General features: G+C 63.0%; 57 protein-coding genes and 1 other RNA gene (2 of these 58 only partly in view). 42 read left to right on the forward strand and 16 right to left on the reverse strand.

Features of this window, described 5'->3' with window-relative positions:
• From soxB to ACZ41T_RS05285, 10 genes are all read left to right on the forward strand, one after another.
• A protein-coding gene (gene soxB / locus ACZ41T_RS05240; protein WP_464923422.1) for a thiosulfohydrolase SoxB crosses the window boundary here: on the forward strand, positions 1 to 890 show its 3' portion. Its footprint begins 853 nt before the window's first position; only the last 890 of its 1743 coding nucleotides appear in the window; its start codon lies beyond the left edge, outside the window; its stop codon occupies positions 888 to 890.
• A gap of 468 nt (positions 891 to 1358) precedes the next feature.
• Complete coding sequence (locus ACZ41T_RS05245; protein WP_464923423.1) at positions 1359 to 1784, forward strand: c-type cytochrome; 426 nt, start codon at positions 1359 to 1361, stop codon at positions 1782 to 1784.
• Positions 1785 to 1821: 37 nt separating this feature from the next.
• On the forward strand, positions 1822 to 3198 hold the full coding sequence (locus ACZ41T_RS05250) for a cbb3-type cytochrome c oxidase subunit I (protein WP_464923424.1): 1377 nt from the start codon (positions 1822 to 1824) through the stop codon (positions 3196 to 3198).
• Between the two features lie 44 nt (positions 3199 to 3242).
• Entirely contained in the window at positions 3243 to 3836 is a 594-nt protein-coding gene (locus ACZ41T_RS05255; RefSeq protein ID WP_464923425.1) for a cytochrome c oxidase subunit 3 family protein, read from the forward strand.
• Positions 3837 to 3840: 4 nt separating this feature from the next.
• Positions 3841 to 4089: a cytochrome C oxidase subunit IV family protein gene (locus ACZ41T_RS05260; protein WP_464923426.1), complete on the forward strand. Its 249-nt coding sequence runs from the start codon at positions 3841 to 3843 to the stop codon at positions 4087 to 4089.
• A gap of 19 nt (positions 4090 to 4108) precedes the next feature.
• Positions 4109 to 4924 (forward strand): AAA family ATPase, encoded by an 816-nt coding sequence (locus tag ACZ41T_RS05265; protein ID WP_464923427.1) that lies wholly within the window; start codon positions 4109 to 4111, stop codon positions 4922 to 4924.
• Positions 4921 to 5301, forward strand: a complete 381-nt coding sequence (locus ACZ41T_RS05270) for a hypothetical protein (RefSeq protein ID WP_464923428.1) — start codon at positions 4921 to 4923, stop codon at positions 5299 to 5301. Before ACZ41T_RS05265 ends, ACZ41T_RS05270 begins: the two co-directional genes overlap by 4 nt.
• A complete protein-coding gene (locus tag ACZ41T_RS05275; RefSeq protein ID WP_464923429.1) occupies positions 5295 to 6341 on the forward strand; it encodes a 4Fe-4S binding protein in 1047 nt (348 codons plus the stop codon). The genes ACZ41T_RS05270 and ACZ41T_RS05275 overlap by 7 nt, the downstream gene beginning before the upstream one ends.
• Position 6342: 1 nt before the next feature.
• On the forward strand, positions 6343 to 8181 hold the full coding sequence (locus tag ACZ41T_RS05280) for a nitric oxide reductase activation protein NorD (RefSeq protein ID WP_464923430.1): 1839 nt from the start codon (positions 6343 to 6345) through the stop codon (positions 8179 to 8181).
• A 23-nt stretch (positions 8182 to 8204) separates the two neighbouring features.
• The gene (locus tag ACZ41T_RS05285; protein WP_464923431.1) at positions 8205 to 8462 is read left to right on the forward strand and encodes a hypothetical protein; all 258 of its coding nucleotides are present in this window, start codon (positions 8205 to 8207) and stop codon (positions 8460 to 8462) included.
• Between the two features lie 39 nt (positions 8463 to 8501).
• Here ACZ41T_RS05285 and ACZ41T_RS05290 read toward each other — a convergent pair whose 3' ends face one another.
• Entirely contained in the window at positions 8502 to 9053 is a 552-nt protein-coding gene (locus ACZ41T_RS05290; RefSeq protein WP_464923432.1) for a DUF1415 domain-containing protein, read from the reverse strand.
• A 90-nt stretch (positions 9054 to 9143) separates the two neighbouring features.
• On the opposite strand from ACZ41T_RS05290, the gene alaS reads away from it, so the two are divergent.
• The 12 genes from alaS to ACZ41T_RS05350 all read left to right on the forward strand — a co-directional run bounded on the left by alaS (position 9144) and on the right by ACZ41T_RS05350 (position 25827).
• Positions 9144 to 11762, forward strand: a complete 2619-nt coding sequence (gene alaS / locus ACZ41T_RS05295; RefSeq protein WP_464923433.1) for an alanine--tRNA ligase — start codon at positions 9144 to 9146, stop codon at positions 11760 to 11762.
• 81 nt (positions 11763 to 11843) lie between these two features.
• Complete coding sequence (locus tag ACZ41T_RS05300) at positions 11844 to 13535, forward strand: hypothetical protein (protein ID WP_464923434.1); 1692 nt, start codon at positions 11844 to 11846, stop codon at positions 13533 to 13535.
• A 174-nt stretch (positions 13536 to 13709) separates the two neighbouring features.
• A complete protein-coding gene (locus ACZ41T_RS05305) occupies positions 13710 to 15140 on the forward strand; it encodes a sigma-54-dependent transcriptional regulator (RefSeq protein WP_464923435.1) in 1431 nt (476 codons plus the stop codon).
• Between the two features lie 6 nt (positions 15141 to 15146).
• Positions 15147 to 16451: an ExeA family protein gene (locus ACZ41T_RS05310; RefSeq protein ID WP_464923436.1), complete on the forward strand. Its 1305-nt coding sequence runs from the start codon at positions 15147 to 15149 to the stop codon at positions 16449 to 16451.
• A 38-nt stretch (positions 16452 to 16489) separates the two neighbouring features.
• Positions 16490 to 18226 (forward strand): pilus (MSHA type) biogenesis protein MshL, encoded by a 1737-nt coding sequence (gene mshL / locus ACZ41T_RS05315; protein ID WP_464923437.1) that lies wholly within the window; start codon positions 16490 to 16492, stop codon positions 18224 to 18226.
• Positions 18223 to 19353: a tetratricopeptide repeat protein gene (locus ACZ41T_RS05320; RefSeq protein ID WP_464923438.1), complete on the forward strand. Its 1131-nt coding sequence runs from the start codon at positions 18223 to 18225 to the stop codon at positions 19351 to 19353. The genes mshL and ACZ41T_RS05320 overlap by 4 nt, the downstream gene beginning before the upstream one ends.
• 10 nt (positions 19354 to 19363) lie before the next feature.
• Positions 19364 to 21061, forward strand: coding sequence for a GspE/PulE family protein (locus ACZ41T_RS05325; RefSeq protein ID WP_464923439.1), 1698 nt, complete (start codon positions 19364 to 19366; stop codon positions 21059 to 21061).
• 107 nt (positions 21062 to 21168) lie between these two features.
• Positions 21169 to 22374 carry a type II secretion system F family protein gene (locus ACZ41T_RS05330; RefSeq protein ID WP_464923440.1) on the forward strand — a complete coding sequence of 402 codons (1206 nt, stop codon included), beginning with the start codon at positions 21169 to 21171 and terminating at the stop codon, positions 22372 to 22374.
• 159 nt (positions 22375 to 22533) lie between these two features.
• On the forward strand, positions 22534 to 24012 hold the full coding sequence (locus tag ACZ41T_RS05335) for a monoheme cytochrome SoxX (RefSeq protein WP_464923441.1): 1479 nt from the start codon (positions 22534 to 22536) through the stop codon (positions 24010 to 24012).
• Complete coding sequence (locus tag ACZ41T_RS05340; RefSeq protein ID WP_464923442.1) at positions 24009 to 24608, forward strand: hypothetical protein; 600 nt, start codon at positions 24009 to 24011, stop codon at positions 24606 to 24608. Before ACZ41T_RS05335 ends, ACZ41T_RS05340 begins: the two co-directional genes overlap by 4 nt.
• A gap of 122 nt (positions 24609 to 24730) precedes the next feature.
• Positions 24731 to 25132 carry a hypothetical protein gene (locus tag ACZ41T_RS05345; protein WP_464923443.1) on the forward strand — a complete coding sequence of 134 codons (402 nt, stop codon included), beginning with the start codon at positions 24731 to 24733 and terminating at the stop codon, positions 25130 to 25132.
• Positions 25129 to 25827 (forward strand): type II secretion system protein, encoded by a 699-nt coding sequence (locus ACZ41T_RS05350; RefSeq protein WP_464923444.1) that lies wholly within the window; start codon positions 25129 to 25131, stop codon positions 25825 to 25827. Before ACZ41T_RS05345 ends, ACZ41T_RS05350 begins: the two co-directional genes overlap by 4 nt.
• On the opposite strand, the gene ACZ41T_RS05355 is transcribed toward ACZ41T_RS05350, so the two are convergent.
• Positions 25784 to 27538, reverse strand: a complete 1755-nt coding sequence (locus tag ACZ41T_RS05355; RefSeq protein WP_464923445.1) for a sensor histidine kinase — start codon at positions 27536 to 27538, stop codon at positions 25784 to 25786. The two genes, ACZ41T_RS05350 and ACZ41T_RS05355, sit on opposite strands and share 44 nt — an antisense overlap.
• A 222-nt stretch (positions 27539 to 27760) precedes the next feature.
• On the opposite strand from ACZ41T_RS05355, the gene ACZ41T_RS05360 reads away from it, so the two are divergent.
• Positions 27761 to 28471, forward strand: coding sequence for a prepilin-type N-terminal cleavage/methylation domain-containing protein (locus tag ACZ41T_RS05360; protein WP_464923446.1), 711 nt, complete (start codon positions 27761 to 27763; stop codon positions 28469 to 28471).
• Here ACZ41T_RS05360 and ACZ41T_RS05365 read toward each other — a convergent pair.
• Complete coding sequence (locus ACZ41T_RS05365; protein WP_464923447.1) at positions 28468 to 30438, reverse strand: monovalent cation:proton antiporter family protein; 1971 nt, start codon at positions 30436 to 30438, stop codon at positions 28468 to 28470. The two genes, ACZ41T_RS05360 and ACZ41T_RS05365, sit on opposite strands and share 4 nt — an antisense overlap.
• A 47-nt stretch (positions 30439 to 30485) precedes the next feature.
• On the opposite strand from ACZ41T_RS05365, the gene ACZ41T_RS05370 reads away from it, so the two are divergent.
• The 18 genes from ACZ41T_RS05370 to greB all read left to right on the forward strand — a co-directional run bounded on the left by ACZ41T_RS05370 (position 30486) and on the right by greB (position 42663).
• Positions 30486 to 31472: a KpsF/GutQ family sugar-phosphate isomerase gene (locus tag ACZ41T_RS05370; RefSeq protein WP_464923448.1), complete on the forward strand. Its 987-nt coding sequence runs from the start codon at positions 30486 to 30488 to the stop codon at positions 31470 to 31472.
• 142 nt (positions 31473 to 31614) lie between these two features.
• Positions 31615 to 32142 carry a KdsC family phosphatase gene (locus tag ACZ41T_RS05375; RefSeq protein ID WP_464923449.1) on the forward strand — a complete coding sequence of 176 codons (528 nt, stop codon included), beginning with the start codon at positions 31615 to 31617 and terminating at the stop codon, positions 32140 to 32142.
• A 37-nt stretch (positions 32143 to 32179) separates the two neighbouring features.
• Positions 32180 to 32761: an LPS export ABC transporter periplasmic protein LptC gene (gene lptC / locus ACZ41T_RS05380; RefSeq protein WP_464923450.1), complete on the forward strand. Its 582-nt coding sequence runs from the start codon at positions 32180 to 32182 to the stop codon at positions 32759 to 32761.
• A 5-nt stretch (positions 32762 to 32766) separates the two neighbouring features.
• A complete protein-coding gene (gene lptA / locus ACZ41T_RS05385; protein ID WP_464923451.1) occupies positions 32767 to 33300 on the forward strand; it encodes a lipopolysaccharide transport periplasmic protein LptA in 534 nt (177 codons plus the stop codon).
• Positions 33297 to 34019, forward strand: a complete 723-nt coding sequence (gene lptB / locus ACZ41T_RS05390) for an LPS export ABC transporter ATP-binding protein (RefSeq protein ID WP_464923452.1) — start codon at positions 33297 to 33299, stop codon at positions 34017 to 34019. Before lptA ends, lptB begins: the two co-directional genes overlap by 4 nt.
• 70 nt (positions 34020 to 34089) lie before the next feature.
• Positions 34090 to 35529: an RNA polymerase factor sigma-54 gene (locus ACZ41T_RS05395; protein WP_464923453.1), complete on the forward strand. Its 1440-nt coding sequence runs from the start codon at positions 34090 to 34092 to the stop codon at positions 35527 to 35529.
• Between the two features lie 353 nt (positions 35530 to 35882).
• Positions 35883 to 36218 carry a ribosome hibernation-promoting factor, HPF/YfiA family gene (gene hpf / locus ACZ41T_RS05400; RefSeq protein ID WP_464923454.1) on the forward strand — a complete coding sequence of 112 codons (336 nt, stop codon included), beginning with the start codon at positions 35883 to 35885 and terminating at the stop codon, positions 36216 to 36218.
• 96 nt (positions 36219 to 36314) lie between these two features.
• Positions 36315 to 36770, forward strand: a complete 456-nt coding sequence (locus tag ACZ41T_RS05405; RefSeq protein WP_464923455.1) for a PTS sugar transporter subunit IIA — start codon at positions 36315 to 36317, stop codon at positions 36768 to 36770.
• Positions 36771 to 36781: 11 nt separating this feature from the next.
• Complete coding sequence (gene hprK, locus ACZ41T_RS05410; protein ID WP_464923456.1) at positions 36782 to 37732, forward strand: HPr(Ser) kinase/phosphatase; 951 nt, start codon at positions 36782 to 36784, stop codon at positions 37730 to 37732.
• Positions 37732 to 38568 carry an RNase adapter RapZ gene (gene rapZ / locus ACZ41T_RS05415; protein ID WP_464923457.1) on the forward strand — a complete coding sequence of 279 codons (837 nt, stop codon included), beginning with the start codon at positions 37732 to 37734 and terminating at the stop codon, positions 38566 to 38568. The genes hprK and rapZ overlap by 1 nt, the downstream gene beginning before the upstream one ends.
• Positions 38569 to 38764: 196 nt before the next feature.
• Positions 38765 to 39127, forward strand: a complete 363-nt coding sequence (locus ACZ41T_RS05420; RefSeq protein ID WP_464923458.1) for a NusG domain II-containing protein — start codon at positions 38765 to 38767, stop codon at positions 39125 to 39127.
• Positions 39108 to 39659: a Gx transporter family protein gene (locus tag ACZ41T_RS05425; protein ID WP_464923459.1), complete on the forward strand. Its 552-nt coding sequence runs from the start codon at positions 39108 to 39110 to the stop codon at positions 39657 to 39659. Before ACZ41T_RS05420 ends, ACZ41T_RS05425 begins: the two co-directional genes overlap by 20 nt.
• Positions 39644 to 40261: a flavin prenyltransferase UbiX gene (locus ACZ41T_RS05430; RefSeq protein ID WP_464923460.1), complete on the forward strand. Its 618-nt coding sequence runs from the start codon at positions 39644 to 39646 to the stop codon at positions 40259 to 40261. Before ACZ41T_RS05425 ends, ACZ41T_RS05430 begins: the two co-directional genes overlap by 16 nt.
• Entirely contained in the window at positions 40258 to 40854 is a 597-nt protein-coding gene (locus ACZ41T_RS05435; protein ID WP_464923461.1) for an LON peptidase substrate-binding domain-containing protein, read from the forward strand. Before ACZ41T_RS05430 ends, ACZ41T_RS05435 begins: the two co-directional genes overlap by 4 nt.
• Positions 40854 to 41405, forward strand: a complete 552-nt coding sequence (locus ACZ41T_RS05440) for a pyridoxamine 5'-phosphate oxidase family protein (protein ID WP_464923462.1) — start codon at positions 40854 to 40856, stop codon at positions 41403 to 41405. The genes ACZ41T_RS05435 and ACZ41T_RS05440 overlap by 1 nt, the downstream gene beginning before the upstream one ends.
• Positions 41402 to 41602 carry a hypothetical protein gene (locus tag ACZ41T_RS05445; RefSeq protein ID WP_464923463.1) on the forward strand — a complete coding sequence of 67 codons (201 nt, stop codon included), beginning with the start codon at positions 41402 to 41404 and terminating at the stop codon, positions 41600 to 41602. Before ACZ41T_RS05440 ends, ACZ41T_RS05445 begins: the two co-directional genes overlap by 4 nt.
• Positions 41603 to 41905: 303 nt before the next feature.
• The gene (locus ACZ41T_RS05450) at positions 41906 to 42106 is read left to right on the forward strand and encodes a DUF2905 domain-containing protein (protein ID WP_464923464.1); all 201 of its coding nucleotides are present in this window, start codon (positions 41906 to 41908) and stop codon (positions 42104 to 42106) included.
• Complete coding sequence (gene greB / locus ACZ41T_RS05455; protein ID WP_464923465.1) at positions 42103 to 42663, forward strand: transcription elongation factor GreB; 561 nt, start codon at positions 42103 to 42105, stop codon at positions 42661 to 42663. Before ACZ41T_RS05450 ends, greB begins: the two co-directional genes overlap by 4 nt.
• Positions 42664 to 42687: 24 nt before the next feature.
• Here greB and ACZ41T_RS05460 read toward each other — a convergent pair whose 3' ends face one another.
• From ACZ41T_RS05460 to ACZ41T_RS05490, 7 genes are all read right to left on the reverse strand, one after another.
• Positions 42688 to 43530, reverse strand: a complete 843-nt coding sequence (locus ACZ41T_RS05460) for a tetratricopeptide repeat protein (protein ID WP_464923466.1) — start codon at positions 43528 to 43530, stop codon at positions 42688 to 42690.
• Positions 43531 to 43581: 51 nt separating this feature from the next.
• Positions 43582 to 44952 carry an adenylosuccinate lyase gene (purB, locus tag ACZ41T_RS05465; protein WP_464924024.1) on the reverse strand — a complete coding sequence of 457 codons (1371 nt, stop codon included), beginning with the start codon at positions 44950 to 44952 and terminating at the stop codon, positions 43582 to 43584.
• Between the two features lie 264 nt (positions 44953 to 45216).
• Positions 45217 to 45810, reverse strand: coding sequence for a recombination mediator RecR (gene recR, locus ACZ41T_RS05470; protein WP_464923467.1), 594 nt, complete (start codon positions 45808 to 45810; stop codon positions 45217 to 45219).
• A 3-nt stretch (positions 45811 to 45813) separates the two neighbouring features.
• A complete protein-coding gene (locus ACZ41T_RS05475; protein WP_464924025.1) occupies positions 45814 to 46137 on the reverse strand; it encodes a YbaB/EbfC family nucleoid-associated protein in 324 nt (107 codons plus the stop codon).
• Positions 46137 to 47939 carry a DNA polymerase III subunit gamma/tau gene (gene dnaX, locus ACZ41T_RS05480; protein WP_464923468.1) on the reverse strand — a complete coding sequence of 601 codons (1803 nt, stop codon included), beginning with the start codon at positions 47937 to 47939 and terminating at the stop codon, positions 46137 to 46139. Before dnaX ends, ACZ41T_RS05475 begins: the two co-directional genes overlap by 1 nt.
• 117 nt (positions 47940 to 48056) lie before the next feature.
• Positions 48057 to 48153: signal recognition particle sRNA small type (gene ffs, locus ACZ41T_RS05485), an RNA gene on the reverse strand.
• Positions 48154 to 48201: 48 nt separating this feature from the next.
• Positions 48202 to 49278, reverse strand: coding sequence for a 3-deoxy-7-phosphoheptulonate synthase (locus tag ACZ41T_RS05490; RefSeq protein ID WP_464923469.1), 1077 nt, complete (start codon positions 49276 to 49278; stop codon positions 48202 to 48204).
• Between the two features lie 279 nt (positions 49279 to 49557).
• Here ACZ41T_RS05490 and ACZ41T_RS05495 point away from each other — a divergent pair, with 279 nt between their 5' ends.
• The gene (locus ACZ41T_RS05495) at positions 49558 to 53277 is read left to right on the forward strand and encodes a DUF1631 family protein (protein ID WP_464923470.1); all 3720 of its coding nucleotides are present in this window, start codon (positions 49558 to 49560) and stop codon (positions 53275 to 53277) included.
• Between the two features lie 60 nt (positions 53278 to 53337).
• Here the strand turns inward: ACZ41T_RS05495 and ACZ41T_RS05500 are convergent, their stop codons facing one another.
• The 6 genes in view from ACZ41T_RS05500 to tldD are tightly spaced (at most 44 nt apart) and all read right to left on the reverse strand, a layout consistent with a single transcriptional unit that may run on beyond the window.
• Positions 53338 to 53670 (reverse strand): nucleotidyltransferase domain-containing protein, encoded by a 333-nt coding sequence (locus ACZ41T_RS05500; RefSeq protein ID WP_464923471.1) that lies wholly within the window; start codon positions 53668 to 53670, stop codon positions 53338 to 53340.
• Positions 53671 to 53681: 11 nt separating this feature from the next.
• Entirely contained in the window at positions 53682 to 54095 is a 414-nt protein-coding gene (locus ACZ41T_RS05505; protein WP_464923472.1) for a nucleotidyltransferase substrate binding protein, read from the reverse strand.
• Complete coding sequence (locus tag ACZ41T_RS05510) at positions 54092 to 55201, reverse strand: acyltransferase family protein (protein WP_464923473.1); 1110 nt, start codon at positions 55199 to 55201, stop codon at positions 54092 to 54094. The genes ACZ41T_RS05505 and ACZ41T_RS05510 overlap by 4 nt, the downstream gene beginning before the upstream one ends.
• 44 nt (positions 55202 to 55245) lie before the next feature.
• Positions 55246 to 55566 (reverse strand): DUF2442 domain-containing protein, encoded by a 321-nt coding sequence (locus ACZ41T_RS05515; protein ID WP_464923474.1) that lies wholly within the window; start codon positions 55564 to 55566, stop codon positions 55246 to 55248.
• A gap of 33 nt (positions 55567 to 55599) precedes the next feature.
• The gene (locus ACZ41T_RS05520; RefSeq protein WP_464923475.1) at positions 55600 to 55785 is read right to left on the reverse strand and encodes a DUF4160 domain-containing protein; all 186 of its coding nucleotides are present in this window, start codon (positions 55783 to 55785) and stop codon (positions 55600 to 55602) included.
• Positions 55786 to 55807: 22 nt separating this feature from the next.
• On the reverse strand, positions 55808 to 56346 hold the 3' end of the coding sequence (tldD, locus tag ACZ41T_RS05525; protein ID WP_464923476.1) for a metalloprotease TldD. The gene runs 934 nt beyond the window's last position; only the last 539 of its 1473 coding nucleotides appear in the window; its start codon lies off the right edge, out of view; its stop codon occupies positions 55808 to 55810.

Raw genomic sequence — 56346 nt, forward strand, 5'->3', positions numbered from 1 at the left:
ATCTCAAGATGGCCAGCCGCGTCACCGGCATCGACGCCATTTTCGGCGGCCACACTCACGACGGCGTGCCGCAGCCGGTGAAGATCAAGAACGCCAAGGGCATCACGCTGGTGACCAATGCGGGCTCCAATGGCAAGTTCCTCGGCGTAATGGATTTCGATGTTCGCGGCGGCAAAGTGCAAAGCTACAAATACCGCCTGCTGCCGGTGTTCTCCAACCTGCTGCCGGCCGATCCGGCCATGGACGCGCATATCAAGAAAGTACGCGCGCCCTACGAGGCCGAGCTCAGCGAGAAACTCGCCGTCACCGACGACTTCCTGTACCGGCGCGGCAACTTCAACGGCACCTGGGACCAGTTGCTGGTCGATGCGCTGATGGAGGTCAAGGGCGCGGACGCCGCTTTCTCGCCCGGCTTCCGCTGGGGCACCACACTGTTGCCGGGCGAAGCCATCACCATGGAGCGCCTGATGGACCAGACCGCGATCACCTACCCGCAGACCACGCTGAACGAGATGACCGGCGAAGCCATCAAGACCATCATGGAAGATGTCGCCGACAATCTGTTCAATACCGACCCGTACTACCAGCAGGGCGGCGACATGGTGCGCGTCGGCGGCATCGAGTACACCATCGCCCCGACCAGGAAAATCGGTCAGCGCATCAGCAACATGACCATCAAGGGCAAGCCGGTCGATGCCAACAAGACCTACAAGGTCGCTGGCTGGGCGCCGGTGGCTGAGGGCGCGCAGGGCGAGCCGGTGTGGGACGTCGTCGCCAGCTACCTGCGCGACAAGAAGGTGATCAAGGGCTTGAAGCTGAACGAACCCAAAATCATCGGGGTCGGCAAATCCAACCCGGGCATTGCGGACTATAAGGGCAGCGTGTCCTGATTCCGGCGCCGGAGGAAGTTAAAAAGGGGCGCGCGCCCCTTTTTTTATGGCTCTTTCACCGTTATTTGTTGATGTTGGCCAGCCCCGCAGGAGCGGTCTGCGGGATGCCGCAGGGTAGGGGCTTCATCAGAGGGGGCAAGACATGACTTCAACAGCCAACAGTGACATAGCCTTTTTTATATTTCAATAAAACGTCGGCCAGCGGCACATGGCGCCGTACCCGGCTGCGGAGTTGTTGCCGCCGCATCCAGCGGCAACGCGCCGAACGGCGCCAAGCGCGCCCCCGCCAAACCTCATCACGCCTACCGCACTGTCCCGTTAATGCAACAGGCAAATTTTCATCTTTACAAAACATGCACTGCCAATATATATTTGGGTCTCGATAGCTGAGATTGGTGCAGGCAGGTGGGAGTGCGCACTGACAAGCGATTCGTACCCAACCCAAGCATACGAAAGGGACTCAACCAAATGAGCTCGGCATTTACCAAATCAGCCGCCCGAAATATCTTCTACGGTGGCGCGGTGTTCTTCTTCCTTATGTTGCTCGCCCTTACGTTCGACACCATGGGCCAGCTTCCCAAACGCGACAACCACGAGAACCTGTCCGAATCGGTCCTTCGCGGCAAGCACATCTGGGAAACGCGCAACTGCATCGGTTGCCACACGCTGATGGGCGAGGGCGCGTATTTTGCGCCGGAGCTCGTCAACGTGTACACGCGACGCGGCCCGGATTTCATCAAGGCATGGATCCAGGGCCAACCGACCGGCGCCCCCGGACGACGCCAGATGCCCAATTTCAATCTGACCGAGGAGCAGCTTGACGACATGGTTAACTTCTTCAAGTACACCTCCGAGATCAATATATCCAACTGGCCACCAAACATCGAGGGGTGAACATGACTTACATAAAATGCGTCAAGAGGAAAACGTCATGAAATATCAATCACAACTGGTCGCGAAGCCCTACTTCATCGCGGCGATCGGTCTTTTCCTTACTCAGATCACATTCGGTCTGATCATGGGGCTGCAGTACGTCGTCGGGGATTTCCTGTTCCCTGAAATCCCGTTCAACGTCGCACGCATGGTGCACACCAACCTGCTGATCGTATGGCTGCTGTTCGGCTTCATGGGCGCCGCTTACTATTTGATCCCGGAAGAATCGGAACGTGAACTGCATAGTCCGAAACTGGCGCTGGCGATGTTCTGGATCTTCCTTGCCGCCGGGACGGCGACCATTCTTGGCTATCTCTTCGTGCCGTATGCGACGCTGGCCGAAATGACGGGCAATAACCTGCTGGCCACGATGGGGCGCGAGTTCCTTGAACAGCCGCTGCCGACCAAGGTCGGGATCGTGGTGGTGGCGCTGGCGATGCTGTACAACCTGTCGATGACCGTGCTGCGCGGACGCAAGACCGCGATCAACCTGGTGATGCTGGTCGGTCTGTGGGGGCTTGCGATTTTCTTCCTGTTCTCCTTCTACAACCCCGGCAACCTCGTCAAGGACAAGTATTTCTGGTGGTGGGTCGTGCACCTTTGGGTGGAAGGCGTGTGGGAACTGATCATGGGTGCAATGCTGGCCTTCGTGCTGATCAAGGTGACCGGCGTGGACCGCGAAGTGATCGAGAAATGGCTGTACGTGATCATCGCGATGGCCCTTATTACCGGTCTCATCGGCACCGGCCACCATTACTACTGGATCGGCGCACCGGAATACTGGCAATGGTGGGGCAGCGTGTTCTCCGCACTGGAACCGATTCCCTTCTTCATGATGACGGTATTCGCATTCAACATGGTCAACCGCAGGCGGCGCGAGCATCCGAACAAGGCGGCCGTACTGTGGGCGCTCGGCACCGGCGTGATGGCTTTCCTGGGCGCCGGCGTGTGGGGCTTCCTGCACACGCTGGCACCGGTGAACTACTTCACCCACGGCAGCCAGATCACGGCGGCGCACGGCCACCTTGCCTTCTATGGTGCCTACGCGATGGTGGTGATCACCATGATCAGCTACACCATGCCGCTGATGCGCGGGCGTGCCGCCAACAGCCCGCTGGCGCAAACGGTCGAGATGTGGTCGTTCTGGCTGATGACCGTCTCGATGGTGTTCATCACACTGTTTCTGACTGCCGCCGGGATCCTGCAAATCTGGCTGCAGCGCATCTCCGACCAGCCCATGTCGTTCATGGCCGCGCAGGACCAGGTTGCGCTGTTCTACTGGATGCGCGAATACACCGGCCTGATCTTCCTGACCGGCCTCCTGCTGTACATCAGTAGTTTCTTCATCAAGGGCAAGGCCGCGACTGCGGACTGAGCCTGATCGTCTGCCCGGCTCGCCGGGCAGACATGGGGGTCGTCTTGAACGTCTCAATATCTCTTCCGGCACCACATGGCAACCGCCGCGATCCTCCCGGCGATCTTGCGATATGGTTCTTTATCCTCGCCGAATTGCTGGTATTCGGCGTTTTCTTTCTGGCGTACGCGTTTGCCCGTACGCACGATGTCGAATTGTTCAATGCGTCGCAACTGGAGCTGGACCGGACCAGTGGCTTCATCAACACCATGCTGCTGATCTCCGGCAGCTATTTCGTGGTGCTTGCCGTCGATCGAATCCGGCATGGTCATCCCCGCGCCTGCACCCGCTTGCTGATCGCCGCCATGGCATGCGGTGCTGCGTTTCTCGTGCTCAAACTGGTCGAATTCAGCGGCAAGATCGAAGCCGGCATCAACATGTCGACCAACACTTTCTACATGTTTTACCTGGGCCTCGGGTTTTTTCACTTCATGCATGTCGTGCTCGGCATGGTCATCCTCGGCGCCGTTACGCACAAAGCATGGCGCGGCGGCTACCATGCAACCGACTATGCGGGCGTCGAAACCGGCGCCGCGTACTGGCACATGGTCGACCTGGTGTGGATTGTGCTGTTCCCCTTGATTTACCTATTGAACTGACGTCATGAAAGCAGCCACTTTCAATTGGTTGATCCTCTTAGCACTCACCGTGCTGAGCTTCGGCGTGACCAAAGCTGGCGTGCCCGGCAGCGCGGCCCTGGTTCCGGTGCTGCTGGCGACGCTGTTCAAGGGCCGCATCGTGATCGACCGCTTCATGGCGCTGCAGGGCGTGGGCGGAGCCTGGCGCTGGGTCGTTCTTGGCTGGCTGCTGCTGGTGCTGGGCCTGATCGGCTATGCGTTCCGGCACGCGTAAACTTAACCGAAGAAATCCCATGAACGACCTCACCACACCCGGCCTGGCGGCCACCCTGAATGTCCCCTTCTACCAGCCCGTCGGCAACGAGTGCGCGCTGTTCGAATACGCTTTCCGCAACCGCCTGCCGCTCTTGATCAAGGGCCCGACCGGCTGCGGCAAGACGCGTTTTGTCGCGCACATGGCGGCGCGCCTGACGCGTCCACTGATCACGGTGTCGTGCCACGACGACTTGACCGCAGCCGACCTGGTGGGACGCCACCTGATCGGCGACGGCCAGACGGTATGGTCGGATGGCCCGCTCACACGCGCGGTGCGCCAGGGCGGCATCTGCTACCTGGACGAAGTGGTGGAAGCGCGCAAGGACACCACGGTCGTACTGCACCCACTGACCGACGACCGGCGCATTTTGCCGATCGAGCGCACCGGCGAGGAATTGCACGCGCCGGACGAGTTCATGCTGGTGGTGTCCTACAATCCCGGCTACCAGAACCTGCTGAAAAGCCTGAAACCGTCCACGCGCCAGCGCTTCGTCGCGATCAATTTCGGCTTTCCGCCGGCCGCGCTGGAGCAAAAGATCGTGATTGCCGAAACCGGCGCCGCGCCGTTGCTGGCCACGCAACTCGTCACGCTGGCCGGCCACTTCCGGCAGCTCAAGGATCACGATCTGGAAGAAGCCGCCTCAACCCGGCTGCTGGTGTATGCGGCAAGCCTGATCGGCGCAGGCTGCGACCCGGTCGCCGCCTGCGAAGCGGCGCTGGTGGAGCCGCTGACCGACGATCCCGACACGGCACAAGCCCTGCTCGAAGTCATCAAGGCGACCTTCGGGCAATGAACGATCCCCGCGACCCGCGCACGCATGCGGTGCAGGCCGAAGTGCTCTACCTGATCAACCTGTTGCTGGCGCCCGGTCTGGCATTTCTGCTCCTGCTGGGGCTCGCCTACCGGCATCGCGCGAGCGCCAACCCGCTCACCCGTTGCCATCTGCGCCAGACCGTGACGGCCAGCATAGGTGCCGGCCTGCTGCTGACCATGGTGCCGGCCATCATCGTGCTGGCCGCCGGCCTCGACCACCCGGCGACATGGGTGCTGCTGGTGCTGTACGTGCTGTGCTGCCATGCGATGCTGGTGCTGCTGGGCGTACTTGGCCTTTCCCGTGCGATCGCCGGCAAGACCTTTGTCTATCCCCTGCTGGGACGCCGCACGTGGTAGGCGTCCAGGCCCAGGCGGCTTCCGCAATCCGTGCCGGCGTTGCGCGCAAAACGCGCGGCTGGCTTGGGGTGCCGGTACAGCGCTGGCGCCAACTGACCCAGGTCGGATTTCTTATCCTGTTCGTGTGCGCGCCGATCTTCGACATTTTCCGGCTCGACCTCAATCTCAAGCATTTCATCCTGTTCGGCTTCGACTGGACGCTTGGGCTGGATGACTTCCTCGTCGGCCGCGCTTCGGTCGGCGAGGCTTCGCTGAACATCGTGCTGCGCGGCTTTCTGCCGTTGCTCGCGGTTGGCGGCACGCTGATCTACGTCAGCTGGAAATGGGGCCGCCTCTATTGCGGCTGGCTCTGCCCGCATTTCTCGATCGTCGAAACCATCAACCAGACGCTGCGACGCGCGATCGGCAAGCAAAGCCTGTGGGAGAAGAAGCCGCAGCCGGCGCGTAACCCCGATGGCAGCGAAACCCGTCGCGACGCGCTATGGTGGTTTGCCGTGATTCCGCTGGTCATCGCCTGTGCGATGCTGTGGGCCGTGGTGCTGCTGACCTACCTGCTGCCGCCGGCCGAGGTGTACGGCAACCTCTGGCATGGCACGCTGACGCGCAATCAGGCGATTTTCCTGGGCGCGGGCGGCGTCGCTTTCTTCGTTGAATTCATGTTTGCGCGCCACCTGTTCTGCCGCTATGCCTGTGCAGTCGGGCTGTTCCAGAGCCTGGCGTGGATGAGCAACGACAAGGCGATGGTGATCGGCTTCAAGCGCGAGCGTGCCAAGGATTGCTCGAGTTGTTATTCGGCCTGCGACCATGTGTGCCCGATGCGCCTGAATCCGCGCAACGTCAAGCGCATGATGTTCGCCTGCGTGCAGTGCGGCCAGTGCGTCGATGCCTGCGACCATACGATGGAGGGCAATCCGAACGGCTCGCTGCTGAACTGGGTGAACGACCTGCGCGCCGAATCCGAGGCCGCGTTCAACGTCCGCGCCGCCCGCGCCGCGCCGGTCAGGCACGTCGTCAACGTCGTCGCGAAGGCACAGAGATAGCATGGAAGAGTTCGTCGGCAACCTGTGGGACAAACTGATCACGCGTACCGCGTATCGCGGCTTTCCGAAAGCGCGCATCGATCTGAAGGAAATCGAACGCATTGCACCGGTCTTCTTTCGCGCCCTCGGCGGCGACGCCGGCCTGACGCTGCGTACCGGCACCGCGACCGCGCACGGCGCGCGCCGCAAATGGCTTGAGCGCGTGGCCGGCGTCGGTGAAAAACAGGAGCTGGCCTGGACCGACGACAGCGCACTCTACCTGCCCGCGTTGATCGACGTTTTCCCGGAACGCGCCCAGAACCGCGAGCTGTACCTGTGGCTGCTGGCGCTGGCCGCGCACGACGTGGCGCCCGATGCAGCGTGGATTGTGCGCAACCAGCAGGCCACCCGCGCGACCCTGGATGCGCTGCCGGGTCTGGCCCGGCGTTATCGCGAACTGGTGGCTGCCGCGCTCGCCCTGCGTCCCGACCCGGCCAGACTGAACGGGCCGGAGCGGGCTGCGGAAGAGGCGATTCGCGCCGCGTTGAACGAACCCGGCTCGGTCGAAACCTTCGAGCCGGGCAAACTGCCACCGGCACCCGTATCCTTATGGCTGCACCCACAGCCGCCCGGCGGCCCCGGCAAGCAGCGCCAGGCCGGCGACAAGGCGCCGCCGCCGCCCGATTCCAGGTCGACAGACAGCCGCGACAAGCGCAAGCGGCGTGCTGAGCGGGTCGACATGCCGCAGGCGACCAACCCCTTCATGCTGCTGTTTCGCGCCGAAAGCCTGTTTTCCTGGGCCGAATTCATCAAGGTCGACCGTCCGCTCGACGAAGATGAAAACGAGCACGCGGAAAAGGCCGCCAACGACCTCGACATCCTCAGCATCGCCGACGACGACCAGACCGCGGCCAGCCGGGTGCGCTTCGACCTCGATCTGCCGGCCGAGGCCGACGACGACCTGATACTGGCCGACGGCATCCTGCTGCCGGAATGGGACTGCCGCAAGCAGCAGCTTCTGCCCGCGCATTGCCGCCTGCAGATGCTGCTCGCGCGCGATGCCGAGCCGTGCGCATTGCCGCTTGACCTGCGCGCGCCGGCCAAGCGCCTGCGTCAGCAATTCCAGGCGCTCACCACCCAGCGTACGCGCCTGCGCGCCCAGTTGTCCGGCAGCGACCTCGACATCGACGCCTGTGTGCGCTTTGCTACCGACAAGGCAGGCGGGGCACGCACGTCCGAGCCGGGGCTGTATGTCGACAGCCGCCAGCAGCAGCGCGACCTGTCCTGCCTGCTGCTGGCCGATCTGTCGCTTTCGACCGATGCCTGGGTCAACAACACGGCGCGCGTGATCGAGGTGATCCGCGACAGCCTGATGCTGTTCGGCGAAGCGCTGGCGGCGACCGGCGATCGCTTTGCGCTGTACGGATTTTCGTCGGTGCGCCGCGACAACGTGCGTTTTCACCTGCTCAAGGGATTCGACGAGCGCTACAATGACCAGATTCGCGGCCGCCTCGCCGCCATCAAGCCCGGCTACTACACGCGCATGGGCGCTGCGATCCGCCATGCGACGGCAATCCTGTCGACGCGGAAAACGGCGCGCCGCCTGCTGCTGATCCTGACCGACGGCAAGCCGAACGACCTTGACAAGTACGAAGGCCGCTACGGGATCGAAGACACCCGCATAGCAATCATTGAAGCGCGTCGCCTGGGACTCACGCCATTTTGCGTGACCATCGACGAGACGGCCGGAGATTACCTGCCGCACCTGTTCGGCGCGGCGGGCTATGTGGTGGTGCGCGATGCGGCGATGCTGCCCCGCGTGCTGCCGAGCCTGTATGCAAGGCTTACCGAAAACATCTGATTTTTCTTAACCAAGGAGCAGACATGAAAACCGAGATTCTCGATATCGCCATCCCCATCAACGCCGAAACAGCCGAACGCGCCGGCGCAAGCCTGAAGGCGATCCCCGGCGTGCACGAGGTGTCGTTTCTCGACGCGCCGGCGCGCCTGTACGCCCGCATCGACGACGATGCGCCGACCCGGGCGGAACTGGTGGCGGTGCTCAACAAGGCCGGCGTGCTGGTCGAAGAGGCGCGGAAACCCCATGCGAGCGGCAGTTGCTGCGGCAGCTGCGGCGGCTAACCCCTACCCGCTCGCGGCAGCGCTACCGGACATGAGGCGCTACTGCCTGGGTGGTCGCGCCCACAGGGCATTCCACCCTGCATGACCCAACGCCTCGAGTGTCTCGATATTGTGCGCATAAATCGTTTCCGCTTCGGGGAAGATCGCCACTGCGCGTTCGATGCTCGCCTCGCGTAGCAGGTGCAGGGTGGGAAACGGCGCACGGTTGGTAAAGTTGCCCATGTCGTCGGGAGCCGTCCCCTCGAACTGGAAGTGCGGGTGAAAACTGGCGAGCTGAATCACGCCTTCCAGTTCGTTCTCGCCTACCGCCGCCTCGGCCAGCTGCAGAAAATCGTTGAAATCGGGAAAATCCGGCAGCAGTGTCGGGTGAATCAGCAGTGTCGTGTCGACCGCCTCGGGGTCGGCGGCAGCCAGAAAATCCAGCTCGCGGTCGAGATCTTCCAGCAGGCCGTCCAGATGCGGCGCATGGCTCACCACGAAGCGCACCTGGTTCTTCACGTAGACCGCCCTGGCGAACGGGCACAGGTTCAGCCCGATTACCGCCTTTTCAATCCATTGCCGCATCGCCGCGAGCACGTCGTCGTCGCTCATTTTCCCTGTCCCTGCTGCCTGTAAGGCCGGAACTTTAACGGATACAATCTCCAATTGTCCGACGTTCACGCCAGAATCCATCCCGCCACCATGAAAAGCAGCGCCATCCGCCAGAGCTTCCTCGACTTCTTCGCCTCCAAGGGCCACACCATCGTGCCATCCAGCCCGCTGGTGCCAGGCAACGACCCCACCCTCTTGTTCACCAACGCCGGCATGGTGCAGTTCAAGGACGTGTTCACCGGCCAGGACACGCGGCCCTACACCCGCGCGGTGTCGTCGCAGCGCTGCGTACGCGCCGGCGGCAAACACAACGACCTGGAGAACGTCGGCTACACCGCGCGCCACCACACCTTCTTCGAGATGCTGGGTAACTTCAGCTTCGGCGACTACTTCAAGCAAGAGGCGATCAAGTACACCTGGGAATTTCTCACCGCCGTGTTGAAGCTGCCGGCCGAGAAACTCTGGGTCACGGTCTACGCTGAAGACAACGAAGCCTACGACATCTGGCATAACGACATCGGCGTGCCGAAAGAGCGCATCGTCCGCATCGGCGACAACAAGGGCGCGCGCTACGCCTCCGACAACTTCTGGGCAATGGGCGACACCGGCCCCTGCGGCCCCTGCACCGAAATCTTCTACGACCACGGGCCTGAGGTGGCAGGCGGCCCGCCCGGTTCACCCGACGAGGACGGCGACCGCTACATCGAGATCTGGAACAACGTATTCATGCAGTTCAACCGCGACGAGGCCGGCATCATGCATCCGCTGCCGAAGCCGTCGGTCGACACCGGCATGGGGCTGGAGCGCATTTCGGCGGTGATGCAGCACGTGCATTCCAACTACGACATCGACCTGTTCCAGGCACTGATCGCCGCCGCCGCGCGCGAGACCCGGACGAATGATCTTGCAAACAACTCGCTCAAGGTCATCGCCGACCACATCCGCGCCTGTTCGTTTCTGATTGTCGACGGCATCATTCCCGGCAACGAGGGCCGCGGCTACGTGCTGCGCCGCATCATCCGCCGCGCCATCCGCCACGGTTATAAACTGGGCGCGCGCGCGGCCTTTTTCCACCGCATCGTGCCCGATCTGGTGGCGGTGATGGGCAAGGCCTACCCGGAACTGGCCAAGGCGCAGGACCGTGTGATGGACATCCTGCGGCAGGAGGAGGAACGCTTCTTCGAGACCATCGAGCACGGCATGGGCATCCTCGAAGCCGCGCTGAAGACGCTGCCCCCCGGCGGCACCTTCGACGGCGAGCTGGCATTCAAGCTGCACGACACCTATGGCTTCCCGCTCGACCTCACCGCCGACATCTGCCGCGAGGCCAGCATCGGCGTCGATATCGCCGCGTTCGACGCCGCCATGCAGGGGCAAAAGAACCAGGCACGCGCAGCCGGCAAGTTCAAGCTCGGCGCCGGGCTGGAATATGCCGGCGCGGCAACCACCTTCCACGGCTACGACACGCTGGCGCACGACGCCACGGTGCTTGCGCTGTATCGCGACGGCAGTGCCGTCAGCGAATTGCGCGAAGGCGAAGTCGGCGTGGTGGTGCTCGATCACACACCGTTCTACGCCGAATCCGGCGGCCAAGCCGGCGACCGCGGCGTGCTGCAGGGTTCCAGCGGCTGCTTCGAAGTCGAGGACACGCAGAAAATCCAGGCGCAAGTGTTCGGGCACCATGGAATCGTCAAAGCCGGCGCGCTGAAGGTCGGTGAACCGGTGCTGGCCAAGGTCGACGCGGACACGCGCGCGCGCATTATGCGCAACCACTCGGCCACCCACCTGATGCACAAGGCGCTGCGCGAGGTGCTGGGCGAGCACGTGCAGCAAAAAGGCTCGCTGGTGGATGCCGACAAGATCCGCTTCGACTTCGTTCAGTCTACCCCGATGACCGACGCACAGATCCGCGAGGTGGAAGCGCGCGTCAACGCCGAAATCCTCGCCAACACCGCCATCCGGGCGCGCGTGATGGGCATCGAGGACGCGCAGAAGACTGGCGCGATGATGCTGTTCGGCGAAAAATACGGCGACGAGGTGCGCGTGCTCGATATCGGCAGCTCGCGCGAACTATGCGGCGGCACCCACGTCGCCCGCACCGGCGATATCGGCTTTTTCACCATCATCGCCGAAGGCGGCGTCGCCGCTGGAATACGCCGGATCGAGGCGGTGACCGGGGACAATGCGCTTGCTTACGTGCAAGGCATGGAATCGACACTGGGCGGCGTAGCCGGTACGCTCAAGGTGGTACGCAGCGAAATCCCCAGCCGCGTCAACGCGCTGCTCGAACAGGTGCGCCGCCTCGAACGCGACCTCGCCGGGGCCAAGAGCAAGCTGGCTTCGACCCAGGGTGACGACCTCGCCAACCAGGCCGTCGACATCGAGGGAATCAAGGTGCTGGCGGCGCAGCTCGACGGCATCGACGCCAAGGGCCTGCGCGAGACCGCCGACAAGCTGCGCGACAAGCTGAAGTCCTGCGCGCTGGTGCTGGGCACCGTCGCCGACGGCAAGGTCAGCCTGATCGCCGCGGTAACGCCTGACGTCACCGGCAGGATCAAGGCCGGCGAACTGGTGAATTTCGTCGCCATTCAGGTCGGCGGCAAAGGCGGCGGCAAGCCGGACCTGGCGATGGCGGGCGGCAGCGAGCCGGGGCAGCTGACGGCGGCGCTCGCCTCGGTGCAGGCCTGGGTGCAGGGCAAGCTGGCCTGATGAGCGGGTACAGAATTTGCTCAACTAACCGTTAACGTTAAAGTATCTGAGAATCGCATTGTTCCCAAATAGGGCGACATCATGAACTCACTGGCCGATAAATTCGTCTCGCAACTCACTCGCCTTACGCCTTTCGGCAAACGGGTCGACGATCCGCTGACCAGCATCAAGGCGGCGACGCGCTGGGTTGAAAACCTGCCCATCGGTGACGCGTTCAAGTGTCAGCAAGTCATATTCCATGCGCTCAAGCGCTTCAACGATAACTCGGCGCAATACACGAAAGATCGTCTGGCCATCTTCATGCTGCTGGATGAAAAATCGCGCGACCTGCAGGACACGCTGGTGCACCAGTATCTTCGTAATCCACGCATGTCGCGGGTGCAGGAAAGTCGGCTCTGGCATGCCGTGTACGACCAGTATTGGGAAATTGCGCGCGGCTATCACACCTTCGTGCTGCACCTTACCCACGAAACGAACAGAAACCAGACCGATAAAGTGGTCCCGCCGATCACCCTGCGCGCCATCCGCACCTTTGGCCAGTTGCTGAAATGGCGGGCGATACGCTATCTACCGGCAGGCGAGAAATTCTGGCTACGACTGCACAATCTTTACCGCATCGCCGAAACCGGCGGCTTCCATCGGCAGCCGCAGCGGGCTTACGCCGAAGACGCGTCCGATTGCAGCTGCGAAACGGCGCACCTGCATATTCTGATGCTGAACCTGGCCAATTCCGGCACGCTCTACCCCAAGCAGCTCGACCTGCTCGACCGCTGGCTGCCCAGCTGGCACGGGATGCTCCAGCTGGATAGCGATTTCGACCCCGATATCCACAATTTTGTCGTCGATCTGTCGGCCGACCACGGCCCACGCCGGGTGCGCAAACCCGAACCGGACAAACCCCTGCGTTTCTGGACCACGTCCGCCCTGCAGCAGAAACTGCAGGCAATACAAACCGCCCTGCAGCAAGGCAACACCCCCGCACAACAGGAACTGACGGAAAATGCCCGCACGACCGAAAGTCTCGAATTGCTTGAGCACCTGCAGTGCCAGTGGTCTTCGCTGGCCACCCGCGAACAGCGGCGCGCCCCGCGCGAATCGATCAAGCGGCTGGTCGATGTGACGCACGGCCTCAACGCCATCGTCAACCAGATCAAGGCCATCAATACGCCCGCCAGGGTGTCGCCCTACGGCACCGGACTCAATTACAACGAGGCCGACGATGTGCATGTGTACGGCTTCATCACCGAGCGCACCCGTGAGCGCGTCTCGCACATGCGTGTTCCGGCCATCGCAGCCTCGCCCGACGTCGAGCGCTGGGTGATGCACGATGAAAGCGAATGCGGCTACGGTGCCATTGTCGAATCGCGCGACAAGGACTGGCTGCACGTCGGGGCCCTGGTCGGCATCAAGCCGCATGAAGCCAGCACATGGCAAATCGGCGTCGTGCGCCGCCTGTCGCGCGTCAACGACGACACCAGCTCGGTCGGCATCGAAACGCTGGCCGAAATACCCACGCTGGCCATGCTGCACGCTACCTCCACGTTGGGCCATGCCGTAAACGGACACAATAACGGCAGCGCCAGCCAGCCGCACGCTTGCCTGTGGCTGGCAAGCAGCAGCGGCGACAGCGTGATTATCGATCCGGTCCATTTCATGCCCGGCCAGATCTTTCAGGTTCACGACATGCCTGAACGTAAGTTCATCGCCTTGGGCAACCCGATTGAGCGCTCGATAGGCTGGATGCGCGCCACCTCCGAGCCCGTGAGCAGCTGACCCGCCGCCGCAAACGAAACCGGACTTGCGACATTCCCCTCGTCCAACCGACCCATGCCTGTTTAACTTTCATCAGGTCTCTGGCACAATCGTCGAAAATCCGACACGCGTATAACAATCCCTCCGCATGTATGGAGCAAGCGCGGGTTCGGCGCCATTCGACCAGGAGGGTATGTGGTCCAAACCAATAAGCCTAGCTTGCTGATCGTCGACGACGATCCGCTGATTTCCGATACGCTCACCTATGTGCTGAGCAAAGACTTCGACATTTCGGCCGCCGAGTCGCGCGCCCAGGTGAAAAGCCTGCTGATGCAGCTGGACGAGCCGCCGCAACTGGCCTTGGTGGATCTGGGCCTGCCACCGCAGCCGCACAAGCCCGACGAAGGTTTTGCCCTGATCGCCGATCTGCTGGGCATCTCGCCCAGCATCAAGATCCTGGTGCTGTCCGGCCAGAGCGACGAAGCCAACGCGCGGCACGCGCGCGCGCTTGGCGCCATCGATTTCGTCGCCAAGCCGTGCGAGCCCGAACGACTGAAGTCCCTGCTGTTCAACGCCCTGCTGGTACAGAATGCCGAGCGCACTGCCGACAAGGCTCCCGCTCCGACCAAGGATTCCGGCATCGTCGGCGACAGCCCGGCGATAGACAAGCTGCGCCAGCAGATCAAACAATACGCCGCCGCGCCCTTTCCGGTGCTGATCGAGGGCGAATCCGGCAGCGGCAAGGAGCGCGTCGCCTCCAGCCTGCACCAGTTGTCGCCGCGCGCGGCCAAACCCTATCTGGCGCTCAACTGCGCGGCAATTTCACCGACCCTGGTCGAGCCCACCCTGTTTGGCTACGCCAAGGGCGCGTTCACCGGCGCCACCAGCGCGCGTGCCGGCTACTTCGAGGAAGCCGAAAACGGCACGCTGTTCCTCGATGAAATCGGCGAACTGCCGCTGGAACTGCAGGCCAAGCTGCTGCGCGTACTGGAAAACGGCGAGTACCAGCGCGTCGGCGAAACCCAGCCGCGCTTTTCCAATGCCCGCGTGGTGACCGCCACCAACCGCGACCTGCGCGCCGAGGTCAAGGCCGGCCACTTCCGCACCGACCTCTACCACCGGCTTTCGGTGTTCTCCATCGCGGTGCCGCCGCTACGCGAAATGGGCGAGGACAAGCTCACCCTGCTCAACCACTTCCGCGATTTCTACGCCCGCGAAGCCAGGAGCCAGCCGTTCTCGCTCGACGCCCGCGCGCAGCAGATGTGGGCGGACTACCATTTCCCCGGCAACGTGCGCGAACTGCGCAACATCGCCATCCGCCTGACCACCAAATATCCCGGGATGGCAGTCAACGCCCAGCAGCTGGAAGACGAACTCGATACCGACCAGGCCTTCCCGCAGGAAATCCCGCTGGCGAGCGACGGCAAAGCGCTGATCGAACTGGCGCGCAAGCAGCTGCAGACACTGGCCAACTTCAACCTCGACGTCACCCTGCGCCAGTGGGAAAAATCCTACGTCGAGGCCGCGCTCAACATGACCCACGGCAATCTGTCGCAGGCGGCCAAGCTGCTGGGCATCAACCGCACCACGCTATACAGCCGCATGCAGACGTACGGCAGCGAATAAGCCTCTGTGTACCTTGACTATTTCGGCCTGAAGGAAGCGCCCTTCCGCATCACGCCGAATACCGAGTACTGGTATGCAGGTGGCCAACGCGGGGAAATGCTCGCCGCGCTGCTCTACGCCATCGGTCAGGGCGAGGGCATCGTCAAGGTAGTGGGCGAAGTCGGCAGCGGCAAGACCATGCTGTGCCGCAAGCTGGTCGCCCAGCTGCCCGACAGCGTCGACAGCGTCTATCTCGGCAACCCCACCCTGCCACCCGACGATATGCTGGCGGCGATCCTGGCCGACCTGGGGGTCGACACGCCGGAGAGCGGACGACAGGCCCGACTGGCGCAACTCAATACCACGCTGCTGGCCCGCCACACGGTCGGGCGGCGCGTTGTGGTGTTCGTCGAGGAAGCACAGGGCATCGCGCTCGACAATCTGGAATTCCTGCGGCTGCTGACCAATCTGGAAACGGCTACCGACAAGCTGCTGCAGATCGTGCTGTTCGGCCAGCCCGAATTCGATGCGCTGCTGGCCGATCCGCGTATCCGCCAGCTGAAGGACCGCATTACCCTGAGCCTGAATCTGTCGCCGCTGACCGAATCCGAAGTGGCCGCCTACCTGCGCGCACGGCTGGCAGTGGCGGGCTATCGCGGCCCCGACCTGTTTGCGCCGGCACTGATCGTGCGCATGACCCGGCTTTCCCGTGGCCTGTCGCGCCGCATCAATGTGCTGGCCGACAAAACCCTGCTGGCGGCCTATGCCGGGCAAACCCATACGCTTACTCCGGCCCATCTTGAGGCGGCGGCGGGCGACGCAGAAATGCAGCCGTTCCAACAGCAGCCCGCCACGCGCCACAGGTTGCGCTGGGCGTGGTTGAGCGCCGGGCTGGCGGCCGCGCTGGGCCTGCTGGCCTTTGTCGCCTGGCAGGCGCCGTCGCCATCCGCCTCGCTACCCGCGGCCTCCCCGCCCCAGAGCGCTCGACCTTCCGCCGCAGCCACTCCCCCCGACGTCGCCGACCTGGCCCGGCAAACCCGGCGCTGGCTCGTCACCGCCGCGCCCGACACCCATGTCATCCAGCTCGCCTCGGCTAAAGAAGCGGCGCAGGCAGCCGTATTATTGGGGAGATTGAGCGCCGCCACGCCGCAGCCGGTTCGAGTACTGCACGGCCTGAGCCGAGGCGCGCCCGCCTGGATGATCCTGGCAGGCGAGTTTCCCGACCGCGAGACGGCGATGACGGTCCTGCGCACATTGGCCGCCCCGCCCGGGAGCACACCGTTTCTACGCACGGTCGGCAAAATGCGCACCGTAGTCTTGCCAACAGGATGATGAATGCTGTGTTGAAACACTCTGTATCGACGGGCCTGATGCTGATTGGTCTCGTACTGTTGGGAGGATGCGTGCCGCCGCAGGCGTTCGACACCTCGCCTGGCCACATCGGCCAGTCCACCCAGCCCGCGATGCCGATCGCCCCGCCGCCCGCGCCAGTGAAGGCAGCGCCTGCGCTGGCTCCGCCCAGGCCGGGCGTACCGGTGCCGACCTATACCGTGGTGGTCAACGACGTGCCGGTGAAAGACCTGCTGTTTTCCATCGCGCGCGACACCCAGTACAACATCGACCTGCATCCGGGGATTTCCGGAAACGTCTCGCTCAATGCCGTGCAGGAACCGCTTCCCGCCATTCTCGAGCGCATCGCGCGGCAGGCCGATCTGCGCTACGAAATGAACGGCCGCACCGTGTCGATCATGCCGGACACGCCCTACCTGAAAACCTACAAAATGAATTACGTGAACCTATCGCGTAATACGGCTTCGAGCATTGGTGTCGCTTCGCAAATCGCCGCTACAGGTTCCAGCGATATCGCTCAAACCGGTGGGGATGCCGCATCCACGGGAAACAACTCCAATACCAGCGTCATCACCACCTCGAACAACGACTACTGGGTTGAACTTAAAGACAATCTTGTGAACATTCTATATGCCACCAAAATCGAGAACAAGAAATCCGAAGAACGTATAGAGCGTGCCGCCTTGGCCGATTACGCCTACCTGCGGGATCTTTATCAGAAAAATGACAAAGCCGAGATCGCCGACCGCTGGAAGGATACGCAGAGAGTTCGCGCTGCCATTCCGCAAAGTGCCATGCCACAACTGGGCGATAGCGAGCGCGAGGTCATTGTGAATGTCGTCGCGGGCACAGTTTCGGTTTTTGCAACTGAACGCCAGCACCGGCTCGTACGCGAATATCTCGACACGGTTTCCAACGCATCACAACGCCAGGTGCTGATCGAGGCCACCATCGTCGAGGTCAGCCTGAAGGACCAATACCGTGCCGGCATCGACTGGTCGAAAGCCCTGCAAAACACCACCGGCTGGGCCATCAACACCCTCGGCGGCGGCACCAATGCACTGGCCGGCTCGCTGACGCCTTTTATCCAGGCCACCTACACGAATACGGGCAGTAACGGCTTCACCGCGGCGATCGACCTGCTGGAGTCCTATGGCAACACCAAAGTGCTTTCCAGCCCCAAACTGATGGCCTTGAACAACCAGACCGCGATGCTGAAAGTGGTCAACAATCTGGTGTATTTCTCAGTCGAAGTCACCCCCGCCAGCTACTCAGGCGGATTTCTAACGTCGCCAGCCGTATACACGACCACAGCGCGCGCTGTCCCGGTCGGCATCGTGATGTCGGTGCTGCCGCAGATCAGTGAAAACGGCATGGTCTCGCTCACCGTGCGCCCCACCATCTCGCGCAAGGTGGGCGATGTGTCCGACCCCAATCCTGAATTAAAGGATGTCGCCAATCTCGTCCCCGTCATTCAGGTGCGCGAAATGGAATCGCTGCTGCAAGTCCGTAGCGGCCAGACGGTAATGCTCGGCGGACTGATCCAGGACGACAGCAACAACGCGCGCGATGGGCTGCCGGGCCTGTCGCGCCCGGAAGGCATCGGCGCCGTATTCGGCCAGCACGAGCGCATCAACAGCCAGACCGAGCTGGTGATTTTCCTGCGCCCCATCGTGGTGTCCAACCCCACGCTGGAAAGCGATGAACTGCGCCAGTTCCAGCGCCTGCTTCCCGGCGCTGCTCGGAGCACGCCTTGAGCCTGCTGCTCAAAGCGCTGAAACTGGCCGAAGCTGCCAATGCGGACAAGTCCGGACCCGGCAATCGCGATGAGGACGACCTCGAACTAGAACCCGTGGGCGCGCCCGGCACGGCCCAGGTGCGCGAATGGGTCGGGCCGCCGGACTTGCTGCTCGGCAGCAGCGGGGCCACACCCGAGCCACGTCGCACACCGACTTTCCGCTGGCCACAACCCTCGCTGGTGCCGCTCGCCGCCCTGCTGGCCGTGCTGGTCGCACTGGGCTACGGGATTTATCTTTACCTTGCCCTGCAGCCTCCGGCTGCTGTCGCGCGCCCTTCCGCGCCTGAAACCGCCGCAGCGTCCGTTGCGCCACCCGTCACCCCAGTCTATCGCGCTGCCGAGCCCGCTCCAGCGATCCAGATCCAGACCGTCGCCGAACCCGCGCCTGCGCCCGCTTCACCCGCGTTGTCGCAACCCGCTTCCGCGGCCGGGACGTCCGCCGAGGTCGCGCCTGCACCCAGCGCCCCTCGCACAGCCGAACCCGTGCGCCCCCCCGCCGCCGCGCTGCCGCTGTTCCAGCCCGATGTGCAAACCGCCCTGCTCGACCAGGCTTACGCCGCCTATCGGCGCGGCGCCCTGACCGAGGCACAGCGGCTCTACACCCAGGCTGTCGCCCGCGGGCGCAGTGTGGATGCGCTGCTGGGACTGGCAGCGATCGCCAGCATGCAAGATCGCGAGGCCGACGCGCAGCGCCTGTATCGCGACGTGCTCGATCTCGACCCGCGCAATGCCGCCGCCCAGGGCGTCCTGCTCGACCTGCTCGGCAACACCGACAGCCAGGCAGCCGAAAGCCGCCTGAAAACGCTGATCGAACGCGACCCCAGCCCACAGCTTTACCAGACACTCGGCAACCTCTACGCCGAGCAGATGCGCTGGAACGATGCCCAGGCCGCCTACTTCGAAGCCTGGCGCGGCGTACCGGATAACGGCGATTACGCCTTCAACCTGGCGGTCAGCCTCGACCAGTTGCGCCAGTATCCGGCGGCGCTGACGTATTACGAAAAAGCGCTCGCCAGCGACGGCGTGCACCGCTTCGACCGCGCCCAGGCCGAAGCGCGCGTGCAGCAGCTGAAGTCAGTTCGGTAAGAGCAGTCGTATGGAGCGCAGAAAAAAACTCCGGATGGGCGAAACCCTGGTCTCGCAGGGACTCATCACCCTCGACCAGCTGCGCATCGGCCTGAAGGAACAGAAAACGACCGGCCTGCCGATCGGCCGCCAGCTGGTTGCGCTGGGCTTCATGACCGAGGCGGTGTTGCGCGACCAGCTCGCCAACGCGCTCGGCAGCCAGGGCATCGACCTCGCCCAGGTGGTGGCCGACCCCGAAGCCTTGCAACTGGTGCCCGAGGAATTCGCCCGCCGCCATCACCTGCTGCCGATTGCGCATGACGCCGCGCGCAACGTGCTGACGCTGGCGACCACCGATATGTTCAACGTGGTTGCGCTCGACCAGTTGAAAGCAGCGCTCGGCGGCCAGCTCGAAATCAACACCCTGCTGGCGGCCGAAGCACAGCTGCTGGAATGCATCGACAAGTTCTACGGCTTCGACCTCTCGCTTGACGGCATCCTGCGCGAAATCGAAACCGGCGAAGTCGATTACGCCAGCCTCAACCCCGATACCGAGGAATATACCCAGCCGGTGGTGCGGCTGGTCGGCGCGCTGCTCACCGACGCGGTGAAGCGCGAATCCTCCGACATCCACTTTGAGCCAGAGCACGCCTTCCTGCGCATCCGCTACCGCATCGACGGCGTGCTGGAGCAGATCCGCAGCCTGCACAGGACCTACTGGCCAGGCATCCTGGTGCGACTGAAGGTAATGTCGGGGATGAACATCGCCGAGACGCGCGCGCCGCAGGACGGCCGCATGTCGCTCACGCTGAACGGCCGGCCGATCGACTTCCGCGTCTCGTCGCAGCCCGGCATCCATGGCGAAAACCTGGTGCTGCGCATCCTCGACCGCGAAAAGTCGATCATGCCGCTGGAACAGATGGGCTTCACCGCCGACGCCCTGCGTGAACTGCAACTGATGATGGCCCGCCCCGAAGGCATCCTGGTCGTCACCGGGCCGACCGGTTCCGGCAAGACCACCACGCTGTATTCGATGCTGTCGCATCTGAACGACGAAACCGTCAACATCATGACGCTGGAAGACCCGGTCGAATATCCGGTCACCCTGATGCGCCAGAGCTCGGTCAATGAAACGCTGAAGCTCGACTTTGCCAACGGCATCCGCTCGATCATGCGACAGGATCCAGACATCATCCTGGTCGGCGAAATCCGCGACAAGGACACCGCTGAAATGGCGTTTCGTGCGGCGATGACCGGCCATCAGGTGTTCACCACCCTGCACACCAACTCCGTGCTCGGCGTGTTTCCGCGCCTGATGGACATCGGCATCCAGCCCGGCATTTTGTCCGGCAACATCATCGGCGTCATCGCCCAGCGGCTGGTGCGCAAACTGTGCCCGCACTGCAGGGAAGCCTACACGCCGGACGAAGACGAAGCGCGCATTCTCGGCACCGATCCGGCCCAGCCGCCGTGGATCTTTCGCGCGACCGGCTGCCCGGCATGCAGCAACAAAGGCTACAAAGGCCGCCTTGCCCTGATCGAGCTGTTGCGGATGGACCCGCGGCTGGACGAACTGGTCGCCGACCACGCGCCGCTGCACGAAATCCGCCGCGCCGCGCTCGAGCACGGCTATCGCCCGCTGGCCGAAGACGGCGTCAAGCGCGTGCTCGATGGCGTGACCTCGCTGGCGGAAGTGGCGCGGGTGGTGGATTTGACGGGGCGAGTGTGATGCGAAATTCAGGGATTCAGGGGTCGGGAGTCAGGGGTCAGGGGTCAGGGGAAGCGCAACCACTCCCTCTTCGATCCCTGAATCCAGCCCCCTAAACACGAATCGCCATGCCCTTCTTCGACTACCGCGCCATCGACCAGACCGGCCGCACCACCCGGGGCACGCTGTCGGCCGTCAACGACGTCGACCTCGAACTGCGCCTGAAGCGCATGGGGCTCGATCTCATCACGCTGGCGGAGCTTTCGCGCCAGTACGCCCCCAGCGGCCGCGAGCGCGTCACCCGGCGCGACCTGGTCACCTTCTGCATCCATATGCGCTACATCACCCGCGCCAAAATTCCGCTGCTCGACGGCCTGCGCGATCTGCGCGACACCATGGAAAAACGCGGCTTTCGCGATGTGCTGACCGCGCTGCTGGAAGATATGGAAGGCGGCAAAGTGCTATCGCAGGCACTTGCCGCGCATCCGGCGGTGTTCGGCGCCGTATTCGTCCACAGCGTGCGCGCGGGCGAGCAGACCGGCCTGCTGGACGCGGTGTTCGATCGTCTGGCCGAATCGCTCAAGTGGCAGGAAGAGGTCGCCGCCAAGGCCAAACGGCTGATGATCTACCCGGCGCTGGTGCTGACCGTCGTCGGCGCAGCCATCCTGTTTTTGATGCTTTACCTGGTGCCGCAGGTGCTCTCCCTGGTCGAGACCATGGGCGTGGTGCTGCCGCTGCCGACGCTGATTCTGCTGGCCGTATCGAATGTAATGCAGTCGTACTGGCCGATCGGGCTGCTGCTGGCGCTGGCGCTTGGAATCGGCCTGCCGCTGTGGATAAGGCAAGCCGAGGCGGGACGCGAATGGTGGGACCGCACCCAGTTGCGGCTGCCCGTTATCGGCCCGATCATGCAGAAGATCGTGCTATCGCGCTTCACCAATACCCTGGCGATGATGTACCGCTCGAGGGTCACCGTGCTCGACGCGTTGCGTGCGGGCGAGATGGTCGCCGGCAATCGGGTGATCGCCCGTGGCATCCACCGCGCGGCGCAGCAGATCGCCGATGGCCGCGGCCTGTCTGAAAGCTTCCAGGCACAGGCGCTGTTTCCGCCGCTGGTGATCCGCATGTTGCGCGTGGGCGAATCCACCGGTGCACTCGACGAAGCGCTGGAAAATGTGACGTATTTCTACAACCGCGAAGTGCTCGACTCGATCGAAAACGGCCTGCGGGTTCTGGAACCGCTGCTCACCGCCATCCTCGGCCTGCTGCTCGGCGGCATTCTCGTGTCGGTGCTGCTGCCGGTTTACGACCTGATCGGGAACCTGCCGTTATGATTTCAAACCCCTCACTACAGAGGCACAGAGCCGCAGAGGCAAAGCGGGAAATTGCAGCATGTCGTACGGCCACACTGCGGATGACACGCTACGACGAGGTTTCCCTGTGCCTCTGCGCCTCTGTGGTTAATGGTTTTATGGTTAATGGTTTTTTCCGGGATGATGTTTGACCACCGCCTGATCCTGCTTGCCACCCCGCGCCAGATCGGCGTGCTCGACTGGCGGCCCGGCCACATGCACTGGCTGGGCGAGTTCGCCGCCAACGAAACGGGGCGGGCGGCGTTTCGCCAGGCGCTGGTCAAGCGCGCGCAGCTGCCGGTGCTGCTGGTCGTCGACACGGTGGACGAGGATTACCGCAGCGAGATTCTGCCGCACGTACAGAGGCGCGCGCGCGACGAACTGCTGGCACGCAAGCTCAAACAGGTGTTCCGCAACGCACGTTTCACCGGCGCCTGGCGGCAGGCCCGCGAAACGACCGGCCGCCGCGACGACCGCTACCTGCTGGCCGCCCTCACCGATGCCGAGTGGCTGACGCCCTGGCTCAGCGTGCTGCATCGCGAACGGGTGCCGCTGTGCGGCATCGCCCCGCTGGCGCTGGCGTACCAGCACCTGCTGGCCAGACTGCGGGTACAGGCGCCGCACACGCTGCTGGCGTGCCGTCTCAACAACAGGCTGCGGCTGTCCTACTATCACAACGGTCTGCTGCGTTTTTCGCGCCTGATCGGCAGCGACACGCCCACCCAGCTGCCGGGCAATGCGGCCGACGAAATTGCCAAGACCCAGCTTTATCTCACCGGCCAGCGCATCCTGCCGCGCGAAGCCCGGCTGCATGTGCTGCTGCTCGACCCCAGCGGCCAGCTCGACAGCGCGCAGGCCCCGCTCAATGCCGATCCCGCATTCAGCACGCGGCTCATCGACATATCAAACCTCGCGCGGGCATTGCGCATTCCCGACAATTTTCTCGCCGCCACCCCGGAAATCGCACCGCTGGCGGCGATTGCGGACGAATCCGTACACCTGAATCTGGCCCCGCCCGAACTGCTGCAACGCCATATCGAATTTCGCTGGCGACGCGGCCTGAATCTGGCGGCAGGCATCGTCGCCGCAACCGGACTGATCCTCACCACCGCCTATTGGCTCAATACCCAGGATCTGCGCGACCAGGCGCTGCGGATCGAGAGCGAGGTACAACGCGGCGATGCACGCCACGCCGTCATCGTGCGCGACTTCCCCCTGCTCGCCATCCGGCCCGACCAGCTCGGCCAGACCCTTGCCCTGGCCACGCAACTGAATCGTTCGCCGCTCGACATCAACACGCTGTTCCTGCCGCTGGGGCAGGCGCTGGCCGCGCACCCCGACATGGTAATCAAGGCGTTGACGCTGCAGGACACGGCGGACGGCACGGCGGATATCACGCTGGACGCGCGACTGTCCGACTTCGACGGTAACTATCGCGCCGCCATGTCGCGCATCGACAGCCTCGTCTCCCGGCTCGCCGCCACACCGGGCATTGCAGCGGTCGAACGCGTGACAAGCCCGGTCAACACGGCCTCCACCGCCACCCTCAGCGGCAAAACCTCGGGTGAAACCCGGCCTGAAGAGACACGATTCACCTTGAGCCTGCAGGTGCGCCCATGAGCCGGCCGCCGATCGCCTCGCTGAAAACATCGATCCTGCTGCTGCTTGTCGCCAGCCTGCTGTCCACTGCGGGAATTTTCTGGAGCCGCCAGCAGGACACCGAAGCGCACGCCGACCTGCAACGCCAGCAGACGGCCCTCAATGCCGTACACGCACGCCAGCAACAAGGCCAAATGGAAGCGCGCCTGATCGCGCAGCATCTCGACGCCTACCGCGCGCTGGTTGCACGGGGGTTTGTCGGTGAAGAGAACCGCCTCGCCTGGATCGAGGCGGTGCACCTCGCCAATCGGGACGCCCGGCTGTACGGACTCACCTACACCCTGTCGCCGCGCACGGCTGCGCCGCCCGCCCTGGCCGGCGGCCTGCCGCTCAAGCAGACCCGCATGCGGGTGAAAATGCCCTTGCTGGTGGAAACCGACCTGCCGCGCTTTATCGACGCCCTGCACGCGCGTGCGCCCGGCCTGTTCCGCGTCAGCAGATGCCACCTCGCCCGCTTCACCGACGCCCCGCCGCAGCCGGTCAACCGCCCCGAACTCGACGCCGAATGCGAACTGCTGTGGTTTACCGTGGCGGCCGACGGCAAGGAGGTCAAATGAACCGAGATCGTTCATTAGGGCGCGAGACACAAGGAGTAGGGTGCACTCTGTGCACCTTTGGGCGTCAATCGGTGCACAGAGTGCACCCTACGCACTACAAATCGCCTAATGAACAATCTGAGATGAATCGGCACGACGCCTGGCGAGTCCGCGCCACCCTCATGCCGCTGCTCTTGCTGGCCATGCTGGGCGTGTGCGGCGCTAGCCTTGCCGCCGACCCCGGGCGCCTGTTCTACACCCCCCAACAGCGCGCCCAGCTCGAAGCCGCGCGCGCGCGCAACGTCACCCAACTCAGGCAGGCGACGCCCGATACAGGTGCCCCGCCGCCGGTACGCTATGACGGCGTGGTGATCCGCTCCGATGGCCAAACCACCCGCTGGGTCGACGGTCAGCCGCAGCTCGATGCATCCGGCGTGGCGGACCTGAAACCCGGCCAGATCCGCGCCGACAGCCGTGTGTACGAACCCTATCAGGTGCTGCGCCCCAGTCCCGCCGCGCCTGTCGCCGAGGAACCCACCCCATGAAACGGACACGCGGCTTCACCCTGATCGAACTGGCGATCGTGCTGGTGATCATGACCATCCTGATCGGCGGGCTGGCGATGCCGCTGTCGGCGCAGATTCAGGCGCGGCGGATTGCGGAGACGCGTGCCGACATGCGCACGATCCAGGATTCACTGATTGGCTTTGCCATGAGACAGCCCGTTGGCCAACCTCATCTTCCATGCCCCGATGGTGGCGATGGCTATGAAGGCCCAAGAGATCCAGCGAATCACATGTGCTTGCGCATACGCGGAGGCTTGCCATGGCGCACCCTCGGTCTTGACGAAGCGGACTTATGGGGAAGTCGCTATACCTACGCGGTTTCGAAACCCTTCACCATTGACACAGGATTCAAGTCAGTCGATGACGGCGACCTCGATGTACACAAGAGCTCCGCTTGCAGCGGTGACGGCATGACCGACGTCGCCGTGGTGATTGTTTCCCACGGCCCCAACGCACGAGGCGCGCAAAACATGAGCGGCGGCACCCCGCTCGCACCCGCCAGCGTGCCTGCCGACGAGCGCGCGAACCTGCCCACCTCCACCGCTGCCCCCTGTACCGGCAAGGGATTCGTCAGCCACCCACCGAATCAGGATTTCGACGATCTGGTGGTGTGGCTGCACCCCAATATCCTCAGGGACCGTCTGTGCCGGGAGGGCTGTCCGCCGACTCCGTAGCCTGCAACCTGAACGACACCCGCCCCGCCTGATTGTCCGGCAGTTCCAGTCGATACCCGACGCGCGCTGCCTGCCGCGCGGCCTGATACAAGCCCACCCCCAGACCGAAATCCGACGCCACCGGGCTCAGGAACAGGTTGCGCGCCACGTGCTCCGGCGCCGGCGCGCCGCTGTCGGTCACGGCGAGGCTTACCAGCGGCTGCAGCGCCAACCGCACTTCCACCGCAAGGCCCGGCTCGCGCTGGCGCTTGCGCAGCGCATTGGTGAGCAGATTGTCGGCGACGCTGTCGAACAGGTCCTGCGGCAGGGGGATGTCGTCGAGCGCTTCGGCAAAGAACTGCACGTCGTCGTGTTCGTAGCGCGTCTGCAGCGCCGTCCACCAGGCCTGCGCAGGAATCCGGGCGACATCCATTTCGGCCGGCTGCTTGAGCTTGTCGACGGTCTGCGACAGGCGCGCCGCCAATTGCGGCAGCTGGCGTTTCATCAGCGCCTGCAGGCGCTCGCCGTCTTCCGCGGTGGAGGTGTCGGCCGCTGCGATCAGGGTTTTCATCGACTGCAGGATGTTCTTCACGTCGTGGGTCAGGCGCGCACCGGTGTCGTGGATGGCCTGGCTGTAGGCCTGCTCGCGCAGGGTCTGCTCGCGCACCTTGGAAGCGTAGAAATAACCGAGCAACTGCGACAGCAGCCGCACATGCAGCGCCAGCGCGGGGGTGAGCGGGCGCGGTGCCTGCCAGGTCAGGGTCAGGCCATGAAATGAATGAACGAGGGCATGTTCGGCGGGTTCGCCGAACATGCCCTCGCCGCGCGCGGCCTGCCAGTGGCCGCCGCGGATCCAGGTCAGTTCGTGCAGGTCGGCCAGCGCTTCGCGCACGAACGACTCGGGGTCGCGTTCGCGTTCGGCCAGCGTCGCCAGCCGCTGCGCCCAGCCTTCGAACGGCAGGCCCACCGACAGCAGATAACGCGACGTCACCTGCCCCAGCCCGGCAAAGCCGGCGCGCGGATTCCACAGCCACGACAGTGCCAGCAGCAGCGCCGCCATGCCCAGCAGGGTCTGCACCAGCGCCCAGGCATAGCCCACCCTGGCCACCGCCACCACGGCAAACGCACCCAGCGCCACCACCATGACGAGCAGCGACAGCATCAGGCCGTAGATGAAATCGAGCGTGGACGACGCCCCGCGCTGGCGGCTGGCGGGCAAAAACAGGATCGTCAGCGGCAACAACGGCAGGCCATAGCGCACTGCGGCCTGCAGCCCATCGGGCAGCGCGGTGTCGCCCAGGCTCTGCGGCAGCACCCAGGCCAGCAACAGGGCGAGCAGATAAGCCAGGGCGAGCAGGTAGGCCAGCCGCGGCCCGCGCTCGTTCTGCGAAGTCGCCACCGCGCCCACCAGCCCCGCCAGAATCGCCAGCCATAGCGCCATCACCCAGGTGCTGTCCGCCAGCACCAGCAGCGCCGCCATGGCGAACACCGGCAGCGCGAGGCGCGGCTCGATGCGCGCCTCGCTGCGCACCAGCGGCTGCCACAGCAGGAACAGCCCGTAATGCGCCAGCAGGAACGCGCGCGTCACCGCCGCCTCGGCGTCGAGCACCACGGCCGCGTGCAGGGCCAGCAGCATCAGGGCCAGCCAGCGCCCGGGCGTCACCCGCGTGAAATGGGTGGCCAGCGACGTCAGCCAGGCCTGCGGCGACGCCGTCTCGGTGCGTTCAGTCATATCCGGGATTGTTGGAGCAGCGGTAGGAACTCAGCATGACACAGCTATCGGCATTTCAGCGGGGAAATGGAGCCCGCGAACACGTTTGCTCGCCCACATTTCCGTCGAAAATCCGGCACTGGCGTCGTATTTTCGTCAAACTCGCGTCCTGCCAGGCACGGAACACTTGCCTTTCTCTATTTTTAACAATGAGTTATCACATAACAACGGCTGGAACGTATTTTGCGTGTTGGCGTCAGGAATAACCCAACGGAGCGCTCCGCCATGCATCAGCCTAATTTCCCGAGACGCCAGTCGGGCTTCACCCTGATCGAGATCGCCATTGTGCTGGTCATCATCGGCCTGCTGCTCGGCGGCATTCTCAAGGGACAGGAACTGATCACCAGCGCGCGTGTGCGAAACATCATCGCCCAACTGGATGGCGCCAAGGCCGCAGTCTTTGGATTCCAGGATCGCTTTCGTGCCCTGCCCGGAGACTTCAGCCAAGCGGAGACCCAGATTGCCGGCGCCTCGGAAGACGGTGACGGCAATGGTGTGATAGCAGGTAATGAAGCGATCGCAGCCTGGGATCATCTGTCGCATGCCGGATTCATTAACGGTATCTACGTCTACAACGCGACAGAGAGTGCAACAACCACGCCCATCAACCCATATGGCGCCAGGCTCCAGCTCATTCACGATGACGTTTACGCTGACAGCGGCACGCCAACCGCGCGCACCAACCTCAAGACCGGCCCGCAAATTCCGGTGGATATTCTGGCCGAAATCGACCGCAAAACAGATGACGGCAATGCCCTGCGCGGCAGCATGCGCTTCTCCGCCTATGCAGCTGGCAGCACAGCGCCCACTGCTGCCGACTGTTACGACGCCGCGACCGGGGAATGGCTTGCCGGAAGCGGCGAGGCCAATTGCGGTGCCGCCATCCTGTTCTAGCCCTGCAACACCCTGAACTCCGCCGCCGCCAGCCCGTCGGCGGCGCCGCGCAGCACCAGAACGTCGCCGACCCGTATTTCAGTGTCGGGCTGGGGATCGATCCCCTTGATTCCATGACGCCGGATCGCCACCACTTCCACCAGTAATTCGTCCAGCGCCAGCTCTTCCAGGCTATGTCCGGCCGCGGCCGCGCCCTGCGTGATCAGCACGGTATGCAGGCGCGGCTGGGCGTGCTGGTCGAGTTCGTCGTCGGCGTCGGAGGCGCCGCGGAAATAACCGCGCATGATGGCGTAACGCGATTCGCGCACCTCGCGGATCCGCTTCAGCACCTGGGTGAGCGGCACGCCCAGCAACATCAACGCGTGGGATGCCAGCATCAGCGAGCCTTCCATCACCTCCGACACCACCTCGGCCGCGCCCGCCGCTTTCAGCGAGTCGATGTGCGTGTCGTCGATGGTGCGCACCACCACCGGCAGTTCCGGCCGCAGTTCGCGCACGTGGCGCAGGATGGCCATGCTCGAATGCAGGTCGGAATAGGTCACCACCACCGCCTGTGCGCGGCTCAAGCCGGCGGCGACCAGCACTTCGCGGCGGCTGGCATCGCCGTACACCACGTTAACGCCCGACGCGGCCACTGCGCGGATGCGCTCGGGGTCGGCGTCGAGCGCAATGAAGGTGATGCCTTCGGCCTCCAGCAGGCGTGACAGGTTCTGGCCGCTGCGGCCATAGCCGCAGACGATCACGTGCTGGGCCTTGCCGAAGGTCTTGACCGCGATGTCGTGCACTTCCTTGGCGCGGCCGGCCCATTCGCTGCCGGCAAGCAGGCGGGTGATCGTGTCCATGCGGTTGATCAGGAGCGGGGCGATCAGCATCGACAGCACCATGGCCGCCAGCACCGGCTGGGTGATCCCGGCGCCCAGCAGCGTGAGATCGGCCGCCTGCGCCAGCAGCACGAAGCCGAATTCGCCTGCCTGCGCCAGCCCCAATGCCGTGCGCACGGCAGTGGGGCGGGCGCTGCCGAATGCCATCGCCAGCCCGCCCACCAGCAGGACCTTGCCGACGACGATGGCCGCCACCAGCAGCAGCACGTCGCCCCAGTTCAGCATCACCTGCATCAGGTCGAGCCGCATCCCGATGGTGACGAAGAACAGCCCCAGCAAGACGTCGCGGAAAGGCTTGATATCGTCTTCCACCTGGTAGCGGTATTCGGTCTCCGAGATCAGCATGCCGGCCAGGAAGGCGCCCAGCGCCAGCGACAGGCCGGCGCTTTCGGTGAGAAAGGCCAGCCCCAGGGTGAACAGCAGCAGGTTCAGCGTGAACAATTCGGGCGATTTGCGCCCGGCCACCCACTGGAACCATGGGCGCATGATGCGCTGGCCGACGAACAGCAGAAAACCCAGCACCAGCACCGCCTTGAACATGGCCAGCCCCAGCACCAGCCCCATGTCGTCGGCGTCCTTGGCGAACGCCGGGATCAGGATCAACAGCGGCACCACCGCCAGATCCTGGAACAGCAGCGCACCGAAAATCTGGCGCCCGTGCGGGGTCTGGATTTCCAGCCGCTCGGCCAGCATCTTCGACACGATGGCGGTGGACGACATCGACATGATGCCGCCCAGCGCGATGGCCGCCAGCAACGGCAAGTCGAGCAGCCAGGCGATCAGCGCGGTGAGCACGATGGTGAGCACGACCTGCGCGCCACCGAAGCCGAACACCGTCATGCGCATGGTCATCAGGCGCGGCAGGCTGAATTCCAGGCCGATGGAAAACATCAGGAACACCACGCCGAATTCGGCCAGATAGCGCGCCTCCTCGCTGTCCGGAATCCAGCCCAGCGCGAACGGCCCGATGGCAATGCCGGTCACCAGATAGCCGAGCATGGTCGGCAGGCGCAGCGCGCGCGCGGCAGCCGCCACCAGTACGGCGACCGCAAGCAGGATCAAAACAAGCTGCAGGCTGGAATGCATTCAGGAAAACACAGTTGGCAAGGCAGGCTTTAGTATACTTGCCGACCATGCGACCCCAACCCACCTCCGCCGAACATTTGCTTGCGCTTGCGCGCCAGGTACTCGACATCGAAGCCGACGCCCTGCGTACCACGTCCTCCCGCCTCGATGCCGGTTTTGCCGATGCCGTGCACCTGATCCTGGCCTGCAGCGGCCGTGTGGTGGTGTCCGGCATGGGCAAATCCGGGCATATCGGCGGCAAGATCGCCGCCACCCTGGCGTCCACCGGAACCCCGGCGTTTTTCATGCATCCGGGCGAAGCCAGCCACGGCGACCTCGGTATGATCGCGCAAAACGATGTCGTGCTGGCGCTGTCCAATTCGGGCGAGAGCAACGAACTCGTCTGCATCGTGCCGCTCATCAAGCGGCGCGGCGCCAAGCTCATCGCAATGACCGGCAATCCGCATTCGACCCTGGCACGCGAGGCCGACGCCCACCTCAATGCAGCGGTCGACAAGGAAGCCTGCCCGCTCAACCTGGCGCCCACCGCCAGCACGACTGCCGCACTGGCACTGGGCGATGCGCTGGCGGTGGCGCTGCTCGATGCGCGCGGTTTTTCGGCCGACGATTTCGCCCGCTCCCATCCCGGCGGCAGCCTCGGACGGCGCCTGCTGGTGCACGTGCGTGACGTCATGCACAGCGGCGACGAACTGCCGAAAATCGATCGCGACGCCTCGCTCAAGGTCGCCCTGCTCGAAATGACGAAGAAGGGACTCGGCATGACCGCCGTGGTCGACGCCGCCGGGAAGGTGGCGGGGGTGTTCACCGACGGCGACCTGCGGCGGGCGCTGGAGCATGCGCTCGATCTGCAGCAGGCGCGGGTGAGCGACCTGATGACGCCCAATCCGAAGACCATCGGCGCGGACGAACTCGCCGTGGCGGCGGTGGAGAAAATGGAAACCATGAAAATCAACGGCCTGCTGGTGGTCGACCCCGACAACACCCTGGTCGGCGCGCTCAACATGCACGACCTGCTGAAAGCCGGGGTGGTGTGATGAACCCAAAAACCTCAGTTCTCACCACAGAGGCACAGAGACACAGAGTAAAATCAACAGTTTGGCCTGGTTTTTTACGCGCCTCTTTGTTGACTCGACTTTACTCTGTGCCTCTGTGCGCCTCTGTGGTAAGGACTTTAAGGTGAGTACAACTTTGATCGAATGTGCACAAAAGATCCGGCTGATCGCGTTCGACGTCGATGGCGTGATGACCGACGGCACCCTGTTCCTGGCCGACGACGGCCAGGAATATAAGGGCTTCAACTCACTCGACGGCCACGGTCTGAAAATGCTCAAGGGCAGCGGCGTCGAGCTTGCCATCATCACCGGCCGCAGCTCGCGCGTGGTGGAAAATCGTGCAAAAAACCTCGGCATCGAGATTATCCACCAGGGCGCACACGACAAGCTGGTCGTGTACGAGGCGCTCTGCCGCGAACTCGGCATCGAATACGAAGCCACCGCCTACATGGGCGACGATGTGATCGACCTGCCGGTGATGCGACGCGCCGGGCTGGCGATTACCGTGCCCGGCGCCCCCGAGCTGGTGAAGGCGCATAGCCACTACATCACCATCCGGGAGGCAGGGCGCGGCGCGGTACGCGAAGCCTGCGAATTCCTGATGCGCGCGCAGGGCACGCTGGACGCGGCATTGGCCCCCTATCTGAAATGAACCGTCGCGTATTGGGCACCGCGAATTTGAGGGCGGCATGATCGCGCGGGGCTCGCTGTGGCTGCCGCTGGCGATTTTGCTGCTGCTGGCCGCACTCAGCTTCTGGATCGAGCGTTCGGTGCAGCTGACGGCCGACGGCAGCGAGGCGATCCAAACCGACCCTGAAGGCATCATGGAAAACTTCGATGCGCTGCGTACCGATCCGGCAGGCAAACCGCACTACCGTTTGTCCGCCAAAAAGCTCAAGCATTATTCAGGCAGCAAGCGCACGGAACTGGAATCGCCCCGCTTCGCCCAACTCGACGCCGAGGCCGGCGAAGTGAGTGCCATAGCAAAGCAGGCCACCGTCTCGCCAGATGGCAACGAGGTGGTGCTGTTCGGCGACGTCGTCGTGGAACGTGCCGCCCGTCCCGGACAGTCCGCCATGTCGCTACGCACGGAACGGCTGCTTGTTTTTCCCGAGCGCGACCTGCTGCGCGCGCCGGGCGCCGTCGAAATCCTCGACGACATCGTAACGGTGCGCGCGGGCGCCATGGAATACGACGCCGGACAACGCGTCATCAAACTGACAGGACGGGTGCGCGCCCGTTATATTGCCGGACAAAACCAGGGTTCATGAATGCCATGCGAATATTGAAAATTGGAGTTTATGCGGCGTTCTCTGCCGTGCTGCTGGCCTCGCCCGCCCATGCCGAAAAAGCCGACCGCGACAAGCCGGTCAACCTCGAAGCCGACATGGTCACCCTCGACGACATCCGGAAAGTCAGCGTCTACCAGGGCAATGTGATCTTGAGTCAGGGCACGCTGATGCTGCGTGCCGACCGTGTGCAGGTAACCCAGAATGCGAGCGGGCTCGACAAATTAAGCGCCACCGGCCGCCCCGCGACGTTCCGCCAGAAGCTCGATGACCGCGACGAATTCATCGAGGGGGCTGCCAGCCGCATCGAGTACGACAGCACCAACAGCCAGCTTGAAATGATCGGCCAGGCCCAGCTGCGGCGCGGCAGCGACGAACTGCGCGGCGCACAGATTTCCTACAACGCCAACACCGGGTTCTACAAGGTCGTCGGCCAGCCCGGCGTGGAAACCCCGGCCGGCCGGGTACGCGCCGTCATTCGTCCGAAGCCGCGCACCGGCCAGCCCGCCGCACAACCATGAGCCGGATTTCCGCCCAGGGCCTGCGCAAGACGTATGGCAAACGCACCGTGGTGCACGACGTCTCATTCGAGGTCAATAGCGGCGAGGTAGTCGGCCTGCTGGGACCCAACGGCGCCGGCAAGACCACCTGCTTCTACATGGTGGTGGGGCTGGTCGCAGCGGACGGCGGCAGCGTGCATCTGGATGCGCATGACCTCACCCATATGGCGATCCACCAGCGCGCACGGCTGGGACTGTCCTACCTGCCGCAGGAGCCGTCCATCTTCCGCAAGATGACGGTGGAGGAAAACATCCGCGCCATTCTGGAACTCAAACCCTACACCCCGGACGAACGCGAGGAACACCTCAACAACCTGCTCAATGATCTGCACATCGAGCATCTGCGCGATGCGGCCGCCATCAGCCTGTCCGGCGGCGAGCGCCGCCGCGTGGAAATCGCGCGCGCGCTGGCCATCAATCCGCGCTTCATCCTGCTTGACGAACCCTTCGCCGGGGTCGACCCCATTGCCGTGCTCGACATCCAGAAGCTGGTGCATTTCCTGATCGAGCGCGACATCGGCGTGCTCATCACCGACCACAACGTGCGTGAAACCCTCGGCATCTGCGACCGCGCCTACATCATCAATGAAGGCCGCGTGCTGACCGCGGGCACGCCCGACCTCATCATCCAGGACAACAACGTGCGCAAGGTCTATCTCGGCGAGAATTTCCGCCTGTAACTTCAGTCTGCTCAAAAAATCACGCTACACTTGATTCAAGTCGGCATGATTTTTGCCGTAGTCAGCTCTCATGAAACACAGCCTTCAACTCAAGCTCGGCCAGCACCTTACCCTGACACCGCAACTGCAGCAGTCGATCCGGCTATTGCAGCTATCGACGCTGGAATTGAACCAGGAGCTGGAGCAGATACTGCAGGACAATCCGCTGCTGGAACGCGAGGGCGAGGACGAGGACGACGCCGGCCTTGCCGTCGCCGAAGCGCCCGCCCACACCGCCGAGGCCGAGGCGCAAAATACGGAACCCAGTCAGTCCGAAAGCTCCGAATCCGACCCCGTCACCGCGCAGGACGATTCCGACTGGAACGATTACAGCTCAGCCGGCAGCAACGACGAAGACAGCGACTATGAGCAAGGCTCGGCAGCGGGTTCAACCCTGCGCGAACATCTGCTGGACCAGCTGATCGTCAGCCCGCTCACCCTGCGCGACCGCACCCTGGTTGCCACGCTGATCGACGACCTGGACGATTCCGGTTTTCTGACCCAGCCGCTGGAGGACATTACTGCCAGCCTGCAGGATGAAATCGATGAGCTCGATCCCCAGGAAGTCGAGACCGCGCTCAAGCACCTGCAGAATATGGATCCGACCGGAGTCGGCGCACGTAACCTGGCTGAATGCCTGATCCTGCAACTGCGCGCCCTGCCCCCCGACACCCCGGCGCGCGACGTCGCCATGCGGCTGACCGCGCATTATCTCGATCTGCTGGCCGCACGCGATGTCGGCAAGCTGAAAAAAGTGCTCGGCATCAACGATACCGTGCTGCACGCGGCGCGTACCCTGATCCTTTCGCTCAACCCGCGTCCGGGCGCCATCTTCGGCGCCGACGAAACACGCTATGTCATTCCCGACGTGTATGTACGCAAGGTCAAGGGCATGTGGATTGCCAGCCTCAACGCCGACGCCATGCCCAAACTGCGCGTCAATCGCGTCTATGCCGACATTCTGGCGCGCCACCGCGAAAGCGGCGGCGGCCAGCTTGCCACCCAGCTGCAGGAGGCGCGCTGGCTGATCAAGAGCGTGCAACAGCGGTTCGACACCATCCTGCGCGTCTCGCAGGCCATCGTCGACCGGCAAAAGCAGTTCTTCGAGCACGGGGATGTGGCGATGCACCCATTGGTACTACGTGAAATTGCCGACACGGTTGAGCTGCACGAATCGACCATTTCGCGCGTCACCACGCAAAAGTTCATGATGACCCCGCGCGGCCTGTATGAACTGAAGTATTTTTTCGGCAGCCACGTCGCCACCGACAGTGGCGGCGCCTGCTCGTCAACTGCGATCCGGGCACTGATCAAGCAGCTGATCGCCGCCGAAAGCGGCAAAAAACCGCTATCCGATGGCCAATTGGCCGAAGTTTTGAGCCAGCAGGGCATCGTGGTCGCCCGCCGAACCGTCGCAAAATATCGCGAAACACTGCGCATTCCGCCGGCAAATATGCGGCGTGCGCTTTAACCGTCTTCTTTTGGCTCTTTCATCGTTATTTATTGGTGTTGGCCAGCACCGCAGGGTGCACTCTGTGCTGTGCGCCGATTGACGCACCGAAGGTGCACGGAGAGCACCCTACCCAAAGCATCTCGCTCTAATGAACAATCCGGGTTTATTGGTATTAGCCGCCCCGACGCCGCCGCCTGCCGAAGGGTAGGGGCTTCATCAGAGGGGGGCAGGACATGACTTCAACAGCCAACAATGACATAGCCTTCTTGAATGTATTTCAGTTTCGTCCCACAATGAAACTGGACGCAGATTATCGCTCCGGAATATGGACAAGCCGATTTTTCAGTTTTTTAACAGATTTAGGAGGCTCTATGAATTTGACGATTTCCGGCCATCATCTGGCAGTGACCCCAGCTATTCGCGACTATGTTTCCGAGAAGCTCGACCGCGTCAAACGCCACTTCGATCATGTCATCGACTTGACCGTGATCATGCAGGTGGAAAAACTGGTCCACAAAGTGGACGCCACCCTGCACGTCAAGGGCCATGATTTCCACGCTCGCAGCGAGGACGGCAACATGTACGCTGCCGTCGACCTTCTGGCCGACAAACTGGATCGCCAGATCGTCAAGCACAAGGAAAAAATCGCGGACGTCCATCAGGCCAGCGGTGGATTGAAGCATCAGCCGACAGAAAGCGCTGCCTGACATCGAATCGTCCCAACCATGGCCATCTCGCCCGGAGGCGCTCCGGGCGTATAATCTGCAAGTGCCGGACTCCCTTCCCCCGGCTTCGCAACCGGCATGAACCTGATCGCTCCACTCATCACCCCCGACACCATCTTGCTGGACATGAGTTTCAGCAGCAAAAAGAAGCTGTTTGAACACGCAGCCGAGTTGCTCGCCCAGACCCACGGGCTCAAGTCCATCGACATTTTCACCAGCCTGTTCGAACGCGAACGCCTGGGTTCGACCGCGCTCGGCTACGGCATTGCCATTCCGCACGGCCGCATCAAGGGGTTGAAGGATGCCAGCGGCGCGTTTTACCGTCTGAAGACCCCGCTTGAATTCGATGCGCCCGACAACCAGCCGGTATCGCTGTGTTTTATTTTGCTGGTTCCCAAGGATGCCAACGAACGCCATCTGCAGATTCTGGGCGAACTGGCTCACCTGTTTGGCGACGATGCCATGCGCACAAAAATGATGGGGGCAGCCACCCCATCCGAATTGATTGCGCTGCTCGACGCCTGGTCAAGCTAGCAACCCAGCGCATGGACATACCAAGTCAGGTTTCAGTCGAAACCCTGTTCCGCGACATGGCGCAGCAACTCGGGCTGCAATGGCTGGCCGGGCATAACGGTGGCCAGCGTACGCTGTCTTCCGAAACCATTCAGAAACCGAGCCTGGCGCTCATTGGCCATCTGAATTTCGTCCACCCCAACCGGGTCCAGGTGCTGGGGCCGGCCGAAATGGACTATCTGCGCAGCCTGTCCGAATCCGCCCTGCAGAACGCCATTGACCACCTGTTTTCGACCGAGTTGGCAGCCATTGTCGTCTCCAACGGCGAAGCCGTGCCGGCGGTTCTGCTCGACAGTGCCGAGCGCACCGGGACGCCGCTGTTCACCTCGATGCTGGCGAGCCCCATCCTGATGTCCTTCCTGGGGCACTACCTGACGCAGAGCCTGGCCGAGACCACCTCGCTGCACGGGGTGTTCCTGGGAGTGCTGGGCACCGGCGTCCTCATCAAGGGCGATGCCGGCGTCGGCAAGAGCGAGCTGGCGCTGGAACTCATCACGCGCGGCCACCGGCTGGTCGCAGACGATGTAGTCGATCTGAAACACGTCGCGCCGGAAACGCTGGAAGGCATCTGCCCGCCATTGATCCGCGACTTTCTGGAAGTACGCGGCCTCGGCATTCTCAACATCCGCTTCCTGTTTGGCGAAATGGCGGTCAAGCCGAAAAAGAATCTCAAGCTCATCGTCGAGCTGGTGCATCCGCAGGAAATCGGCGATGTCGGTCTCAACCGGTTCGACATGGTGGCATCGACCGAGACCATTCTCGGCGTCGCCATTCCCAAGGTGCGCATCCCGGTTGCAGCAGGCCGCAACCTCGCGGTGCTGGTCGAAGTGGCGGTGCGCAATCACCTTCTCAAACGTCGCGGCATCAATCCGGTCAAGCAATTCATTGAACGCCAGCAGGCGGCTATCGACGGGAACGGCTGATGCAGATCGTTCTGGTCTCGGGATTGTCGGGTTCCGGCAAAAGCATTGCCATCGCGGTACTGGAAGATGTCGGCTATTACTGCGTCGACAACCTGCCGCTGGCCATGCTGCAACCCCTGGTCGACTACCTGACACGCGAAGGCCACACGCGCATCGCCATCGCCATCGATGCGCGCAGCAGCGCGAGCTTTGCGCAGCTGCCCCGGATTGCCGGGGCGCTGCGCGAGCAGGGCGCCGACCTGCGGGTGGTTTTTCTCGAAGCCAAGACACTGACGCTGGTCAAGCGCTTTTCCGAGACGCGGCGGCGCCACCCGCTGTCCAGCGACACGGTTTCACTGCAGGAAGCGATCCAGCTCGAACGCGAGACGCTCGCCGATGTCGCGCCGCTGGCGCACCGCATCGACACCAGCGACCTCTCTGCCGCAGCCCTGCGGCTGTGGATCAAGGATCTGATCGGCCAGGACCGATCGCGCATCACCCTGTTGTTCGAATCCTTCGGCTTCAAGCACGGCATTCCGCTCGACGCCGACCTGGTGTTCGACGTGCGCTGCCTGCCCAATCCGCATTACGTCGCCGAACTGCGTCCGCTCACCGGACGCGACCAGCCGGTCAGGGACTACATCGAGGCGAGCGCCGACGCGATGGCGCTGCTGGCCGACATCCGCAGTTTTGTCGAAAACTGGCTGCCGTGCTTCATCCGTGACCACCGCGCCTACCTGACGGTCGCCATCGGCTGCACCGGCGGCCAGCACCGCAGCGTCTACTTCGCCGAAACGCTGGCCGCCGCCTTCCGCGAACGCGAGCAGGTGCTGGTGCGCCACCGCGAGTTGTCATGATCCTTGAAACCGCAGTTGAACCACCGAGGCATAGAGAGCACAGAGGAAAGACGACACCTTGCATGGGTCAGTGTGTCCACCCGATGGGTGAAGACTGGTTAATCGACAACCCATTGATTTCCTGCCGTTCTCCGTGCCTCTGTGTCCCAAGGGATACCGTCCCTGCGGGACATATCTCTGTGGTGGGGTTCTTGGGATGATGCTGCGTGCCGGCGATGTGGGCGTGCTGCTGGCCGGCACAGGCCTGGTTGCCGCGCTGACGGTGTTTGCCTGGGGCGGCGGCCGCGGCGACACTGCGGTCATCCGTGCCGCCGGCCAGATCGTGCAAACCACCGCCCTCACCCACGCGCAAAGCTTCACCGTCGATGGCCCGCTCGGCACCACGCGAATCGAAATCGAGTCCGGTCGCGCCCGCATCGCGCGCGACCCGTCGCCGCGCCAGCTGTGCGTGAAACAGGGCTGGCTCACGCAGTCCGGCCAGGCCGCGCTGTGTCTGCCGAACCAGGTCAGCCTCGAAATCCGGGGGCGCACGTCCGCCTATGACACGCTCGGCTATTGAATTGCCGGTCACGGCCGACGACCGCCGCATCGCATGGCTGACGGCGCTGGCGATCGGCCTCACGCTCGCCGAAGCGGCGATCCCCAGCCCGGTTCCCGGGGTGAAACCGGGGCTCGCCAACATCGTCATCCTGCTGGTGCTGCTGCAAGTCGGCTGGCGCGCGGCGGCCTGGGTGTCCGCCCTGCGTGTGCTGGCCGGCGGCCTGCTGCTGGGCAGCCTGTTCGCGCCGGGATTCTGGCTGTCGGCCGCCGGTGCGCTCGTCAGCCTGTCGGTGCTGGCGCTGGCGCGCCACCTGCCCGGTCGTTATTTTAGCCCGGTCAGCCTGTCGGTGCTGGCGGCCTTCGGCCATATCGGCGGCCAGCTCGCGCTGGCCGGCTGGTGGCTGTTGCCCAGCGCCGCACTGATCAAACTGCTGCCGGTGTTTGCCGCCGCCGCCCTGATTTTTGGCGCGGTGAATGGCGTGATCGTGGCGCGCCTGCTTGCCGCCCCGACACCGGACAAGCGACAATCCCCGCCATGCATCCTCCCCTGAATACCGTCACCCTTGCGCTGACCGGCGCCTCCGGCATGGCCTATGGCCTGCGCCTGCTCGAATGCCTGCTGGCCGCCGACATGCGCGTTTACCTGCTGCTGTCGCAGGCCGCCCACATCGTCGCCAAGCAGGAACTCGGCGTGGCGCTGCCGGCACGCGCCAGCGACCTCGAAAAACAGCTGAGCGAGAGCCTCAACGCACGCGATGGCCAGCTGCGCGTGTTCGGCCGCGAGGACTGGAATGCACCGGTTGCCTCCGGCTCCAATCCGGCCGACGCGATGGTGGTGTGCCCATGCTCGATGGGCACGCTCGCTGCCATTGCCCACGGCCTGTCCGACAACCTCATCGAGCGCGCCGCCGATGTGATGCTGAAAGAGCAACGCAAATTGATACTGGTTCCGCGCGAGGCGCCGTTTTCCACCCTGCACCTGGAAAACATGCTGACGCTGTCTAGAATGAACGCTGTAATCCTGCCCGCCAACCCCGGTTTTTATCATCGTCCGCAAAATGTCGAGGACATCGTCGATTTCATCGTTGCGCGCATTCTTGACCAGCTGCGCATCCCGCACACGCTGATGGCGCGCTGGGGCAACGACCGATGAGCGCAACACTCGAACAATTCAGGCTGCCGCTATTCCCGCTCAATGCCGTGATATTTCCCGGCGGGCGGCTGCCGCTACGGATTTTCGAGCAGCGCTATCTCGACATGGTCAAACAGGCCATCGCCGACGACACGCCATTCGGCATCTGTGCCATCCGCGAAGGCGCGGAAACCGGCGCCCCGGCCGTTCCCTACACCGTCGGCACCCGCGTGCACGTCACCGACTGGGACATGCCGCAGCCCGGCATCCTGCACATCGACACCCAGGCGGAGGAACGCTTCGTCATCCGCAGCACCCGCGCCGAACCCGACGGCCTGCTTACCGGCAGCGTCGAAGCGGTCAGCGTCGAGCCCGCCAGCGCCATCCCCGCCGAACTCGAACTTGCCGTCGAAATCCTGCGTCACATCATCGGTGAATACGGCACTGCCCATTTCCCCGCGCCGCACGAATTCGACAATGCCGTGTGGGTGGGCTTCCGTCTATCCGAAGTGCTGCCGCTCAAGCTCTCCGTCAAACAGAATCTGCTGGAAATGAACGACAGCGCGATGCGCCTGCGCATCCTCACCGAATTCCTCAAAAAACAGGTCAACTGATGGCACGCTTTTATCCTGCGCTTGAAGCCAGGCATCGCGATTTCATCGCCGCGCAGAAACTGTTCTTCACCGCCAGCGGCACCGCCGACAGCCGCCTCAACCTGTCGCCCAAGGGCATGGACAGCTTGCGGGTGCTGTCCGACAGCCGCGTAGCCTACCTCGACCTCACCGGTAGCGGCAACGAAACCGCCGCCCACCTGAAGCACGATGGCCGTCTGACCATGATGTGGTGCAGCTTCGACGGCGACCCGCTGATCCTGCGCCTGTATGGACACGGCCGCACGGTGCGCCGCCAGGACGCCGAATGGGACGGGCTGCGCCGCTACTTTCCCGCCCTGCCCGGCGAACGCCAGATCGTCGTGCTCGACATCGAAGCGGTGCAGACCTCGTGCGGCTACGCCGTGCCAAGGTATCTCTACACGGGCGAGCGCGACACGATGGCGCGCTGGGTCGAGAAGAAAGGCGCGCAGGGCTTGCTGGATTACTGGCGCGAGAAAAACCAGGTCAGCATCGACGGCCTGCCCACTGGATTGCTGGAGAACGCATCATGAAATGGACCCTGATTCCGCTCGTTCTGATTGTGGCCGCCTGCGATCCTGCCCCGCCGCAACAGCCCGAAACCGGACGTAAACCCAACCCTGCGTTCGAAACCCAGATTCAGGCGGTGGAAAAAGCGCGTGCGGTCGAGGGGCAGGTGATGGATGCCGCGGAGGCGCAACGCAAGCAAATGGATGACGCAGCACAATAATACAATCATCCTAGAAACCGCAGTTGACCGCTCATATCCCTCACAGGAACCGCATGAATACTGCTTTCCATGCCTTCGTTCACATTCACCTTTCAGGTGACACCGCTACGCACCCGCTGGCACGCCTGGTCACGCGCCTGCCTTTGTACCCGCAAGGAGTAGGCCGGATTCGTAAAGCCGCTAAAGCGGCAACGATTCCGCTCTCGCGCCTCGTTGCAGGCCCCGGCCTGCCGCCTCGTTGCTTCGTGGCAGGCACGCGCCCAGACGCACCATCGGCCGCGTCCAACTGTGGTTTCTAGGATCATGCTGAAATGGCTGTTCACCCTGACTGCGGCCCTGCTGGTTCTGGGCCTGCTCACTCCCTGGCTCAACCGACTGGGCCTGGGACGCTTGCCGGGCGACCTGCGGGTGAAGCACGCACGCGGCACTTTCCATTTCCCCTTCACCAGCGTCATTCTCATGTCGCTGCTGCTCTCGCTGCTTGCCTGGCTGTTTGGTCGATGAACAAGGCATTCGTCAAGGAAACCGACGCACCCGACGAAGACGAAGACGACATCGCCACACCGATGCTGCCTGCCGGATCGAAGAATTACATGACGCCCGCAGGCTACGCGCAACTTGATGCCGAATTCAATCAGCTATGGAAAGTCGAGCGGCCCAAGCTGGTGGAAACCATCTCCTGGGCCGCGAGCAACGGCGACCGTTCTGAAAACGGGGACTACATCTACGGCAAGAAACGCCTGCGCGAGGTCGATCGCCGCATCCGATTTTTATCCAAGCGACTGGAACACGCCGAAGTGGTCGACCCCGCCATCCGCGAGGACACCGATCAGGTGTTCTTCGGCGCCACCGTCACCGTGGCGGATCAAGGCGGCAGCGAAGCCACCTACGCCATCGTCGGCATCGACGAAGCCGACGCCGGACGCGGCCGCATCGCCTGGATATCGCCGATGGCGCGCGCGCTGCTGAAGGCGCGCGAAGGCGACAGCGTCAGCGTGCAGACGCCGGAAGGCAAGCGCGAGGTGGAAATTGTCGAGGTGCGCTACCAGGCCATCGTCTGACCCGGCGACATATCGATTGCGGGTTCAGTACAGCGCGCTGGCCAGCATCCGCCGGTAGCGGCTGAGCAGTTCGCCGCCGCCCAGCAGGTCGAATACCGACAGCAGGGTCTTGCGGCCGATGTCGTCGCCGAAGCCGCGATCGCGGCGGACGATTTCCAGCAGCTGATCCATGCCCGCTTCGTACTTGCCGGCGGCGACCAGCAGGTTGGCGAGCTTCAGCCGCGCCTCCAGATCGTTTTCGTTCGCCGCCACCCGCGCGGCCAGCGCCGCTTCGTCCTCGCCGGCCGCCCCCATGAATTGCAGCCGCGCCTTCAATTGCGGCACGCGCGCATCGACGTCGTCAGCAACGCCCGCAATCAGGCGGCTGGCTTCGTCGGCCTCATTCAGGTCGAGCATGATTTCAGCGGCATCGAGCCGCACGCCGACATGGGAGGGGTCGATTTTCGAAGCATCGGCCAGCTTCTGCAGCGCGGCGGACACGTCGCCGGCACGACGCAGTTCGGCAGCCTCGACCCGCAATTCGTCGGCCGGGCCGGGAACCAGCCGATCGAGGAAGGCGCGCACTTCGGATTCCGGCAGCGCGCCGGAAAACTCGTCGACCGGCTCGCCATCGATAAAGGCCTTTACGCTGGGAATGCCGCGCACGCCATAGCGTGTGGCGAGTTCCTGGTTGTCGTCCGAATCGATCTTGGCGAGCAGGAACTTGCCGCCGTATTCGGCGGCAAGTTTTTCCAGGACGGGTTTCAGCGCCTTGCAGGGCTCGCACCAGGGCGCCCAGAAATCGACCAGCACCGGGCGCCGCTTCGATTCCTCGAGAACGGCTTGCTGAAAATCGGCGAGGCCGACGTCGAGGGAATGTTTGGTCATGGGACTCCGCTTCAATCTACCGGATGGGCCGCCCGGCTAAATCAGGCCCGCTTAAATCTGCCTGGCCAGCTCGGCCGCCATGCCAGTATAGGACGCCGGCGTCAGCGTTTTCAGGCGGTCCTTCTCGGTGTCGGGCATGGCCAGCCCGTCGATGAAGACATGCAATGTCTCGCGCGTCATGCCGGCCTTGCCGCGTGTCAATTCCTTCAGCTGCTCGTAGGGATTGGCGATGCCGTAGCGGCGCATCACGGTCTGGATCGGTTCGGCCAGCACTTCCCAGTTGGCGTCGAGGTCTGCCGCCAGCGCCACCGGGTTGGCTTCGAGTTTGGACAGGCCGCGCAGACAGGATTCGTACGCCAGCAGGCTGTAGCCGAAACCGACGCCCATGTTGCGCAACACGGTCGAGTCGGTGAGGTCGCGCTGCCAGCGCGAGACCGGCAGCTTTTCGGCGAGATGCCGCAGCACCGCGTTGGCCAGGCCCAGGTTGCCTTCGCTGTTTTCGAAATCGATCGGATTGACCTTGTGCGGCATGGTGGAGGACCCCACCTCGCCCGCCTTGACCTTCTGCTTGAAGTAGCCCAGCGAGATGTAGCCCCAGAGGTCGCGGTCGAGGTCGATGAGAATGGTGTTGGTGCGTGCGATGGCGTCGTACAGCTCGGCCATGGCGTCATGCGGCTCGATCTGGATGGTGTAGGGGTTGAAGGTGAGCCCCAGCTCCATCACGAACGCACGCGCAAAGTGTTCCCAGTCGAGGTCGGGGTAAGCCGACAGATGCGCGTTGTAGTTGCCGACCGCACCGTTGATCTTGCCCAGCAGTTCGATGTCGCCGATGGCGATGTAGCTGCGGCGTAGACGATAGACGACGTTGGCGAGCTCCTTGCCGACGGTGGTGGGCGAGGCGGGCTGGCCGTGGGTGCGTGACAGCATCGGCAGCTCGGCATGTTCGTGCGCGAGGTCGGTCAGGCGCACGATCAGCTTTTCCAGCGCGGGCAGCAGGACGGCATCGCGCGCGCCCTTGAGCATCAGGGCATGCGACAGGTTGTTGATGTCTTCCGAGGTGCAGGCGAAGTGGATGAACTCGGACACTGCCGCAATCTCGGCACTGGCCTGGGTCTTTTCCTTGAGAAAATACTCGACCGCTTTCACGTCGTGATTGGTAGTTGCCTCGATCGCCTTGACGCGCTCGGCATCGGCCACCGAAAAGGTGTCGGCGATGCGGTCGAGCAGCGCGACCGCATCGGCGGAAAATGCCGGTACTTCGGCAATCCCAGGCTCGGTCGCCAGCGCTTTCAGCCACTCGATCTCGACGATGACCCGGTATCCGATCAGCGCATACTCGCTGAAGAAATCGCGCAGCGGCGCGGTCTTGCTGCCGTAACGGCCATCGAGCGGAGAAAGGGCGGTCAGTGCATTGAGTTCCATCGTGTCATCCGGTTTGATTGTCATTCAGGTTAAACGGTTCGCTTGCCGCGCTGCATTATCTAGAATCTTCACCACAGAGGCACAGAGAGATTCATTAAACCCTTTGTGCTGTCTTGAATTTAGCGTTCAGGGGGTGAATGCGCAGCGTGCCGCAATATATTGTTTTCCCTCTGTGTCTCTGTGCTTCTGTGGTTCAACTGCTCTTTTCCATATCGAACGGTGCGCCGATCGCGCCACATTAAACGGTGCGCCGATCGCGCCATGTCAAACGGTGCGCCGATCGCGCACGGCCTGCGCCAGCGTGCCGCTGTCCACATATTCCAGTTCGCCGCCCACCGGCACCCCGCGCGCCAGGCGGCTGACCTTGATGTCGCGCGCTTTCAGCAGCTCGCCGATGGTGTGCGCGGTGGCCTCGCCTTCCGGGGTGAAGTTGGTCGCCAGGATCACTTCCTCGACCACGCCATCCGTCGCGCGATCGATCAGGCGGTCGAGATGAATCTCGCGCGGGCCGATGCCATCGAGCGGGGAGAGGCGCCCCATCAGCACGAAATAGAGACCGTTGTAGCTTTGCGTGGCCTCCATCATGTTGAAGTCGGTGGGCATTTCGACCACCGCCAGCAGCCGTTTGTCGCGGCGCGGGCTGGTGCAGACCTCGCACACCTCTGCCCCGGAAAAGTTGTTGCACAGGCGGCAGTGATGCAGGTGCGTCAGCGCATGATCAAGCGCTGCCGCAAGCTGCTCGGCGCCGCGGCGGTCGCGCTGCAGCAGATGGTAGGCCATGCGCGCGGCCGACTTGGGACCGACCCCGGGCAGCACGCGCAGGGCGCCGATCAGGTTTTCCAGCGCAGCAGGCTGCACGGCTCAGAACGGCAGTTTCATCCCCGGCGGAATCGGCAGGCCGGCGGTCACGCTACCCATCTTTTCCTGCACCGTGGATTCGACCTTGCGTACCGCGTCGTTCACCGCCGCGGCCACCAGGTCTTCCAGCATTTCACGGTCGTCCGTCATCAGGCTGGGGTCGATGCTGATACGGCGCACGTCGTACTTGCAGGTCATCGTCACCTTGACCATGCCGGCGCCGCTCTGCCCCTCGATTTCGATATCGGCCAGCTTGGCCTGCATTTTGGCCATGTTTTCCTGCACCTGCTGGACCTGCTTCATCATGTTACCGATGCCGCCCTTCATCATGGGTGTTCTCCTAATGGTTGTATGGAAGTGACGTCGAGCTGGCCACCAAACTGGTCGACCAGCTCGCGCACGAATGGATCCGATTCGATGGCGGCCACGGCCTCGTCCTGGCGCGCCTGCCTGATGCGCGAACGTACTTGCTGCGGCGTCTTCTCCGCCGCGGCGCCGATCTCGATCGTCACGGCAAGCGTTGCCCCGTACCTGTCGCGCAGTGCCGCGATCAGCTTGTCCTGATAGGTGCGGTCGAGCAGGTGCTTGTGCGCTTCGCCCACGCGCAGCGTCACGGCGTCGCCTGCCTGCGACACCAGCTCGCAGTGGTCGGCGAGCATTTTCGCCATGCCGCCAAGGTGCAGCTCGGCGACGATGGCGAGCCAGTCCCAGGCCGCTTGCGGTGCGGATTCGCGGGCCACCAGCGCGACGGCGGGCGGCGCAAGCGGTTCGGTCGGCCGTGCTACGGGCGCAGGCAGCACAGCCGGCTCGGGGAATGCGGTCTCGATGGGCACGGGCGTCCCGCCCGGCGCAGTAGCGGCATCCGGCACCTTCGCGTGCGACACGGCGGGCGATGCCGCAGGCATGGCAGCACGCCGCGGTGCGGGTTGCACCACTGTCGTCGCGCGGTTCCCCGAGCCCGGGGCGAATGCCAGCATGCGCAGCAGCGTCATGCAGAAGCCGGAAAACTCGTCCGGCGCATACGGCAGGTCGCGGCGGCCATTCAAGGCGATCTGATAGTACAGCTGCGCCGTTTCGGCATCCAGCTGCGCGGCCGCAGCCTGCATCCGCTCGGCGTCGGCACTGCTTTCCAGCGCACCGGCTTCGACCGCCCTAAAGGACTCCGATCCACTACGCGCTTCAGCGCGTGTGGAATCGTATGCACCCGGCGCATGCAGCAGCAGTGCCAGCTGGGTCAGCAGACTGCCCAGATCCTGCAGCGTCGCATCGAAGGCAATGCCGCGCTCGGCAAGCGTGCGCGCCTGTGCCAACAGCGCATCGCCGTCGTGCGCCGCCAGCGCGTCGAGCAGATCGAACAGGTAATCGCGTCGCACCGTGCCCAGCATGGCCTCGACGGCGGCGGCCTCCACCTTGCCGCCGCCGTAGGCAATCGCCTGATCGGTCAGCGACAGCGCGTCGCGCATGCTGCCGGCGGCGGCGCGTGCCAGCAGATTCAGCGCGGCGGGCTCGCTGACGACATTCTCCTGTTCCAGCACCTCGCCCAGATGCTGCGCCACCAGCGCGGGCAGCATCGGTTTCAGGTTGAACTGCAGACAGCGGGAAAGCACCGTCACCGGAATCTTCTGCGGGTCGGTGGTGGCGAGGATGAATTTCACGTGCGCGGGCGGCTCTTCCAGCGTCTTCAGCATGGAGTTGAATGCCGGCTTCGACAGCATGTGCACTTCATCGATGATGTAGACCTTGTAGCGTCCCACCGTCGGCGCGTACTGCGCGTTGTCGAGCACCTCGCGCATGTTGTCGACGCCGGTGTTCGACGCGGCGTCGAGCTCGAGCAGATCGACGAAACGCCCGGCATCGATCTGGGTGCAGGACGAACAGGTGCCGCAGGGGGTGGCGCTGACGCCGGTTTCGCAGTTGAGGCACTTGGCAAGGATCCGCGCCAGCGTGGTCTTGCCGACCCCGCGCGTGCCGGTCAGCAGATAGGCGTGATGCAGCCGCCCCTGGGTGAGCGCGTTGGACAGTGCCTGCACCACGTGCGCCTGCCCCTTGAGGTCGGCAAACACGCGCGGCCGCCACTTGCGCGCCAGCGCCAGTGCGGGAGATGCGGAGTCGCCGAAGAGATCAGTCATGGTTTGAGGGGCTAGGGGTCAGGATTCAGGGGTCAGGAAAAACCGTTTCGTCGATGATACGCACTGGCACGACCATCACACCCTGATCCCTGAATCCTGACCCCTGAATCCTGGAAAAGTGGCGAGCCTTACCCCGGCACTGGCATCGGTCGCTGGGGCTGCTTCCTTCCGGACCTGACCCGATTCACAACTTAGCCATGCGGGGAGACCCGCCGCGTGTATTTTAACGCAGAAGCGCTACGCGCCCTATGAAAACCAGCCCTTATTCCTCATCCGCCGGCACGCTCAGGCGGCGTTTTTTTACCGCATCGGCCAGCATCCGCAGCAGCGGAACGGTATCGTCCCAGCCGATGCAGGCGTCGGTGATCGATTTGGCGTATTCCAGCGGCTGCCCCGGGATCAGATCCTGGCGTCCCGCGTTCAGATGGCTTTCGACCATGGCGCCGATGATGCGCGTATCGCCGTCGGCCACCTGCGCCGCCACATCGGCGCCGACATCGATCTGGCGCTGAAACTGCTTGTTCGAATTGGCGTGCGAGAAGTCGATCATCAACTGCTGGCGCAGACCGGCCGCGGCCAGTTCGCTGCACGCCAGATTGACGCTCGCCGCATCGTAATTGGGCGCCTTGCCGCCGCGCAGGATGACGTGGGCGTCCTCATTGCCAGAGGTGCTGAACACGCCGACGTGGCCGGACTTGGTGATGGAGATGAAATGGTGGCGCGCCGCCGCCGCCTTGATCGCCTCGACCGCGATCCTGAGGCTGCCGTCGGTGCCGTTCTTGAACCCTACCGGACACGACAGGCCGGAGGCCAGCTGGCGATGCGACGGCGACTCGGTGGTGCGCGCGCCGATCGCGCCCCAGCTCACCAGGTCGGCAATGTATTGCGGCGAGATCAGGTCGAGGAACTCGGTCGCGCACGGCAGGCCGATTTCGTTGATGTCCAGCAGCAGCTTGCGCGCCAGCCGCAGGCCCTCGTTGATGTCGAAGCTCTCGTCCAGATGCGGATCGTTGATCAGCCCTTTCCAGCCCACGGTGGTGCGCGGCTTTTCGAAATACACCCGCATCACGATGATGAGGTCGTGCGCCAGCTCATCGGCCAGTGGCTTCAATTTCCGTGCGTAGTCGAGCACGGCGACCGGGTCATGGATCGAACAGGGGCCGACGATGATGAACATACGGTCGTCCGCCCCGCGCAGCACGTCGTGAATGGCGCTGCGCGCGTGCGCGACGTGCGCATGCACAGCCTCGCTGGCACGCAGTTCGCGCATGACCTGCATCGGGGCGAGCAGTTCGCCGCTTTGCTCGATGCGGGTATCGTCGGTTCGGATGGCAGACATTTTAAAAGCTCCGGGTTGTTTGCCTTGGCTGCGGCAGTTTCCTAAACGAAAAAACCGCCAGCGGGCTGGCGGTTTCGTTAAGGCGTTGCTGCTCGTCTCAGCGCCTCCCGACCGCCTGCGGCGTGGGCGTGGGATAAAAGCGGCTAGAAAAAAACATTTCGGCACGAATCATGCATATCAGTCTACCAAAAACGGGGGGATCACGCCAAGTGCTTTTAAGTGGGGCCATGCATAGGCGCCGCAGCTGCGATGGTTACTGTATAAGCAAGGAAAATGAAGATGAATAGTGTGGAAATGATGGCTAAGACGGCAAAAAATCAGCACACCGATCGGGAAATGCGGCGCGGCAAGCGCTTTGAGATCTCTCAAAGTGCCGTTATCGCGCAACCCGGACATAGTGAAATCATCTGCGAAATACGCGATTTCTGCTTGGGCGGCCTGTTTCTCAAATTTACCGATCCGGAAGCGGCGATCGCCTCGCTGGCCAATCGCCCGAACGCTGCTGTGGAAATCCTGTTCACCGCAGACCTGATCGAAATCGCCCAGACCTTTCGCGTGCCGGCGACGCTCAGGCGCATAAGCCAGCTCGGTGTCGGTGTCGCGTTTGACCGTCATCCCGCCGATGCGCTACGGGCGCTGCAGAAGCTGCGCATGGCCAGCCACCGCCATAAGCTTGCCGATCTCCCCGCCTCCGAGGCGTCCCTGCAACTGCGCGAAGTCAGTTCAACCCTCCTGAACGAAACCCTGCTGCTTGTGCATGACCAGACGATGCACCTGCTGGACGACAAGCTCAGCGCTGCAGCGGTGCAGGCCTCCGGCATTGCCGAACACAGCGGACTGATGAGCGCTGCACTCGAATTTAGCAAGCGCGCGGCGAGCATCCAAACCCGCTTTGTGCAACAAGTGCTGGATATGGTGAAGCAGGTGTGTCCGGTACAGACCCACGCCGCCCGCGACTCCGTGGACGGCAAACTGACCCTGATCGAGGAGCAGGATTTCGAGGACTGGCTCGCCACCGCAACCGAAGTGCACAAACTGGACGAGATGTACCGCGCGCAGCTTTTTTACATCGAGCCGCGCATCGGACAATTGTTCGATTTTGACTGCGACCACAGCAATAACCCCTTCGGCCCTGCCGTGATCGGACATGCCTACCGCAGCGCGCTGCAGGACGTGCCGGTATCGGCACGTACGCGCCAGGTGGCCTACGCTACGCTACGCGACGTGCTGTCCGATCAGCTCGCCCCGCTGTATGCCGAACTGCTGGCGCTGTTGCCTGTTTCACAGATTGAGGCCGAACGCAAGGAAACCAGCGCAAAGAAGCTGATGCAGCGTGCTGCACTTACGCAGAATGAAGCCCCTGCGCCCACCGTCGCCACATCCGCCCAAACTGCCGCCTCCGAAGCTGCGGCGCAGCCAAATGCACTTAACAAGCTGACCGGCTCGCTGCTGGATTTTTTCCATGGTCTGCCGGAAGCGATATCGGCTTCATCGAGCATGGCAGGCGCCGTTTCCACCCTGGGTACAGCGGTTGGTGCCGCTGGTCAGAATATGATGGCAGGTACGCCCGGCGTGGCGCACCCGCCGGTGCTGCAGCGCCTGGCCGCCGCCGGTGCGTTGCCCCCCGCCGTCACCCAGGAAATGCAGCGCTCGGTCGACATGTTCGGCGTGCTGTTCGACACCATGCACGCCGAGAAATCGGTCAGCGAGGGGATGCGGCCGTTTTTCCAGCAGCTCGAAACCAGCCTCATCAAGCTGGCGATGTCCGATCCGCAGTTCCTGAGCTCGCCCGCCCACCCGGCGCACAAGGTGCTGAACACGCTCGACCGCATCAGCATGGTGGCGGGCGACGACGGCAAGATCACCGATCAACGCCTGTTGCGGCTGATGAGCCGCTGGACCGACCGCATCAACGCCGAAGCAGACAAGAATCCGGGCGTGTTCGAAGAGGCGAGCACCCAGCTCGAACGCGTGGTCAAGCCGCTGCTGAACGAGCGTGCCGCACGCGTGTCCCGCCTGCAGGAAATGTGTGAAGGCCGCCAGAGCGCGGAAGTCGCCAAGCAGCGCATCCTGCGCGAACTGCTGGTGCGGCTGGACGAGCGCGCGGTGCCCAACGCCATGATCGAACTCCTGAACGGCGGCTGGCGCAATGTGCTGCTGATGGCCGAGCTGCGCCATGGCGCCGACAGCGACGAAGCGCGCGAGGCCTGGCAGGTGCTGCAACAGCTCTGCGCCTGGCTCGATCCAAAGTTGGCGCATCCCCCGTGCGCCACCGACCTCCAGACCCTGCTGCAGCGCATCGACCAGGCACTCACCCAGGTATGCGCCGACAAGTTCACGCAAGACCGCATCGTCGACCAGCTCGCCGCGGCGCTGTTCGACGCGGACAAGTCACAGCATCAGCACACCCCGGTCGCCGCCCGTCTCAAGGACGCCGCCAGCGAACCACTGGGCGAGGTGCAGGACAATCTGGCAGAGCGTCTGCGCGTCGGCGACTGGCTGCAGTTCAAATCGCTCGACACCCCGCTCAACCTGATCTGGATCGGCGACCAGCCGCACGTGTACGTATTCGCCAATTATCGCGGCATCAAGAAGCTCGACCTCAAGCGCGCCGACCTGCTGCAATCGCTGGAAGGCGGCGAGGCGCAATGGACCGAGGATCTGGAGTTGCCGCTGATGGACCGTTCCTACAGCGCGATGATCCAGAAAATGCAGCGCGACCTGCTGTGGCAGGCCTCGCACGACGCCGCCACCGGGCTTGCCAACCGCAAGAGTTTTTTCCGCACCATCCGCCGCACCTGGCTGCGCAGCCAGGTGGCGGACGGCGGTTACGCCATCGGCGTAATCCAGCTCGATATCGGCAATCCCGCAGGCGAGGCGCCGGGAGTCGAAATCCGCACCCCCATCCTGCGTGAGTTTGCCCAGTTGCTGCCCGCACGGCTGCCGTCCAACGCGCTGCTGGCGCACTCGGGCGAATCCGGCCTTGCGTTCTGGACCGAAGCGAGCGACAGCACCGCCGCCCGGACGCAGGCCGATGCCCTGCTGCAAGCCATCGCCGATCACCCGCAGGAAATCAACGGCACCCGCTACCATGTGCAGGCAGCGGTCGGCCTGATGTGGGCAAGCGACTGCCTCAGTCCGGAAACCTATTACGACAACGCCAACGCCGCCTGCGCCCGCGCGCGCGAATCCGGCACGCCCGTCGTGTCTTACCACAGCGAAGTCGACGACAGCGGCGTGCTGGCGCTGGCGGAATGGGCGCACGAACTGACCGCCATTCTCGCCAACAACCTGCTCAGCCTGAATTGTCAGCCAGTGGCCGCCGCGGCCGACGCCACGCACGCCCCGCTGTATTACGAGGTGCTGCTGCACCCGACCGCCCACGGCGAACGCACCATCGCCACCCGTGACCTGATCGCGGTGGCCGAGCGCCTGCAACGCATCGCCGAAATCGATCGCTGGGTGGTCCGCCGCGTCCTGGAGTGGATGCGCGATCACGCCGATCACGTCGCCCGGTCCGGCGGCTTCTCGATCAACCTGTCGGGGCAGTCGATTACCAATCCACTGTTCCTGAAGTTTCTGCTGGGCGAACTGGCACGCGGCGATATCCCCGGCGACAAGCTCATATTCGAAATCAGCGAAGCCGATGCCGTCGAAGGCCACGCCCAGACACAGTTGTTCATGCGCCAACTGCAGCGCCATGGCTGCCGCTTCACCCTCGACGATTTCGGCATCGGCAGCAGTTCCTACACCAGCCTGAAGAGCATGAAGCTGGATTACCTGAAAATCGACCGCGCCTTGGTGCGTGAGCTTTCCACCAGCATGATCGACGAAGCGCTGGTGCGATCGATTCTGGAGACGGGGAGTTTCCTCGGGATCAAGACGGTGGCGGGGTTTGTCGAGGATGCCGAGACGCTGATAAAGCTGGGGGAGATGGGGGTGGATTGCGTGCAGGGGTATTTGATTGGGGAGCCACGGCCACTGGAAAGTTTGGCGTGAAGCTCTAAAGGGGCGTCAATGGTGCACGGCCACCGTTTCAGAAAGACGATAGCACCTTCCTCAGTTTGAGAACGCGCAGTCTGTTCCCCGTCTTTTTTCATAGAACACCACGCCCACCCGGTGAACGTGCTCAACAAGGGTCGTGCTGTCCAAGGCGTGGAACAGCGACAGGTCAATTTTGTAGGGCAGTAGCAGGTCATCCAGCTCGTTTTCGATTTTCAGAAGCTGTGTCAGCGTGAGGGTTTCGCCCACCAGACACAGATCGATATCGGAGCCTTCGCGGTAATTCCCCTTGGCGCGGGAGCCATAGAGAATCGCCTGTTCGATTTCAGGGTGTGCCGCCATAATGCCGTTGATTTTGGCGATCGTATCCGGTTTCAGGCCGTATGGCATGGCGTGCAGAACTATGCCTTGTATGCGTTCATCTTCTGCAGAAAGTGCCGGAAGAGCGGGTAATAACGCTCGACGATGTGCCCGGCGATTTCGTCCGCGACTTTCTGCTGATAGGTGTGCGACGTCTGGTTGCGGCTTTTGATCATTTCCATCCAGCCCTCGCCGTCCTCGATCAGACCTTTCTGAAATGCCTCGCGTGCCGCATCGCGCGAACCGGTGATACCGGGATTGCCCTGGTAGGCGAAGTAATCCCTCATCACATTCCAGGCCAGTTCGTGAGTGAATTCAAACGCCTGGATCAGCCCCTGTTTTTCAAGCTCGGAGAGCGGGCGCTGCCGGCTCGTGGCGACTGCGCTACCGAGTTGTTCCAGCGCCTTGGCATAGTTGGCGAGGCGTTGTTGCCAGCGAATGTCGAGTTCACTCATGAGTATCGTGTCTGACCCTGTTTACTGTTCTGTTTATTTCTGTTTATTTTCGGGTTTTTCCAACGGGCTGATAAGCTCAAAGCGGGTCTTTCCAGGAGATGCCAGGAAAGGATCGCAAAAGACAGCGTTACCAGGAAAGCGGTCGCGATCATACCAGCCAATGAAACTCCTGGAATCAGTGTCGCAACCATTTGCTGAACCGGAAAAGCATAAATATAAAATCCGTAGGAATAGTCGCCGATATTGTTATACAGCCTTATATTTCCACCCGGCACATAGGCCAGATACAGAATGACGTAAGGAAGCAGCAGGTGATAGGAAAGAAAGAATGCCGGCTTGAAAAAAACACCTATCGCCAGCAGCCCAAGCGCCACCCTGAACAAAAACCCTGACAAGACTATGTGGTCACGAAGCAGATAATACAGAACCCCGGAAAAGAACATGAAATAAAATCGGCTGGCAGCTTCATCAAGTCCGGAATAATGGTTAAACATATGTGTGGCAATGGCTGCTACAGCGATCAGCACCAGCGACACACCGACTTTTTTCTCTCCAGAGTTCTGCTTCAGCAAAATCAGCGCCACCCAGGTCAAAAGAAGGATCGCATACATCCTGACCTCGTAATACATTGTCCAAAGGCTGCCGTTAACGCCTCCCTTTATGACGTTATTCTCGAACAGGCCTGGCAAGGAAAACGAGATCCCGAACCACAGCGTTGTGTTCTTTATCAGGTACTCATAAACGAGTGGATTGCCCAGGTATTCAGACCATGAAAACGTAGTGAACCACAAACCCAATACAAAAACCGTCAACAAGTTCACCATGGCCAACGCTGGATAAATCCTGAGCAGCCTGGCAAAAAGAAAGTGGATCGCGTTTTTTCTGGACAAGAGACTTCCTGTTACAAGAAATCCGCTGGTGATGAAAAATGCGTCAACGGCCATGCCGCCGAAGCTTTTCCCAGTCAAATACCGCATTGGCTCGCCGCTGGGGTCTATTCCAACAACCGCATAACTGTGCGTTACCAGAACCGCAACTGCAGCAGCGAAGCGGATAAGATTGAAATTGTTATCCCGCCCCCCAACGCAATCAGCCAGTATTTTCATTTGGAACTTGTTTTAACGATTACAAACGTGGATTCGGGGCTTGACTAAAAATGGACAATCCACAATTTATTTTCCCTGATCTGCTCATACATCCAGGCCGGGTCGATATCCGCCCCATTGGGCCAGGCTACAACGCCCAAATCGAGACGCGCCTGATCGAAACAAGCCTTGTCCTTGAGTGCTTCGAAGATCCCGCATTCCTTGGCGGTCAGGACGGATGAAAAATCCGCGATGCCTTTTGTGTCGTCCATAAACGTGACTGCCAAACGATAATCCGGCAGCACGGACAGGGCTTTCACCCGCCAGGGCGCGGCTGGGATTACTCCAGCGGCTTGATCCGCTTCGGGTGTTGTTTGGATTGACATAGATTCCAGTCCTCCATCAATTCCTCACGATGTTCAATGGCCCATTCTATCTATCGTCAGATTGAGCGCCCGCCTGGGCAGGCTGCCGCCGATCACCTCAAGGGTACGAATATCGATCAAGGCTTCGTGTTCCGCATACATTGCATGAAAATGCGGCGGTGCATGTTCTCTCCAGAACATTTGAATGACGATGCCAAAAAACTGGCTGATTGCAGGCATTGCCCACCTCGTCATCTGGACTTCAAGCCGTCCCGCCCACCGTCAAGCCATCGATCCGCAGCGTCGGCTGCCCGACGCCGACCGGCACGCTTTGCCCTTCTTTCCCGCACGTTCCCACGCCCGAATCCATCTCCATGTCGTTGCCGATCATGGAGACGCGCGTCAGCACTTCGGGGCCGTTGCCGATGAGGGTGGCGCCTTTCACCGGGTAGGTGATCTTGCCGTCTTCGATCATGTAGGCCTCGGCGGCGGAGAAGACGAATTTGCCGCTGGTGATGTCGACCTGGCCGCCGCCGAAGTTGACGGCGTAGAGGCCATTCTTCACCGAGGCGATGATCTCTGCCGGGTTTTTGTCGCCGTTCAGCATGAGAGTGTTGGTCATGCGCGGCATGGTCAGATGCGCGAACGATTCGCGGCGGGCGTTGCCGGTGATGGGCATGCCCATCAGGCGGGCATTCATCATGTCCTGCATGTAGCCGGTGAGGATGCCGTCTTCGATGAGCACGGTGCGCTGGGTGGGGTTGCCTTCGTCGTCGACGTTGAGCGAGCCGCGTCTGAGCG

This window comes from Thiobacillus thiophilus (assembly GCF_055378705.1).

What these genes read in the sequence shown, in the direction of transcription:
- ACZ41T_RS05245 (WP_464923423.1), top strand. Translation starts at nt 1,359, where the DNA reads ATGAGCTCGGCATTTACCAAATCAGCCGCCCGAAATATCTTCTACGGT.
- ACZ41T_RS05250 (WP_464923424.1), top strand. Translation starts at nt 1,822, where the DNA reads ATGAAATATCAATCACAACTGGTCGCGAAGCCCTACTTCATCGCGGCG.
- ACZ41T_RS05260 (WP_464923426.1), top strand. Translation starts at nt 3,841, where the DNA reads ATGAAAGCAGCCACTTTCAATTGGTTGATCCTCTTAGCACTCACCGTG.
- ACZ41T_RS05265 (WP_464923427.1), top strand. Translation starts at nt 4,109, where the DNA reads ATGAACGACCTCACCACACCCGGCCTGGCGGCCACCCTGAATGTCCCC.
- ACZ41T_RS05270 (WP_464923428.1), top strand. Translation starts at nt 4,921, where the DNA reads ATGAACGATCCCCGCGACCCGCGCACGCATGCGGTGCAGGCCGAAGTG.
- ACZ41T_RS05280 (WP_464923430.1), top strand. Translation starts at nt 6,343, where the DNA reads ATGGAAGAGTTCGTCGGCAACCTGTGGGACAAACTGATCACGCGTACC.
- ACZ41T_RS05285 (WP_464923431.1), top strand. Translation starts at nt 8,205, where the DNA reads ATGAAAACCGAGATTCTCGATATCGCCATCCCCATCAACGCCGAAACA.
- ACZ41T_RS05290 (WP_464923432.1), bottom strand. Translation starts at nt 9,053, where the DNA reads ATGAGCGACGACGACGTGCTCGCGGCGATGCGGCAATGGATTGAAAAG.
- alaS (WP_464923433.1), top strand. Translation starts at nt 9,144, where the DNA reads ATGAAAAGCAGCGCCATCCGCCAGAGCTTCCTCGACTTCTTCGCCTCC.
- ACZ41T_RS05300 (WP_464923434.1), top strand. Translation starts at nt 11,844, where the DNA reads ATGAACTCACTGGCCGATAAATTCGTCTCGCAACTCACTCGCCTTACG.
- mshL (WP_464923437.1), top strand. Translation starts at nt 16,490, where the DNA reads ATGCTGATTGGTCTCGTACTGTTGGGAGGATGCGTGCCGCCGCAGGCG.
- ACZ41T_RS05325 (WP_464923439.1), top strand. Translation starts at nt 19,364, where the DNA reads ATGGAGCGCAGAAAAAAACTCCGGATGGGCGAAACCCTGGTCTCGCAG.
- ACZ41T_RS05330 (WP_464923440.1), top strand. Translation starts at nt 21,169, where the DNA reads ATGCCCTTCTTCGACTACCGCGCCATCGACCAGACCGGCCGCACCACC.
- ACZ41T_RS05335 (WP_464923441.1), top strand. Translation starts at nt 22,534, where the DNA reads ATGATGTTTGACCACCGCCTGATCCTGCTTGCCACCCCGCGCCAGATC.
- ACZ41T_RS05340 (WP_464923442.1), top strand. Translation starts at nt 24,009, where the DNA reads ATGAGCCGGCCGCCGATCGCCTCGCTGAAAACATCGATCCTGCTGCTG.
- ACZ41T_RS05345 (WP_464923443.1), top strand. Translation starts at nt 24,731, where the DNA reads ATGAATCGGCACGACGCCTGGCGAGTCCGCGCCACCCTCATGCCGCTG.
- ACZ41T_RS05350 (WP_464923444.1), top strand. Translation starts at nt 25,129, where the DNA reads ATGAAACGGACACGCGGCTTCACCCTGATCGAACTGGCGATCGTGCTG.
- ACZ41T_RS05355 (WP_464923445.1), bottom strand. Translation starts at nt 27,538, where the DNA reads ATGACTGAACGCACCGAGACGGCGTCGCCGCAGGCCTGGCTGACGTCG.
- ACZ41T_RS05365 (WP_464923447.1), bottom strand. Translation starts at nt 30,438, where the DNA reads ATGCATTCCAGCCTGCAGCTTGTTTTGATCCTGCTTGCGGTCGCCGTA.
- ACZ41T_RS05370 (WP_464923448.1), top strand. Translation starts at nt 30,486, where the DNA reads ATGCGACCCCAACCCACCTCCGCCGAACATTTGCTTGCGCTTGCGCGC.
- lptC (WP_464923450.1), top strand. Translation starts at nt 32,180, where the DNA reads ATGATCGCGCGGGGCTCGCTGTGGCTGCCGCTGGCGATTTTGCTGCTG.
- lptA (WP_464923451.1), top strand. Translation starts at nt 32,767, where the DNA reads ATGCGAATATTGAAAATTGGAGTTTATGCGGCGTTCTCTGCCGTGCTG.
- lptB (WP_464923452.1), top strand. Translation starts at nt 33,297, where the DNA reads ATGAGCCGGATTTCCGCCCAGGGCCTGCGCAAGACGTATGGCAAACGC.
- ACZ41T_RS05395 (WP_464923453.1), top strand. Translation starts at nt 34,090, where the DNA reads ATGAAACACAGCCTTCAACTCAAGCTCGGCCAGCACCTTACCCTGACA.
- hpf (WP_464923454.1), top strand. Translation starts at nt 35,883, where the DNA reads ATGAATTTGACGATTTCCGGCCATCATCTGGCAGTGACCCCAGCTATT.
- ACZ41T_RS05405 (WP_464923455.1), top strand. Translation starts at nt 36,315, where the DNA reads ATGAACCTGATCGCTCCACTCATCACCCCCGACACCATCTTGCTGGAC.
- hprK (WP_464923456.1), top strand. Translation starts at nt 36,782, where the DNA reads ATGGACATACCAAGTCAGGTTTCAGTCGAAACCCTGTTCCGCGACATG.
- rapZ (WP_464923457.1), top strand. Translation starts at nt 37,732, where the DNA reads ATGCAGATCGTTCTGGTCTCGGGATTGTCGGGTTCCGGCAAAAGCATT.
- ACZ41T_RS05420 (WP_464923458.1), top strand. Translation starts at nt 38,765, where the DNA reads ATGATGCTGCGTGCCGGCGATGTGGGCGTGCTGCTGGCCGGCACAGGC.
- ACZ41T_RS05425 (WP_464923459.1), top strand. Translation starts at nt 39,108, where the DNA reads ATGACACGCTCGGCTATTGAATTGCCGGTCACGGCCGACGACCGCCGC.
- ACZ41T_RS05430 (WP_464923460.1), top strand. Translation starts at nt 39,644, where the DNA reads ATGCATCCTCCCCTGAATACCGTCACCCTTGCGCTGACCGGCGCCTCC.
- ACZ41T_RS05435 (WP_464923461.1), top strand. Translation starts at nt 40,258, where the DNA reads ATGAGCGCAACACTCGAACAATTCAGGCTGCCGCTATTCCCGCTCAAT.
- ACZ41T_RS05440 (WP_464923462.1), top strand. Translation starts at nt 40,854, where the DNA reads ATGGCACGCTTTTATCCTGCGCTTGAAGCCAGGCATCGCGATTTCATC.
- ACZ41T_RS05445 (WP_464923463.1), top strand. Translation starts at nt 41,402, where the DNA reads ATGAAATGGACCCTGATTCCGCTCGTTCTGATTGTGGCCGCCTGCGAT.
- ACZ41T_RS05450 (WP_464923464.1), top strand. Translation starts at nt 41,906, where the DNA reads ATGCTGAAATGGCTGTTCACCCTGACTGCGGCCCTGCTGGTTCTGGGC.
- greB (WP_464923465.1), top strand. Translation starts at nt 42,103, where the DNA reads ATGAACAAGGCATTCGTCAAGGAAACCGACGCACCCGACGAAGACGAA.
- ACZ41T_RS05460 (WP_464923466.1), bottom strand. Translation starts at nt 43,530, where the DNA reads ATGACCAAACATTCCCTCGACGTCGGCCTCGCCGATTTTCAGCAAGCC.
- purB (WP_464924024.1), bottom strand. Translation starts at nt 44,952, where the DNA reads ATGGAACTCAATGCACTGACCGCCCTTTCTCCGCTCGATGGCCGTTAC.
- ACZ41T_RS05475 (WP_464924025.1), bottom strand. Translation starts at nt 46,137, where the DNA reads ATGAAGGGCGGCATCGGTAACATGATGAAGCAGGTCCAGCAGGTGCAG.
- dnaX (WP_464923468.1), bottom strand. Translation starts at nt 47,939, where the DNA reads ATGACTGATCTCTTCGGCGACTCCGCATCTCCCGCACTGGCGCTGGCG.
- ACZ41T_RS05490 (WP_464923469.1), bottom strand. Translation starts at nt 49,278, where the DNA reads ATGTCTGCCATCCGAACCGACGATACCCGCATCGAGCAAAGCGGCGAA.
- ACZ41T_RS05495 (WP_464923470.1), top strand. Translation starts at nt 49,558, where the DNA reads ATGAATAGTGTGGAAATGATGGCTAAGACGGCAAAAAATCAGCACACC.
- ACZ41T_RS05500 (WP_464923471.1), bottom strand. Translation starts at nt 53,670, where the DNA reads ATGCCATACGGCCTGAAACCGGATACGATCGCCAAAATCAACGGCATT.
- ACZ41T_RS05505 (WP_464923472.1), bottom strand. Translation starts at nt 54,095, where the DNA reads ATGAGTGAACTCGACATTCGCTGGCAACAACGCCTCGCCAACTATGCC.
- ACZ41T_RS05510 (WP_464923473.1), bottom strand. Translation starts at nt 55,201, where the DNA reads ATGAAAATACTGGCTGATTGCGTTGGGGGGCGGGATAACAATTTCAAT.
- ACZ41T_RS05515 (WP_464923474.1), bottom strand. Translation starts at nt 55,566, where the DNA reads ATGTCAATCCAAACAACACCCGAAGCGGATCAAGCCGCTGGAGTAATC.
- ACZ41T_RS05520 (WP_464923475.1), bottom strand. Translation starts at nt 55,785, where the DNA reads ATGCCTGCAATCAGCCAGTTTTTTGGCATCGTCATTCAAATGTTCTGG.